General features: G+C 61.0%; 53 protein-coding genes (1 of these 53 cut by a window edge). 36 read left to right on the top strand and 17 right to left on the bottom strand.

All coding sequences use genetic code 11. The features are described 5' to 3' along the window. The 4 genes from KHO31_RS17735 to KHO31_RS17720 form a co-directional block, all read left to right on the top strand. Nucleotides 1-616, top strand: the 3' portion of a protein-coding gene (locus KHO31_RS17735) for a YoaK family protein (protein ID WP_201086185.1). The gene continues 128 nt to the left of window position 1, outside the view; only the last 616 of its 744 coding nucleotides appear in the window; its start codon lies off the left edge, out of view; its stop codon occupies nt 614-616. A gap of 358 nt (nt 617-974) precedes the next feature. Continuing rightward, nucleotides 975-1,142 (top strand): hypothetical protein, encoded by a 168-nt coding sequence (locus KHO31_RS17730; RefSeq protein WP_201086184.1) that lies wholly within the window; start codon nt 975-977, stop codon nt 1,140-1,142. 1 nt (nt 1,143) lies between these two features. Next, nucleotides 1,144-1,725: a hemerythrin domain-containing protein gene (locus tag KHO31_RS17725; RefSeq protein ID WP_201079747.1), complete on the top strand. Its 582-nt coding sequence runs from the start codon at nt 1,144-1,146 to the stop codon at nt 1,723-1,725. A 122-nt stretch (nt 1,726-1,847) separates the two neighbouring features. Continuing rightward, a complete protein-coding gene (locus KHO31_RS17720; RefSeq protein WP_201079745.1) occupies nt 1,848-2,195 on the top strand; it encodes a hypothetical protein in 348 nt (115 codons plus the stop codon). A 273-nt stretch (nt 2,196-2,468) separates the two neighbouring features. Here KHO31_RS17720 and KHO31_RS17715 read toward each other — a convergent pair whose 3' ends face one another. Continuing rightward, nucleotides 2,469-3,338, bottom strand: a complete 870-nt coding sequence (locus tag KHO31_RS17715) for an ADP-polyphosphate phosphotransferase (protein ID WP_201086183.1) — start codon at nt 3,336-3,338, stop codon at nt 2,469-2,471. Between the two features lie 313 nt (nt 3,339-3,651). Beyond that, entirely contained in the window at nt 3,652-4,329 is a 678-nt protein-coding gene (locus KHO31_RS17710) for a hemerythrin domain-containing protein (RefSeq protein ID WP_328822723.1), read from the bottom strand. 200 nt (nt 4,330-4,529) lie between these two features. Between KHO31_RS17710 and KHO31_RS17705 the strand changes: the two genes are divergently transcribed. Then, complete coding sequence (locus KHO31_RS17705; protein ID WP_201079739.1) at nt 4,530-4,841, top strand: hypothetical protein; 312 nt, start codon at nt 4,530-4,532, stop codon at nt 4,839-4,841. 255 nt (nt 4,842-5,096) lie between these two features. Here KHO31_RS17705 and KHO31_RS17700 read toward each other — a convergent pair whose 3' ends face one another. Next, complete coding sequence (locus KHO31_RS17700; RefSeq protein WP_201086181.1) at nt 5,097-5,555, bottom strand: universal stress protein; 459 nt, start codon at nt 5,553-5,555, stop codon at nt 5,097-5,099. A 620-nt stretch (nt 5,556-6,175) separates the two neighbouring features. Between KHO31_RS17700 and KHO31_RS17695 the strand changes: the two genes are divergently transcribed. The 6 genes from KHO31_RS17695 (at nt 6,176) to pqqE (ending at nt 11,622) form a co-directional block, all read left to right on the top strand. Beyond that, nucleotides 6,176-8,149, top strand: a complete 1,974-nt coding sequence (locus KHO31_RS17695; RefSeq protein WP_211623810.1) for a sigma-54-dependent Fis family transcriptional regulator — start codon at nt 6,176-6,178, stop codon at nt 8,147-8,149. Nucleotides 8,150-8,423: 274 nt separating this feature from the next. After that, nucleotides 8,424-8,498: a pyrroloquinoline quinone precursor peptide PqqA gene (gene pqqA, locus KHO31_RS17690; RefSeq protein WP_007178434.1), complete on the top strand. Its 75-nt coding sequence runs from the start codon at nt 8,424-8,426 to the stop codon at nt 8,496-8,498. Nucleotides 8,499-8,563: 65 nt separating this feature from the next. Next, nucleotides 8,564-9,487 (top strand): pyrroloquinoline quinone biosynthesis protein PqqB, encoded by a 924-nt coding sequence (gene pqqB, locus KHO31_RS17685; RefSeq protein WP_211623808.1) that lies wholly within the window; start codon nt 8,564-8,566, stop codon nt 9,485-9,487. Between the two features lie 2 nt (nt 9,488-9,489). Next, nucleotides 9,490-10,209, top strand: a complete 720-nt coding sequence (pqqC, locus tag KHO31_RS17680) for a pyrroloquinoline-quinone synthase PqqC (RefSeq protein ID WP_211623806.1) — start codon at nt 9,490-9,492, stop codon at nt 10,207-10,209. Further along, nucleotides 10,206-10,484, top strand: coding sequence for a pyrroloquinoline quinone biosynthesis peptide chaperone PqqD (gene pqqD / locus KHO31_RS17675; protein ID WP_201086177.1), 279 nt, complete (start codon nt 10,206-10,208; stop codon nt 10,482-10,484). Before pqqC ends, pqqD begins: the two co-directional genes overlap by 4 nt. A gap of 1 nt (nt 10,485) precedes the next feature. Continuing rightward, entirely contained in the window at nt 10,486-11,622 is a 1,137-nt protein-coding gene (gene pqqE, locus KHO31_RS17670) for a pyrroloquinoline quinone biosynthesis protein PqqE (protein WP_211623804.1), read from the top strand. 132 nt (nt 11,623-11,754) lie between these two features. Here the strand turns inward: pqqE and KHO31_RS17665 are convergent, their stop codons facing one another. Both KHO31_RS17665 and KHO31_RS17660 read right to left on the bottom strand, forming a co-directional pair. After that, nucleotides 11,755-12,993, bottom strand: coding sequence for a c-type cytochrome (locus KHO31_RS17665; protein WP_211623802.1), 1,239 nt, complete (start codon nt 12,991-12,993; stop codon nt 11,755-11,757). 90 nt (nt 12,994-13,083) lie between these two features. Next, nucleotides 13,084-14,811 carry a methanol/ethanol family PQQ-dependent dehydrogenase gene (locus KHO31_RS17660; protein ID WP_201079726.1) on the bottom strand — a complete coding sequence of 576 codons (1,728 nt, stop codon included), beginning with the start codon at nt 14,809-14,811 and terminating at the stop codon, nt 13,084-13,086. A gap of 531 nt (nt 14,812-15,342) precedes the next feature. Between KHO31_RS17660 and adh the strand changes: the two genes are divergently transcribed. Next, nucleotides 15,343-16,863 carry an aldehyde dehydrogenase gene (gene adh, locus KHO31_RS17655; protein WP_201086174.1) on the top strand — a complete coding sequence of 507 codons (1,521 nt, stop codon included), beginning with the start codon at nt 15,343-15,345 and terminating at the stop codon, nt 16,861-16,863. 80 nt (nt 16,864-16,943) lie between these two features. Here the strand turns inward: adh and KHO31_RS17650 are convergent, their stop codons facing one another. Continuing rightward, entirely contained in the window at nt 16,944-19,229 is a 2,286-nt protein-coding gene (locus KHO31_RS17650; protein ID WP_211623801.1) for a TonB-dependent receptor, read from the bottom strand. A 313-nt stretch (nt 19,230-19,542) separates the two neighbouring features. On the opposite strand from KHO31_RS17650, the gene KHO31_RS39845 reads away from it, so the two are divergent. The 4 genes from KHO31_RS39845 (at nt 19,543) to KHO31_RS17630 (ending at nt 22,765) form a co-directional block, all read left to right on the top strand. Continuing rightward, the gene (locus KHO31_RS39845; protein WP_328822722.1) at nt 19,543-20,436 is read left to right on the top strand and encodes an energy transducer TonB; all 894 of its coding nucleotides are present in this window, start codon (nt 19,543-19,545) and stop codon (nt 20,434-20,436) included. Nucleotides 20,437-20,438: 2 nt separating this feature from the next. Next, nucleotides 20,439-21,149 carry a MotA/TolQ/ExbB proton channel family protein gene (locus KHO31_RS17640; protein ID WP_201079720.1) on the top strand — a complete coding sequence of 237 codons (711 nt, stop codon included), beginning with the start codon at nt 20,439-20,441 and terminating at the stop codon, nt 21,147-21,149. Further along, the gene (locus tag KHO31_RS17635; protein ID WP_201079718.1) at nt 21,146-21,568 is read left to right on the top strand and encodes an ExbD/TolR family protein; all 423 of its coding nucleotides are present in this window, start codon (nt 21,146-21,148) and stop codon (nt 21,566-21,568) included. The genes KHO31_RS17640 and KHO31_RS17635 overlap by 4 nt, the downstream gene beginning before the upstream one ends. Before the next feature lie 309 nt (nt 21,569-21,877). Continuing rightward, nucleotides 21,878-22,765, top strand: a complete 888-nt coding sequence (locus KHO31_RS17630) for an SDR family oxidoreductase (protein ID WP_201108405.1) — start codon at nt 21,878-21,880, stop codon at nt 22,763-22,765. Nucleotides 22,766-22,914: 149 nt separating this feature from the next. On the opposite strand, the gene KHO31_RS17625 is transcribed toward KHO31_RS17630, so the two are convergent. After that, nucleotides 22,915-23,229 (bottom strand): SDR family NAD(P)-dependent oxidoreductase, encoded by a 315-nt coding sequence (locus tag KHO31_RS17625; RefSeq protein ID WP_236061619.1) that lies wholly within the window; start codon nt 23,227-23,229, stop codon nt 22,915-22,917. A 171-nt stretch (nt 23,230-23,400) separates the two neighbouring features. Further along, nucleotides 23,401-24,315, bottom strand: a complete 915-nt coding sequence (locus KHO31_RS17620) for a LysR family transcriptional regulator (RefSeq protein ID WP_201079714.1) — start codon at nt 24,313-24,315, stop codon at nt 23,401-23,403. Nucleotides 24,316-24,443: 128 nt separating this feature from the next. Between KHO31_RS17620 and KHO31_RS17615 the strand changes: the two genes are divergently transcribed. From KHO31_RS17615 to KHO31_RS17600, 4 genes are all read left to right on the top strand, one after another. After that, nucleotides 24,444-25,085, top strand: a complete 642-nt coding sequence (locus KHO31_RS17615) for a glutathione S-transferase family protein (protein ID WP_211623799.1) — start codon at nt 24,444-24,446, stop codon at nt 25,083-25,085. Between the two features lie 38 nt (nt 25,086-25,123). Further along, nucleotides 25,124-27,235 carry a 2Fe-2S iron-sulfur cluster-binding protein gene (locus KHO31_RS17610; RefSeq protein ID WP_211623797.1) on the top strand — a complete coding sequence of 704 codons (2,112 nt, stop codon included), beginning with the start codon at nt 25,124-25,126 and terminating at the stop codon, nt 27,233-27,235. A 183-nt stretch (nt 27,236-27,418) separates the two neighbouring features. Beyond that, nucleotides 27,419-27,697 carry a DUF1488 family protein gene (locus KHO31_RS17605; RefSeq protein ID WP_201079708.1) on the top strand — a complete coding sequence of 93 codons (279 nt, stop codon included), beginning with the start codon at nt 27,419-27,421 and terminating at the stop codon, nt 27,695-27,697. 19 nt (nt 27,698-27,716) lie between these two features. Continuing rightward, nucleotides 27,717-28,508, top strand: a complete 792-nt coding sequence (locus KHO31_RS17600) for a phosphate/phosphite/phosphonate ABC transporter substrate-binding protein (RefSeq protein ID WP_201079706.1) — start codon at nt 27,717-27,719, stop codon at nt 28,506-28,508. 9 nt (nt 28,509-28,517) lie between these two features. Here the strand turns inward: KHO31_RS17600 and KHO31_RS17595 are convergent, their stop codons facing one another. The 4 genes from KHO31_RS17595 to KHO31_RS17580 form a co-directional block, all read right to left on the bottom strand. Then, nucleotides 28,518-30,563, bottom strand: a complete 2,046-nt coding sequence (locus tag KHO31_RS17595) for an acetyl/propionyl/methylcrotonyl-CoA carboxylase subunit alpha (RefSeq protein ID WP_201079704.1) — start codon at nt 30,561-30,563, stop codon at nt 28,518-28,520. 87 nt (nt 30,564-30,650) lie between these two features. Next, nucleotides 30,651-31,436 (bottom strand): enoyl-CoA hydratase/isomerase family protein, encoded by a 786-nt coding sequence (locus KHO31_RS17590; RefSeq protein WP_201079702.1) that lies wholly within the window; start codon nt 31,434-31,436, stop codon nt 30,651-30,653. A gap of 29 nt (nt 31,437-31,465) precedes the next feature. Further along, nucleotides 31,466-33,073, bottom strand: a complete 1,608-nt coding sequence (locus KHO31_RS17585) for a carboxyl transferase domain-containing protein (protein WP_201079700.1) — start codon at nt 33,071-33,073, stop codon at nt 31,466-31,468. A 59-nt stretch (nt 33,074-33,132) separates the two neighbouring features. Continuing rightward, complete coding sequence (locus KHO31_RS17580; RefSeq protein WP_201079698.1) at nt 33,133-34,314, bottom strand: isovaleryl-CoA dehydrogenase; 1,182 nt, start codon at nt 34,312-34,314, stop codon at nt 33,133-33,135. Nucleotides 34,315-34,593: 279 nt separating this feature from the next. On the opposite strand from KHO31_RS17580, the gene KHO31_RS17575 reads away from it, so the two are divergent. The 4 genes from KHO31_RS17575 to KHO31_RS17560 all read left to right on the top strand — a co-directional run bounded on the left by KHO31_RS17575 (nt 34,594) and on the right by KHO31_RS17560 (nt 38,220). Beyond that, entirely contained in the window at nt 34,594-35,328 is a 735-nt protein-coding gene (locus KHO31_RS17575; protein WP_201079696.1) for a TetR/AcrR family transcriptional regulator, read from the top strand. A gap of 572 nt (nt 35,329-35,900) precedes the next feature. Beyond that, the gene (locus KHO31_RS17570) at nt 35,901-36,119 is read left to right on the top strand and encodes a hypothetical protein (RefSeq protein WP_201122858.1); all 219 of its coding nucleotides are present in this window, start codon (nt 35,901-35,903) and stop codon (nt 36,117-36,119) included. A 50-nt stretch (nt 36,120-36,169) separates the two neighbouring features. After that, a complete protein-coding gene (locus KHO31_RS17565; RefSeq protein ID WP_211623795.1) occupies nt 36,170-36,976 on the top strand; it encodes a DUF72 domain-containing protein in 807 nt (268 codons plus the stop codon). 125 nt (nt 36,977-37,101) lie between these two features. Further along, entirely contained in the window at nt 37,102-38,220 is a 1,119-nt protein-coding gene (locus KHO31_RS17560) for a 3-deoxy-7-phosphoheptulonate synthase (RefSeq protein ID WP_321207327.1), read from the top strand. Nucleotides 38,221-38,484: 264 nt separating this feature from the next. Here KHO31_RS17560 and KHO31_RS17555 read toward each other — a convergent pair whose 3' ends face one another. After that, nucleotides 38,485-38,763, bottom strand: a complete 279-nt coding sequence (locus tag KHO31_RS17555; RefSeq protein WP_006049832.1) for an HU family DNA-binding protein — start codon at nt 38,761-38,763, stop codon at nt 38,485-38,487. 689 nt (nt 38,764-39,452) lie between these two features. On the opposite strand from KHO31_RS17555, the gene KHO31_RS17550 reads away from it, so the two are divergent. The 3 genes from KHO31_RS17550 (at nt 39,453) to KHO31_RS17540 (ending at nt 43,969) form a co-directional block, all read left to right on the top strand. After that, nucleotides 39,453-41,420 (top strand): putative bifunctional diguanylate cyclase/phosphodiesterase, encoded by a 1,968-nt coding sequence (locus KHO31_RS17550; protein ID WP_201079690.1) that lies wholly within the window; start codon nt 39,453-39,455, stop codon nt 41,418-41,420. Nucleotides 41,421-41,646: 226 nt separating this feature from the next. Then, nucleotides 41,647-42,609, top strand: a complete 963-nt coding sequence (locus KHO31_RS17545; RefSeq protein WP_201079688.1) for a LysR substrate-binding domain-containing protein — start codon at nt 41,647-41,649, stop codon at nt 42,607-42,609. A gap of 109 nt (nt 42,610-42,718) precedes the next feature. After that, on the top strand, nt 42,719-43,969 hold the full coding sequence (locus tag KHO31_RS17540) for an MFS transporter (RefSeq protein WP_201079686.1): 1,251 nt from the start codon (nt 42,719-42,721) through the stop codon (nt 43,967-43,969). Between the two features lies 1 nt (nt 43,970). Here the strand turns inward: KHO31_RS17540 and KHO31_RS17535 are convergent, their stop codons facing one another. Further along, on the bottom strand, nt 43,971-44,576 hold the full coding sequence (locus tag KHO31_RS17535; protein WP_201079684.1) for a peroxidase-related enzyme: 606 nt from the start codon (nt 44,574-44,576) through the stop codon (nt 43,971-43,973). A gap of 351 nt (nt 44,577-44,927) precedes the next feature. Here KHO31_RS17535 and KHO31_RS17530 point away from each other — a divergent pair, with 351 nt between their 5' ends. From KHO31_RS17530 to KHO31_RS17520, 3 genes are all read left to right on the top strand, one after another. Continuing rightward, nucleotides 44,928-45,947: a VTT domain-containing protein gene (locus tag KHO31_RS17530; RefSeq protein WP_201079682.1), complete on the top strand. Its 1,020-nt coding sequence runs from the start codon at nt 44,928-44,930 to the stop codon at nt 45,945-45,947. 127 nt (nt 45,948-46,074) lie between these two features. Then, nucleotides 46,075-46,608 (top strand): MarR family winged helix-turn-helix transcriptional regulator, encoded by a 534-nt coding sequence (locus KHO31_RS17525; RefSeq protein ID WP_201079680.1) that lies wholly within the window; start codon nt 46,075-46,077, stop codon nt 46,606-46,608. After that, the gene (locus KHO31_RS17520) at nt 46,605-47,801 is read left to right on the top strand and encodes an MFS transporter (protein ID WP_201086171.1); all 1,197 of its coding nucleotides are present in this window, start codon (nt 46,605-46,607) and stop codon (nt 47,799-47,801) included. Before KHO31_RS17525 ends, KHO31_RS17520 begins: the two co-directional genes overlap by 4 nt. A 31-nt stretch (nt 47,802-47,832) precedes the next feature. Here KHO31_RS17520 and speB read toward each other — a convergent pair whose 3' ends face one another. The 3 genes from speB to KHO31_RS17505 form a co-directional block, all read right to left on the bottom strand. Next, nucleotides 47,833-48,795, bottom strand: coding sequence for an agmatinase (gene speB, locus KHO31_RS17515; protein WP_169484453.1), 963 nt, complete (start codon nt 48,793-48,795; stop codon nt 47,833-47,835). Nucleotides 48,796-48,932: 137 nt separating this feature from the next. Next, nucleotides 48,933-50,426 carry an aldehyde dehydrogenase gene (locus KHO31_RS17510; protein ID WP_201079676.1) on the bottom strand — a complete coding sequence of 498 codons (1,494 nt, stop codon included), beginning with the start codon at nt 50,424-50,426 and terminating at the stop codon, nt 48,933-48,935. 89 nt (nt 50,427-50,515) lie between these two features. Continuing rightward, entirely contained in the window at nt 50,516-51,067 is a 552-nt protein-coding gene (locus KHO31_RS17505; RefSeq protein WP_201079674.1) for a cupin domain-containing protein, read from the bottom strand. Between the two features lie 430 nt (nt 51,068-51,497). Here KHO31_RS17505 and KHO31_RS39325 point away from each other — a divergent pair, with 430 nt between their 5' ends. The 6 genes from KHO31_RS39325 to KHO31_RS17480 form a co-directional block, all read left to right on the top strand. Then, the gene (locus KHO31_RS39325; protein ID WP_407945944.1) at nt 51,498-51,719 is read left to right on the top strand and encodes a hypothetical protein; all 222 of its coding nucleotides are present in this window, start codon (nt 51,498-51,500) and stop codon (nt 51,717-51,719) included. Between the two features lie 304 nt (nt 51,720-52,023). After that, nucleotides 52,024-52,818: a gamma-glutamyl-gamma-aminobutyrate hydrolase family protein gene (locus KHO31_RS17500; RefSeq protein ID WP_201079672.1), complete on the top strand. Its 795-nt coding sequence runs from the start codon at nt 52,024-52,026 to the stop codon at nt 52,816-52,818. Nucleotides 52,819-52,850: 32 nt separating this feature from the next. After that, nucleotides 52,851-54,185 carry a glutamine synthetase family protein gene (locus KHO31_RS17495; protein WP_074287078.1) on the top strand — a complete coding sequence of 445 codons (1,335 nt, stop codon included), beginning with the start codon at nt 52,851-52,853 and terminating at the stop codon, nt 54,183-54,185. A gap of 63 nt (nt 54,186-54,248) precedes the next feature. Beyond that, complete coding sequence (locus KHO31_RS17490; protein WP_201087229.1) at nt 54,249-55,685, top strand: aspartate aminotransferase family protein; 1,437 nt, start codon at nt 54,249-54,251, stop codon at nt 55,683-55,685. Between the two features lie 73 nt (nt 55,686-55,758). Then, complete coding sequence (locus KHO31_RS17485) at nt 55,759-56,880, top strand: polyamine ABC transporter substrate-binding protein (protein ID WP_201084453.1); 1,122 nt, start codon at nt 55,759-55,761, stop codon at nt 56,878-56,880. Between the two features lie 208 nt (nt 56,881-57,088). Next, the coding region (locus KHO31_RS17480; protein WP_211623793.1) for an ATP-binding cassette domain-containing protein at nt 57,089-57,301 on the top strand (213 nt) is incomplete at its 3' end.

Raw genomic sequence — 57,301 nt, 5'->3', positions numbered from 1 at the left:
ATACACATCACACATGTCGGGCATTGTGTCGTCGCTCGCCGACAACCTCGCGCTCGGCGAAATCAATGCCGTCGTTACGGGACTGAGCTCCTTGTTGTCGTTCCTTTTCGGGGCCGCCACGTCCGCAATCATGATCAACTGGGGGCGTCGCCGGCAATTGCACAGCCTGTATGCAATGCCGTTGATGCTCGAGGCTACGCTGCTCCTCTGCTTTGGCCTGCTTGGCACACATCTCGAGACCCATCGCGTCCTTTTCGTGCCGGCGACCGTCTGTCTTCTGTGCTATGTGATGGGTCTGCAGAACGCCATGATCACAAAGATCTCAAAAGCGGAGATACGCACGACGCATGTCACCGGCCTGGTGACTGATATCGGCATCGAACTCGGCAAGTTCTTTTACTGGAACATTGGCGCAACGAGCGGAAGCGCAGTCCGTGCAGATCGCCAGAAACTGCGTATCCTCGGATCGCTGTTATTGTCGTTTCTCGCAGGCGGCCTGACAGGCGCCGTAGGCTTCAAGCAACTGGGGTTTATGGCGACCATTCCCCTTGCTGTCGTACTTCTTACTCTCGCTGCTGTTCCGGTCGTCGACGACATGCTCGCGCAGCGCCGGTAGAATATTTTTTGCAACACCGCTGCTTCGCGCTGGCCGCTGCTCCCGTATAAATGCCTTGCCGGCGGTGAACTGCATTGTCTTCTGCGCCGTTCCATGCTTCCGTTTGACCAGGGTCTAAATCCAGGTCTAAATCCCGGCGTCAACCCAATCGTTGTGTAGCATCGCCAGGGTAGGGACCACCGTAACGAAAGGTATCTACTATTCAATATTGGTTTTACTTTTACTCGTCGTCGCGCTCCTCGCCTCTTTCACGGTATTGGAACTGTCCGGCCGAATCTTCTCCTATTGCCATCTATCCGCAATCCAGATAAGCGGTGCCCATTCATGGGGTCGGCTGGCGCTGACCCAATGGACCACCATGTCCGCACCACCGTTGATCTCCATCAAAGCAGTGGCGTTGCTGCGCTTTGATGTCGAGCGGCGGATGCCTAGCATTAAGGTATCGGCGCAGCTTCTTGCTCATGCCGTTGGTGTTAAGCAGAAAATCGATTCGCCAATGCTTTTCATGTCCTTCTGCGGAGTTTGATATGCAGTCTGTGGGATCGCGCAGTGCCATAGCCGTCATCCTTCACGAACACGAGCAGATGTCGACCGTGATAGAGGGCATGCGGCGCTTTGTGGGTCTGCTGGCAGCGGGTATGCCCGCTCCGGGCCTCATGGTGCTACGGGCAATGCTTTATTACATCCGCGAGTACCCTCAGCAGGTGCACCATCCTAAAGAGGATCGCTATCTGTTCACGCCGCTGCGGGATCGGACGGATGAATTTGACCACGTCCTTACGGAACTGGAGTCTCAACATGCTCAAGGTGACGTGCGGTTGAGGAATATCGAGCACGCGCTGACCCGGTATGAATTGAAGGGGGCGCCCGCCCTTCGCGAACTGCGAGCCATGGTGGATACGTATGCCGAATTCCATGCAGACCACCGGTGTATGGAAGAGACGTTGATATTGCCGGCCGCCAGACGTCTGCTGACAAACGAAGACTGGGAAAAAATCGACGCCGCTTTTGGAGCGAATCGCGATCCATTCGACGGAGTAAAACTTGAAGACGATCTCGGCAAATTATTCTCGATGATCGTCAAGACGATCCCTGAGACGGAAAGTTAGCAGTTCGGCCGTGCGTTGCGATGGACGGCCGGTCACGTGACGCAAATGCTGATCAGTGGGATCCGTGGCCGCGTCATTGAACAAAGTTTTTTTGAGCGCCAAACGCCAACGCGGGAGGAGATATGCAAGCTGTTCGTCACTTTCACCTGGAACTACGGCACGCAAGCGTGCCGACTTATGTTGCCAGTTACCTCTTTCCGATCCTGTTGCTGATATATGAGGCGCATCGGGTAGGCAGGTGGATTTTCGATTACGGGATGAATTTCGCGAACTTCAGGTTCATGGGTTACGAGTTTCTGCTGATGCTTGTTTTCGTTGCGCTCCAGGTTGTCTTTGAAGGCATTTTCCTGATTGGGGCATGGATGAGCCGGGATCACGATTTCGAACATCGGGTCGCAAATCTCCTTGCAGGCCTAGGCTGTTCGCTAGTCGTCATCGGTTTCGACCTGGCTTTGCAGTACGCGCTGTAGCGCGAGTTCTGCGAGGCTAGCTGGCGACGCCACCCATCGATACCCGGAGGGACATTTTCACTGTGCTTCGCGAGAAACACGCTACCACCTTAGTCTCGTCGGCCATGGCCTGCTCGGGCGTAGCCGCTTCGCGATCGCATCGGCTACGTCCTCGTCTGCGGCCGTCATTGCGGCCGTGGCAGGAGGAATGGCCGGAGGCAGTCTGGCAACGCGCATTCCGCTCGCGGCCGGACTCGTGTTGATCACCGGGTTGAGGCAAGGCAATCGGCATCGTCACTTCGCGAGTTGCTTGCGGATGGCCTGCAATTCCTCGCGGCGGATCCTGGTTGGTTTGGGGTATGTCATTTTGAGTTCGTTGAGCGTATCGAGGAGAATTTGCGACACGATCAGGCGCGCGTTCTCTTTATCGTCGGCAGGCACGACATACCAGGGCGCATGCTCGGTGCTGGTCGCGCCGAGGCACTCCTCATAAGCCTTCATGTACTGGTTCCAGAACTTCCTCTCCTCGATGTCAGCAAGGCTGAATTTCCAGTTTTTTTCCGGCTCATCGATACGTTGAAGGAAACGCTTGCGCTGTTCCTCCTTCGAGAGATGGAGGTAGATCTTGATGATGCGTGTTCCGTTTGCCCAGAGGTGCCGCTCGAGGTCGACGATGGAGCGATAGCGGTCGCGCCAGACCGCACCGCGGCCATTCTGCACACCCGGCACGCCTTCGCTGCGCAAAATCTCGGGATGCACGCGGGCGATCAGCACTTCCTCGTAATAGGACCGGTTGAAGATACCGATCCGTCCTCGTTCCGGTAAGTTACGGGTGGTTCGCCAGAGAAAATCGTGCTGCAATTCCATGGCGCTCGGGTGTTTGAAGCTGTATACCTCACAGCCTTGCGGGTTTACGCCGGACATCACATGCTTGATCGCTCCATCTTTTCCCGCAGCATCCATCGCTTGGAAGATCAGCAGAATGGCATAGCGGTTCGATGCGTAAAGAAGCTGTTGCAGCGAGCTAAGCTTCGCAACGTGCTGCGCCAGCAGCCGTTGATAGTGTTCCTTTGATGTGTAACTCGGCTCCCTCACCGTTGGCCACTTTCGAAGGTTGACGGCTTGTGCTTCCCCCACGTGAAAATCTCTTGAACTGATGTCCATTTGCATCCTCTCACAAGCGCCATCTCGGATGGGTTGCGTCCATCGTTCGAGGTTCCCGTTTTCTGATACGCAAGCCGTCCCCGGGCGGTGCCCGACCTCCGGACATGCCTACCTGTTGCGGTACCTCGATATGCGCTGTTCCCCGATCGTTCGTTGAAGCGGATCAATCTCGATTGCAGCCGTTGAAGAACCGGCTTGAGCAGATTGACCAGCAGATCCTTGAGTCCCGGCAGCAAGGGGCGGCGCCCCATGTATGTTGATATTCACCAAATTTTGACCCTCCGTTAGGCCAGAATTCAGTCGGCGAAGACAATTAAGGTTCCCGGGTGGCCCTGACGATCATTGCAAAGAGGCGGCCGAGATCTGCCTCGACCTTGACCCCGGCGAACGGATCGCGGTTTTTTCCAAACGCCTCATTCAGTTCGCTCCAGTCCACCTCCGTCAGCCATTGACGCGCGGCAGGTAGAATCACGTCTTCTTCCAGACGCTTGTGATTTGCGGAAAACACGGCGTATTTTTCGACCATCTCGCGCAATACCGCGAGAGCGGACTCGCCGGCCAGTTCGTATCGGGTCAACGCATGTTCGATGTCTCGCAATCGCACTTTGCCTTGAGCGTGCTGTTTCTCGAGCTCGTCGATCGTTTTGTCGAGGTCGTTGGCACGATGCCGCAAGCGCGCGAACAGATAGCGCTCCTCCTTGGGATGATGCAGCTGCTCGGGATATTCGCTAATGTAAAACAGCATGGACCGAAGCATCATCGGCCTAGGTGCATCGAAGCCGGCACCGAGCTGCTTGACAAAGCGTTGCATCCCGGTGATGACCATCGATAGCTGCTGGTGTTCCCTAAGGATTATCTTTACGGCGTTTTGCGGAGCCGACGTTTGCATATCCCCCCTCTTACCCGTGGATGCGGCATCCTCAACTTGCGATCGCCTGAGTCCCATGGAACAAAATATAAAGGGCGTGACGAGTAACCCTATGATCTGCATCAAAGGCAGTGCCGATCTCGAGCGTAGCCCGGAGCGATCAAATGAGTTACAAAAGCATCCTCGGACAGAACAGCTGACCGGCAGGTAAGTACCTTCATTTCGTTGATCAGAGTCAACCAACCCGACCCGATCGGTGCAATGATCCAGCGAACGGCTACACACCGTTCGCAAGATCTAGCGATTTAGACTGGGAGTCGACGATGGGAATTGGTATGCAGATAACCTATCTCGGCCTCTCGGGAACCGCGTCCTTGGAGGCAGAAGCAGCCGTGCAATTGTTGCGCCTTGAACCGTACGGGAGCTACCTCTCGGATTGTCGACTCATGATCGAGCATTTGCGCCAGCGCTCGGGATGTAGTCTGTACGAAGTTCGGCTTGAAATCCGGACTGCCGCGCACGCACTGAGACGCATCGTACGTTGCGTATACGACAGCGCTGAAGCGGCTATTCTATGTGCGTTCAAGAAGGCGGTGCGGGCACTCGAAATTCTTTCCGCACATGGCAAGCTGTGAGAAACAACAAGCGCGGCGGCGACATGGTGTAAGTTTGACAAGACCATCCAGGGCAGTCAGCTGGCTCGCGTCACGGCAAATGCATCGACGCAGCATCGCCCGGCCGGCACCGGCCAACGAACAGAACAGACCGTGCAACCATGCCGTAAGCCAGGGCGGCCTGACGAAATCGACTTCCCCAACTTTTGCACGCTCTCGTTCGATTTGATCTACGACGATGTCAGGCATCTAGTTGCTGCCTCGCATTCGCAAAGCTCAGGTTGGAACGATTGCGTCGCGAACCAGCAACACCGGGCAGGTCGAGGACCGAAGAAACCGCTCGGCGACGCTTCCTAGCTTTATGCGTTGCATCCCGCGGCGTCCGTGCGTACCCATTACGACAAGATCCGCGCTGCGCCCCTGTACGTAACGCAGCAAGCAGCTAGCGACATCTTCGCTGATGTTGTCCGTCTCGACCGTATCGACCTTGCACACAACGTTGCTCTCGGTCGCCTCCTGATGCGCATCCGCCAGTACTCGATCACCTTCAACACGTAATGCCTCGACCATCGCAAACTGGTCGTAATTGGCCGAATAGGCAAACATCGCAAAACGGTCAAGCACGTACACCGCCGTCACCGTTCCGTTAGCCACCTTCGCCATCCGGATAGCCTCCTTGAGCGCCCCCTTCGAGGCGTGGCTGCCATCCAGTGCCACCAGGATATCTTTGTACATGATCACCTTCTCTTGCAAGTCGATTACGAACTCCTTCAGCACGGCAGGCCTCACGACGGATCAACTGCGCAGCCGACGCAACATCCGCCCGATGCGCACTAACTGCACGCCAGCTTCGGCTTCGATTGGCGCAGATCCAGCGAAACTGAGGTCCGTCATTTGCATGCCGACTCCCATTGGCTACCTCCACAGGAATGTCGGGCTTCAAGTCCCGACCCAGCTTCATCGGGAACCACGCTAAGACGCGCTAATCTGGGCTGACGGCAGCCGCAAATCCATCATCTGCGCCTCCCTTTCACGTGAATTGATTTGTATCAATGGTGAAGACACTGGCGCAGGTGGACCTGGCCGCGAAGCCAACGTTTTGCCGATGGGGCGGCGCATTTCACTGGCATTGATTCAGATCAAACCACTTATGCGCATCGGGATGAATATGCGTAATCCCGCATCGCCCGAGCGGCTGCGGCGAACCGGCTTGGGCGACCACCCGCCGTGGCGCAACCATAACGGCGACGATGCGCTGCCGGCGCGCGATTACCGCCGGCCTGGCGCGAGACTTGCTTGCCTTAGTATCCGCACAACCCCGGCAAACGACCGGGGCCGACCCGCAGGAGGAGACAATGCGCGATGAGGTCTATCCCGCCGCAACATCAATCGCGGCTCGTGAGCCTAGCTGGCTCACGCCGTCGATTCAGAAATCCCACGAACGCTCCGAAACCTTTGGTCTGAGCGCCTCGATGCGGCCGGATTATGACGTGCTACCGGCCGCCGAACTCGCGTTGAAGCTGGAGCAAAGCCGTGTCCTTTGCGCGCATGCCACACCGGTGATGGAAACGCTGCACGAGCAGATCGTCAACACGCAGAGCATGATCGTGTTGACCGACGCCCAAGGGCTAGTCCTTCATTCGATCGGCGACGATGACTTTCTACGGCGGGCGGAGAAAGTCGCACTGCGCCCAGGCGCGAACTGGGCTGAAGACCGGCAAGGCACGAATGCGATCGGCACAGCGCTGGCCGAGCAATGTCCGACGGTCGTCCATGGCGAACAACATTATCTGGCAGCCAATCGCTTTCTAACCTGCTCCAGTGTGCCGATCCTCGATCCGTATGGCGATCTGATCGGCGTGCTCGACGTCACCGGCGATCATCGCAGCTATCACCAGCACACCATGGCGCTAGCGAAAATGTCCGTGCAGATGATCGAAAACCATCTGTTTACCAATACCTTTCGCGAAACGTTGCAGATTGCTTTTCATGGTCGCCCTGAATTTCTCGGTACCTTGATGGAGGGCATCGTCGCGTTTACCTGCGACGGCCGCTTCCTGTCGGCCAATCGCAGTGCGCAATTCCAGTTGGGCATGCCGCTCGCCGGCCTGCGCGCGCATACCCTGTCATCGCTATTCGGTCTCACAAGCGCGCAACTGATCGACCATCTGCGAGTCAGCCGGGACCGGCATCTGTCGTTGAATCTGAACAACGGCTCGGTGGTCTGCGCACACGTCGAGTTCCGGCGCGCGACACACGCCGATGACCGCTGGCCGCAGCAGGAGCGTCGTGAGTCACGCACGGCGCACCGCGTCGAGTTGCCAGCGCCGGCCGCGGGCGCCCTATCGAAACTCAGCTATCTGGACACTGGCGACCCGCAGATCACCGCCGTGATCGCCAAAATCCGCAAAGTAATCGGCAAAGACATTCCAATCCTGATCACTGGAGAGACAGGTACCGGCAAGGAATTGCTGGCCCAGGCGATCCACAACGACTCGCCGCGACGCTCAGGTTCCTTCGTCGCGGTGAATTGCGCGTCGATCCCGGAAACGCTGATCGAATCCGAGCTGTTCGGCTATGAGGAAGGCGCGTTCACCGGCGCGCGGCGCAAAGGCGCTACCGGCAAATTACTGCAGGCCAACGGCGGCACGCTATTTCTCGACGAAATTGGCGACATGCCCTATCCGCTGCAAGTTCGGCTGTTGCGCGTGCTGCAGGAGCGCCTCGTCAATCCGCTTGGCTCCTCGAAGTCGATACCGGTCGATATCGCCATCATTTGCGCGACCCACCGCGACCTGCGTGACATGATCGCGCAGAACCGGTTCCGCGAAGACCTGTATTACCGCCTGAACGGCATGGTGGTCAAATTACCGCCACTGCGCGAGCGCACGGATCTGTCCGCCGTGATCCAGAAGATGCTGCAATGCGCGTCTTCCGAAAGCGCCGATGTGCAGCGCCTGAGCGTCGCCCAAGACGTGATGGCATTGTTCGAGCAGTGCGCGTGGCCGGGAAACTTTCGTCAGCTCGGCAATCTTCTGCGTACAGCTGCCGCGATGGTCGATGCGGACGGCGAGATCCGTCGCGAGCATTTGCCCGATGACTTTTTCGACGGCTTGCGCACCATTGCTGCAGCGCCTACAGGCGCGGTTGACACATTGCAGCTCCCAAGTGGACGCCTGGAGGATGTCGCTGTCAGCGTCATCGCCAAGGCCGTAGCGCAGCATGGCGGCAACGTGTCGGCCGCCGCCCGTGCGCTTGGGGTCTCACGTAATACGATATATCGCAAGCTGCCGGCGCAGTGTGCAGGCGACACCGACGACGCGACCTGACGCGCCTGTGCCACAAGTGCTCCAATTTGCAACAACGGTGTACTCGAATTGAACAGTGCGTAGCAGGTTTCATCGATATGTACGGTGAGATTTTGCGTGACAAGCCTCGCATTCATTCACAAAAACGCATCCGTTCGGCATGCCAAACATGTGTCGGCCTTGGTATGCCCAGGCGGTACGGAGTTACTGGCCCGGCACAGACTTTGCATTCGATCGATATGACCGCTTACTCAATGCGGTTTCTCAATCACATGTCGCAATCAAGGAGACAACCATGCAATGGACTACCCCCGCTTATTCCGATCTGCGTTTCGGTTTTGAAATCACGATGTACATCGCCAATCGCTGAAGCAACGATGAAGCGCCGCACGCCTCTCTCAGTGAGTGCGCGTGACGGCGCCCGGAGTATCGCTCATGAAGATCAAGATTCTTGGTTCAGGCGCAGGCGGCGGATTGCCCCAATGGAACTGCAACTGCGCGAACTGCAACCGGGCCCGTTATCAAACCGGCGACGTGTTGCCGCGTACCCAGTCGTCGATTGCAGTGAGCGATAACGGCATAGACTGGATTCTGATCAACGCCTCGCCGGATCTGCTCGCTCAATTGCGCGCGAATCCGGAACTGCAACCCGGCCGCTCGATCCGCGATAGCGCCATCGCAGCCGTGGTGCTGATCGACGCACAGATCGATCACGTCACCGGTTTGCTGATGCTGCGCGAACGCACCACGCCCCTGCCGTTGTATGCGTGCGCTCCCGTGTTCGACGACCTCTCCACCGGGTTACCGCTGGTTCCACTGCTCGAACACTACTGCGGTGTCGAGCGTCACGAGATCACGCTCGATCAACCGTTCACAATCTCCCCTGCGGCAGGCATCCGTTTCACCGCGTTGCCGATTGAGAGCAAAGCGCCGCCCTATTCCCCCCGTCGCACGGAAGCCGCACCCGGAGACAACATCGCATTACTCATCGAAGACCTTGCTAGCGGCGCACGCGTCTTCTACGCGCCCGGTCTCGCGAGCGCACCGGAACCCGTGCTCGATGCGATGCGCTCTGCTCAACTCGTTCTGGTTGACGGCACGTTCTGGTCCGCCACGGAGATGATCGACCTTGGTCTGTCGACCCACCTGGCGGCCGACATGGGCCATCTTGCGCAGTGCGGACACCGTGGCCAGCCAGGCATGGTTCAACTACTCGATGCATTGCCCAGCGCGACACACAAGGTGCTGATTCACATCAACAACACCAATCCGATTCTCGACCCGCACTCCGCCGAACACGCCGTGATACGCGCACGCGGTATCGAAGTGGCACGCGACGGGATGCAATTCCAGGTATAGCCATGAACGCCCCTCTGCCCACCGCCGTTACTCACGCCGCCCCCTGGCCGCCGGCCGAATTCGAAGGGCGCCTGCGCGCGCTCGGCGTGCACTACCATATTCATCACCCGTTCAATGTGCTGATGAATAGCGGCCGGTGCTCGCCGCAGCAGATTCGCGGCTGGGTTGCCAACCGCTTCTATTACCAGATCAACATCCCGCTTAAGGACGCTGCAATCCTGTCCAATTGTGAGGACCGGCAGACGCGCCGCCTCTGGATCGAGCGGCTGCACGATCACGATGGCCACGGCGACAATCCTGGCGGCATTGAAGCATGGGCGCATCTCGCCGACGCGGTCGGCATCGAGCGCAACGCGTTATGGTCGCTCGAGCACGTGCTGCCCGGCGTGCGCTTCGCCGTCGACGCCTATGTCAATTTCGCGCGGCGTGCGCCATGGCAGGAAGCGGTCTGCTCTTCGCTCACGGAGATGTTCGCGCCGCAGATCCATCGCGACCGGCTGGCCGGCTGGCCTGACCTGTACCCGTGGATCGATGCGCAAGGTTTGCAGTACTTTCGCAGCCGCATTCCGCTTGCCCAGCGCGACGTCGAACACGGACTCGCCGTCACACTCAGCCACTTCAAGACACCCGACGCGCAACAGCGTGCCCTCGACATCCTGCGCTTCAAGCTCGACATTCTGTGGTCGATGCTCGACGCGATCGAAAAGGCGTACCCCGTATGAACGCCCCGCGCCACGATTACGCCAGTCTGCGGCCGCATCTGCGAACGATGTTCCGTCTGCAATGGGAAGACGTTCAGGATGCCTACGTCTTGCTCTATCCAGAAGGCATGGTCAAGCTCAATCCAAGTGCCGGCGAAATTCTCGCGCGCTGTGACGGAACGCGGGAACTGGACGACATCATCGACGAACTGGAAGACCTCTTCAACGCGTCCGATCTTGCCGCCGATGTGTATCGCTTCATCGATCACGCGCGGCAACGCGGCTGGCTGGACTGACATGAGCACAACGACCGACACTCTGGGCACGCGCCCGTCCCCGCCGCTGTGGCTGCTGGCGGAGCTCACGTATCGCTGCCCGCTGCACTGCGCGTTCTGCTACAACCCCGTCGATTTCGCGAGTCACGGCGCGGAACTCGACACGGACGCGTGGCGCGACGTGATCACGCAGGCGCGCCGCATGGGCGCCGCGCAAATCGGGTTCTCTGGCGGTGAACCGCTGGTGCGCGATGACCTCGAAACACTGGTTGCCCATGCCCGTGGACTCGGTTTTTATACGAATCTGATTACCTCGGGTGTCGGACTTAACGAGCAGCGCATCGCTGGTCTGAAAGAGGCAGGTCTCGACCATATCCAGCTCTCGTTTCAGGACTCGACGCGTGAACTGAACGATTTCGTCTCCAGCACGAAGACCTTCGACCTGAAACAGCGTGTCGCGCGCCTCATCAAGGCGCACGGCTACCCGATGGTGCTCAATTGCGTGCTGCATCGCTATAACCTGCCGCACGTCGGGCAGATTATCGACATGGCGCTGGAGATGGGTGCCGACTACCTTGAACTGGCGAACACGCAGTACTACGGCTGGGCAATGCTCAACCGCGAGCAGTTGATGCCGACGTCCGAACAACTGCAGGAGGCCGAGGCTACGGTCAACCGATACCGCGAACGCGTCGGTGATCGCTGCCGCATCCTGTTCGTGGTTCCCGACTACTTCGAATCACGCCCCAAGGCCTGTATGAACGGATGGGGTTCGGTATTTCTCGGCATCGCGCCGGACGGCACCGCGCTGCCATGCCACGCAGCGCGCTCGCTGCCGGGTCTGGACCTGCCCCGCGTGCAGGACACTGCGTTGACGGATATCTGGTACCACAGCCATGCGTTTAACGCCTTTCGCGGCGATGGCTGGATGCGCGAACCATGCCGGAGCTGCGACGAGCGCGAGACCGATCACGGCGGTTGCCGCTGTCAGGCGTATCTGCTGACTGGAGACACTGCAGCCGCCGACCCGGTGTGTGCAAAATCGGCGCATCACGGGCAAATCGAACAGGCCGTGACTCTGGCACGGCGGCCGGCGCGGGACGCTCAAGCGCAACCACTGATTTTCCGCAGCAGGGATAACTCGTTACGTTTGGGGTGATTCGGGAGTTTGGGGTGATTCGGGACGAGATTGCGGCATCGAGAAAAGAGAAAGCCCGGCGATATCCGTGAACAACGGAAAATCGCCGGGCCGTTTTTGTGGCGCCAACCAACGCTGTTGACGCCTTCGAGCCTATTGCGAAGTGCCGGCGTTGAGCGGTGTCTTCGACGCTTTGGCGTTGTCGTCAGTCAACTTGGTGGCGCCGGCGCTATAGCCATTCGAATACAGCAGGAACGCCATGATGTCGGCATAGTCCTGCGGTTTCAGCTTGCCGGGCCGGTCAGCCGGCATATTGTTCGTCATGTATCCATACACCCCGCCGATGGTCAGCTTCGCGTTTGCCGCCGGCGCAAAGGCCGGACCGCGTAACGCGGGCGCATTCAATCCTTGCAGGCCAGGACCGTGGCATTTCGCGCACGCACTCGAGTACAGGGTCTTGCCGTGCGCCACCTGCGCGCGGTCGAAGCCAGGGGCGTCGCCTGCCGCACTCGCGTCGACTTTGATGAAGTGCCCCTGCTGCGCCCCGTGATCGGCCGCTGACATCATGCGCCACGCCGCATCGTTGCGGCCGGGGCCGTCGCGATAGGCAAACGTGGCCACGGATGGCCTGGCGGCCTGATCTGCCTCGGGAAGCATCCACTTGCGGGTCAAGGCTGCCAGCCGGCCATCGGAGGCCATCTTCTGCAGCGCGGCGTCGATGCGCGGCTGCAACGCCGCGCCGTTCTTCCCGAACGCGAACACCAGTTGCCAGTCGGCATACGGCGAGGCGGCACCCGAAATCCGGAAATGCTGCTCGGGATGCGTGGCCGCATAAGCCACGACCGCCGGGTACCAGACGATCGCGCGTTGTGCATGCCCGCTCGCCACGGCGTCGACCGTGAGTGCCGCCGTATTCTCCAGGTCGAGCTTGACGTTGGGTTGCTGTACCGCGATGAGTTGCGCAGGGCTCGCATAGGTAGCCGCAACGACTTCCGCACCGCCGGCCGGCGCGGTCGCGTCGCGCGTGGTGACGCTGACGTAACCAGAGCGCAGATAGCCGCGCGAGAAGGTCATCTTGCTGCCCGAGCCATCGGCAATTGTCGAACGCGGAAAGCCGGCAATCACGTCGCATTTTCGCGCAAGCGCTTTGTTGAGCTCCTTCAGCGAAACACCGTCGTCATCACTACCGTCGAATCCTCCGGGAGCAAGCGACAGCGAAATACCGGCGGTGCGAAGCGCTTCGCGCGCGACCGCCTCGTCGAGCGCGATCGATGGACTGCCGGGAAACGTGCAAACGCGCACGCCTGCACCCGCGCTGGCAAGTCCCGGTGTGAGGGTGCCGGTGGCCAACAGGACACTGGCAAAAGCGAACCAATTGAGTCGAGTCTTCATGATCTTGCTTCCGGAAAAGGCCTGGCCGCCACGGCTGGAAGGCTACGCCCATGTCGGCCCGGCCAAACTGTCGTGGCAGCCATATCAACATCAGCTGTGATTGAGCGCAAACACATAGAGCGTGCCGCCGCGTGGAACCTTCTCTGCCGCTTTCGCCATCGGCCCACCCCAGATCGGGTTCGCGCCACCGTAACCGGCGAGAATGGCGACGTACTCTTGCCCGTTGACCTCGAACACCGACGGTTGAGCGACGATCCCGCTCGCAAGTTTCGGGCTTTGCCACAGCACCTTGCCGGTCGCCTCATCGAACGCGTACAGATGGCCGTCCAGCGATCCGCTAAACGCAAGACCGCCCGCCGTGGTCGCTACACCGCCATTCCACGGCAGCTTGCTCCAGTGACTCCAGACTTTCTTGCCGGTGTTGACATCGATAGCCTGAAGTTCGCCATAGCCCTTGCTGCCCGGTTCCGGTTTGATTTCGAACCCTTCGCCAAGGTATGGCAGCCCCTCCATGTAGTTCACCGACTTGCCCGACAGTGACATGCACGCATGCAACGCCGGAACGATCGCGAGATGCTTGTCCGGATCGTATGAGACCGACCACCAGTTCTTGCCGCCGAGGAAGCTCGGGCAGGTCTCGATTGTCGTGCCCGCCTTCGGATATTTCGACGCGTCCTGAATCGGCGCGCCGTCTGCCGTGTAGCCCGTGACCGAGCTTGCCGTCACGAACGGCTTCGCGTAGATCAGCTTGCCGGTGCCACGGTCGATCGCGTGGAAGAAGCCATTACGGTCCGCGTGAATGATGGCGTCGTATTCCTTATCCTGGTACTTGATCGTGGCGAGCACCGGTGTATTGACGCCGTCGTAATCCCACGTGTCGTGCTTCGTGTACTGGTAGTGCCATTTGAGGTTGCCGGTTTTTGGATCGAGAGCAAGCAGCGAGTCGGAGTACAGGTTGTCTCCCGGACGCAGATCGGCGAGCCACGGGCCAGGATTGCCCACCCCCCAATAAAGCGTTTTCGATGCGGCGTCGTAGGTGCCTGTCAGCCAGGCCGGCGCGCCGCCATGATCCTGCATGCCGTTCGGCCATGTATCACCGCCCTTCTCGCCGGCCGCCGGTATCGTGAAGCGCTTCCACAGCACGTTGCCGTCATCGGGATTCAACGCCGCAATAAAACCGCGCGCGCCATATTCGCCGCCTGCGCTGCCCACCACTACTGCGCCGTCGAGTGCGAGCGGCGCCAGCGAGAACGCATAACCCAGACCCGGCTCGAACATCTGCTTGCGCCAGACAAGCGCGCCGGTCTGCGCGTCAAGCGCAACCACGTCGCCGCTCAGCATCGCGACGTAGACATTCTTGCCGTACAACGCCACACCGCGGTTGATCACGTCGCAACACGCAGTCTTGAACGATTCGGCACCGAGTTTGGGTTCGAACTTCCAGAGTTGCTTGCCGGTTACAGCATCAAAGGCATAAACATTGTCCTTCGGCGTGGTCACGAACAGAAAGCGGCCATTGATGATCGGCGTCGCTTCGAACCCCTGCTGCAGATCCGCGGGAAACTTGTAGCTCCATACCTGCTTGAGATTCTTGACGTTGGCTGCGTCGATTTGCTTGAGCGGTGAATGCGCCTGGCCGTTGTAGGTGCGGTAGTACGTGAGCCAGCCGGGATCGCTTTGCGCGGCTGTCAAGCGCTCATAGGTGACGGCTGGATAGTCGTCGGCCGCTGCAGCGGACGCGAATACCAGACTGACGGCAGCGGCCACGCTCATTGCAAACGCCGTGGGCCGCTTCGCCGAAGCTAAACGTGCTTTCATCCTTGTCTCCTGTGTCGACCAGAGTCGCCGCTTTAGCGGCTTACTCTGGTCCCATGCAAGATGGTTGCTGTTGAATTGTTGACGCGAGGCCGTGCGGCGGCGCTATCGTCTAGTGAACGCAGACTGGCTGCGAACCATTCAAGGCAAGTCGCATGCCATTGGCTGCCGTGCCGCTGCGAGCCAAGGTGGCTCACGAACGAAGAACGCGGCTCGGCAGTGAAGCGATCGTCACGGCATAACAACGGTGTTGCACGTTGGCGCAGTCACACGACAATGTGTTGCTAAAAAGGACAGCCGCCATGCCGATGGACCGAGCGACACACAGGGTCGCGCCATGCGTCGCCACGCATACGACGCACAGGGTATGCGTGGCCTCAGGTCCGTAACGCCTGTCGCGTTGCAGACAAGGCCCAATGGCACGCTTCTCGCTGAAGGCTCCGCACGATGAAGAGCGTCAGCACGGCGGATACGTCGAGCCAGCGCAGACCTTCTCCATCGACACCAGTCACACAATCATTGGAGGAGTCAGGTATGAATCACGCAGATATGCAGTTTCTCGATGTCGAATTTCCGTATGCGCGGCAGTACGCCAATTTCATCGGCGGCCAGTGGATTCCGCCGGTGCGCGGCGAATACTTCGACAATGTCTCGCCTATCACGGGCGAACCCTTTACGTCGATCCCGCGCTCAACTGAAGAAGATATCGAGCTCGCCCTCGATGCCGCCCACCGCGCCCGCAAAGCCTGGGCCGATACCTCGCCGGCCGCGCGCGCCACTATCCTGAACCGGATTGCGGACCGCATGGAGCAGAACCTCTCGCGCATCGCGTTTGCCGAATCGATCGACAACGGCAAGCCGATCCGCGAGACGCTCGCCGCCGACATCCCGCTCGCGATCGACCACTTCCGCTATTTCGCCGGTTGCATTCGCGCACAGGAGGGGACGATCTCCGAGATCGATGCCGATACCGTGGCTTATCACTTCCACGAGCCGCTTGGCGTGGTCGGTCAGATCATTCCGTGGAATTTCCCGATCCTGATGGCCGTGTGGAAGGTGGCGCCCGCGCTGGCCGCAGGGAACTGCATCGTGCTCAAACCTGCCGAGCAAACGCCTGCGTCGATCCTGGTGCTGATGGAACTGATTCAGGACTTGCTGCCGCCGGGCGTGCTGAACGTGGTCAACGGATTTGGTCTCGAAGCGGGCAAGCCGCTCGCAACAAGCAAGCGTATCGCGAAGATTGCCTTCACGGGTGAGACATCCACAGGGCGTCTGATCATGCAGTATGCGAGCCAGAACATCATTCCGGTGACGCTCGAACTCGGTGGCAAAAGCCCGAACATTTTCTTCGCCGACGTGATGGATCGCGACGATGGTTACTTCGACAAGGCGCTCGAAGGCTTCGCGATGTTCGCGCTGAATCAGGGTGAAGTCTGCACATGTCCGTCGCGTGTACTGGTCGATGAAAAAATCTACGACCGCTTCATGGAACGCGCCTTGAAGCGCGTCGCCGCAATCACGCAGGGGCATCCGCTCGACACCAAGACGATGATCGGTGCACAGGCTTCGGAGGAGCAGCTCGAAAAAATCCTCTCGTACGTCGATCTCGGCAAGCAGGAAGGCGCTGAATGTCTGATTGGCGGCGAGCGTAATACCCTCGGCGGCGAACTGAGCAAGGGCTACTACGTGAAGCCGACCGTCTTCCGCGGTCACAACAAAATGCGTATCTTCCAGGAAGAAATTTTCGGCCCGGTGGTCTCGGTGACGACATTCAAGAACGAAGAGGAAGCACTCGAAATCGCCAACGATACGCTGTACGGTCTCGGCGCCGGCGTGTGGACACGCGACGGCACACGCGCCTATCGCTTCGGCCGTCAGATTCAGGCCGGCCGTGTGTGGACGAACTGCTATCACGCCTATCCGGCGCATGCGGCATTCGGCGGCTACAAACAGTCCGGCATTGGTCGCGAGACCCACAAGATGATGCTCGACCACTATCAGCAGACCAAGAATCTGCTCATCAGCTATAGCGAGCAGCCGCTCGGTTTCTTCTAACGCACTACGGACAGATCTGGAGCGGCGTGAGGCCCGCTCCAGACAAGCGGTGGTTTTACACGCCGCCCACCATCCCCGCTTTACTTCCACGCATACCGCAAACCAACCCATACGCCACGCGGCGCGCCCATACCGAGAAACTGTTCGTTGGTCACGGCATCGGGCGAAAAAGAATGGCCCGGGCCATTGAAAAAATTCTGCCCGAGGATGCCAAAGTCCGCGTAGCGCTTGTCGAACAGATTGTTCACGTGCGTGAACAGCTGCAGCTGCTTTGTGACTTGATAGGTCGTGTCCAGATCGACAATCGCATAGCCCGCGATACGCCCGTTGCTGTCCAGATTGTTCTCGTCGCCACGGGCGAATATCGAGCTGCGATAGAGTATGTTTGCGCCCACATTCCATTTTGCGGTGGCCGCATAATCCAGACGCAGTTTCAGCGTGTTTTCCGGAATGCCGGGGATACGATCGCCCGAGTGCATCGTAATGTTGCCTTGACCATCGGCGCTCGAGTTGCTCGCGCTTTGCTCGACAAAGCTGCTCTGATAGGTTGCGCGCAGATACGTATAGCCCGCGTTCACAGTTAGCGGACCTGTCTGCGCGCGTGCGTTGATTTCGAACCCTTGCCGCCGCGTGGTGCCGACGTTCTGGAAATATCCGGTCGAGGTCGAAGCCCCATTGCTGCTGACAAACTGTATGTCATCCTGGAGATCGGTACGGAACACTGCCGCGCTCCAATGAATCGCCGACGATAGCGTTCCACGCGCGCCCGCCTCGAACGTGCGCGATACAACCGGCTTTAACGCGGGATCGGCGATGAAATCGTTCGGCAGCGAACAGGGCGCGGCCGGATCGGCGCAGGCCAGCTCGATAGCGGTCGGTGTACGCATGCCCTCGCTGTAGTTCGCATAGGCCGTCAGCCAGGGAACCGGGTTATATGTCAAGCCCAGCGCCGGATTGATCCGCGAAAAGCTGTGCGAGCCGTTCAACAGGGGTTGCATGCCGCTGAGATCCTCGATATCGACGCTAGCGTGGTTATAGCGCGCGGAGGCCGTCAGCGTGATCGTGCGGGTCAACGAAAGCGTGTCTGTCACGAACACACCGAGATTGCTGTTGCGAGTCGACGCGTCGGTTTGCAGGGTGAAGCCGCCGGTCCCAACGGTCTGGCGGTCCTGGGTGAAGTGCGCGTCCTGCGTGTACTGTGTGAAGCCGGTGTTGGCAAAATCGCCGCTGACACCCGCCATCAACTGATTGTCCATCCCGGCGACTTTGCCGGTGACGCTCAATTGCAGCGCGAATCCATAGCTATCCTGCGAGATCACGGAGTGGGCGTTTTGCGCAGGTACGGTATTGATCGCGCCCGTCGCTGGATCGATGGAACCGTAATCTCCATTGACGTTGCTGCTGAGATTATCGTTGTCGTAGTGCCGGTAATACGCGTCGCCAGAGAGCTGCAATGCATCGCTGAAATCATGCTTGCCGGACAGGTTCAGCATGATCGCGCGATTCTGGTTCTCGTCGGGATATGTGTAGGCCTGGCGTGGATTGTCGAGAAACGAACGCGGAATGGTCTGGGTACCCTGCAACTGGTTGTCGGCTGCGGTGAGGCTCAACTCGACAGTGGTGCGCGGGTCCGTATAGCCGACCTTGCCGAATAGTTGCTTCACGCGGCTGGGGTTATGGTCAGCCCAACCCTGATCCGCCTCATCGTTGGCGGTGACAAAATAGTCAAAGTGTCCCAGCTGGCCGCCCTGCGTAAAAACCACGCTTCTGCGTGCGAACGAGCCGCCCTCCACTTCGACGCTGCCGCCGGGGTTGTCGCGGCCATTTTTGGTGGTGATTGCGATCGCGCCGCCTAGCGTGTTCAAACCAAATAGCGGATTGGAGCCGGGCATCACCTCGATGCGCTCGATCGCCGATTGCGCGAGCAGGTCCCAGTTGACCACGTCACCAAACGGCTCGTTGACCCGCACGCCGTCCTGGAACACCGACAGGCCTTGGGGGGTGCCCAACAGCGGCGAAGCGGTGAAGCCACGATAGTTGACGTCCGGCTGATAAGGGTTGCCCTGACTCGAATTGAGCGTCACGCTCGTGACGTTCTGCTCCAGGTAGGCCGTGATGTTATTCGGGTGTTGCGCCTCGATGTCCTTCGCGCTAACGACCTGCACGGCAGCGGGTACTTCAGTGAGCGGCATACCGAGTCCGGTCAGCGGTGCGGTGCCGACCACGGTCACCACCGGCATCACTTGTGAAGGCGACGACGCCGGTTCGTCTTGCGCTACGGCATAAGTACCCTGAGCCATTGCGAGCATGCCCGCAATGGCGGCGGCGATGCGCGTACGCCGCCAATCGTCGCGATGCGACTTCATGTGTCTCCTCCGTGGCGCGCATCGGCTTCATGGCCTCGCGCGGTATGTTCTTTCACTACGGTTTTCGATGCGCTCACTTCCAAGCAACATCGATGCCGGACATCGCCGCGATGGAACGCGATGTCGAACGCTGTATCGCGTTTGCCCTCACTCATGGGACATCTGTGTCGAATTGGTACAACGGTGTTCCGAACGAGGACACTGAACGCACACCTTCGGACTGCACCTGATCGAAACAAGGCCGCATGCGCGTCCTCACGTCCGGCACGCATGTTGCGATCCGAATAGCAATCAGAAACTGGGGGTGGCGTGCATGATCACTTCAACGCTGAGAAGTGCAAACGCGGCGCGGCGCAGAATGCGTGGCCTGGCGCGCGCCGTGGACGCTAACCCACCCGTGCGCGTCGCAGCAAGCCGACTGCCGCCGCACACCACCCGCGCTTTCGACGAACTTCGGGGAGCGCGTGCGCATGCGATTGCGCTGGTCGTGCTTGCCGTCCATTGCACGGTTGCGCTCCAGGCATGGCGCGTGTCTGTGGAAAACCAGGAATACACGGCCCCGCGTGCGCTGGACCTGCAATTCGACGTTGGGGCAGCTGTACCGTCACCGGCCGCGATTTCAAAGCAACCCGCAGCCCGCGCTGGCGATCTTCCGCCGGCTATGAGGTCGTCCGCATCACCGCCCGCGATCTCGCCGCGCCGCGCAAGAGATAGCGCTGGCGCGAGAAACACCGCTCCGGCGTTGCCATCGAAACCACCCGAGAAGACTGCGCCGAATAAGGCGTCGAAGTGGCAGCCCGCGCCCTCACTCTCGCCTACGACTGCGACTGCGATGCCACAACCGGCATCCACAAAAGCCGAACCCGAACCAGTCAATGCGTCGACCGCAAAATCACCGGACGTCCAGCCCGCGCAGGAACCACTTACCGAACCCAGTTTCGGCGCTGCTTACCTCCGCAATCCACCACCGACCTATCCCGGCGTGGCTCAACAACGCGGCTGGCAAGGCACCGTACTGCTCAAGGTCCACGTGCTGGCCAGCGGCCACCCAGACCACGTTGGACTCGCGTCGTCGAGCGGGCACGAGTCCCTCGACGACGCCGCACGCGAAGCCGTCACCAACTGGCGTTTTGCGCCGGCGCGGCGTGGCGATCAGGCGATCGATGGATGGGTCCAGGTACCCATCGAATTCAAACTTGGAACTTAACCATGAACATGTCCGACTTCGCCACACAGCTCATTGTTGACGCTTCGCTTTGTATGCTCGCGCTCTGTTCGTTGCTGACGTGGTTGCTGATTCTGTACAAAGGCTGCGCGTACTGGCGTCTTGCTTCTGAGAATCGGCGCTTCACTGCGCTTTTCTGGAGTGCCGCCGAGCGTGATCCGTCGGGCATGCCCGGTAGCCCGTCACACGCGTCGGAGTGTCCGAAGGCGCGCGTTGCGCGCGCCGGTTTCAGCGCGTGGTCGGCAACCGCTCCAGCGGAGACGGTGGCGGCCAATGCGGAATTCGTGGCGTGGGACCGACATGAACTGCTCGATCGCTACCTGAACCAGCAGATCCAGAGAGAAAGACGCGCGCTTGAACGTGGCTTGACGCTGCTTGCATCGATTGCCAGCACTGCGCCGTTTATCGGGCTGTTCGGCACGGTGTTCGGCATTATCCACGCGTTGCACGCGGTCGCTGTGGGCAGCGCGAGCGGGATCGAAGGGGTCGCCGGCCCGGTCGGGCAGGCACTGACCGCGACGGGGATCGGAATCGCCGTTGCGATCCCCGCGGCGCTGGCCTACAACCTCTTCGTGCGGCGCGTTCACGTCTCGATCGCCGATCTCGAAGACTACGCCGCGGATCTCGTCAACGTGGCACAGCGCAATGGCTTTCGCGCAATGACCAGCGCTCATCGGGCGGAGGTACTCACATGATTTCACGTTCGAATGCAAAAGCGGCGGATGAACCGCTCGCTGAAATCAATATCACGCCGCTTGTCGATGTCATGCTGGTGCTCGTCGTGATTCTTCTGGTCATGGCTCCGATGTTGACAAGAACACTGCATATCGATCTGCCGAAGGTTGCAGCCGGCGCACCCGAACCGCGCGATCACGCGGTGACAGTCAGCCTCGATGCGCACGGCAAGCTCGCGATTGACGACCGTGAGATCGCCCCGGATCAACTTGAGCCGACGCTCCGGCGCATCGCAACGCTGAGTGACCGTACTGTGGTGAACCTGCGTTCCGATCAAAGCCAATCATTCGGCGCTGTTGCGAATCTGCTCGCAAAAATCAGCCATGCGGGCATCGCGCACGTCGCAGTCGTAACGGCGAACGCGGAGCCACGGAATTGATGTAGCCCGGTCCCGCACTTCGTGCCTTTTTTATGCCGTTGACTTAAATCAACGATGTTGACCATTAGGCGTTTAGAGTCAACGCAACTACGGGTGATGAACCGGCTAAAGCGAGCGTACATTGTCAGCAATCCAGAGATTGATCCCAAATGACTGCATATCGAGCGGTCACACGGGTCGACGAGGAAGTGCACGCAACTGGCCTGCCGGCATCGGGATCCTGTTAGTCCTTTTAATAGGATGACGTCACTACTTCAATAGAACAAGAAACGGTCGGATAGTAGCCTTCACAACCAAGGAGGTTTCACTATGCGTATCTTTCTGACCGGTGCGACAGGCTTCATCGGCGCGGCCATCGTTCCGGAACTCATCAAGGCGGGTCATCAGGTGATCGGCATGACGCGTTCGGATGCCGGAGTTCAAACGCTTATCGATGCAGGAGCCCAGGTGCATCGCGGAACCCTGGAGGATCCGGAGAGCCTGCGCAGCGGCGCCGCAAAAGCAGATGCCGTCATCCACACGGCATTCGATCACGATTTCTCAAGATTCGTGGAGAATTGCGAAAAGGACAAGCGTGCGATCGCGGCACTCGGTTCCGCGCTCGCCGGCTCCGACCGCCCTCTGATCATCACCTCCGGGACCGCCTTTGGTAGCGGTGAGGATGGTCAACCGGCGACCGAAGATGTCTTCGATACCAGTCGTCCACATCCGCGAATCGCATCCGAGCTGGCTGGAAATGCGCTGCTGGAGGCAGGTGTCAACGTGTCGGTGGTACGTCTACCGCAGGTTCACAACCCGTTCAAGCAGGGTCTCATCACACCGCTCATTGCGATCGCCCGGGAGAAAGGCGTCTGCGCGTTCGTGGGCGAAGGCCGCAACCGTTGGCCGGCCGGCCATCTCTCCGACGTGGCGCTGCTCTATCGGCTCGCCGTAGAAAAGGGCGAACAGGGGGCCCGGTATCATGCGGTCGGCGAAGAAGGGATCAGTAGCCGCGAAATCACCGAGGCGCTTGGCCGGGGTCTGAACTTGCCCGTCGTTTCGATCAGGCCGGATGAAGCGGCAGCGTATTTTGGATGGATGGCAATGTTCGCCGACGTGGACATGCCGGCCTCCAGCGCGCTGACCCAGGCCCGGCTGGATTGGCATCCAACCGGGCCAACGCTCATCGCCGACCTCAACGAAGCGCGGTATGCCTAGCCACCTTCGTTGATCGACCGGAGCGGAATCAAGCGTCGATCCGATGGCCGGAAAACGCGCCGCAGTGATCGATGGTTCAGGCGAACGGCCGATCTGCATTTGCGCTCGCCCAATCCATCGATCCCCTCGATCTCGCGCTCGAGACTGCATCACCACGGGATCGTTTCGTTTTCCCAGCGCGTGAACTTTCCTGTGGGACCGTCCGGGCCCAGCAGCGCGACGCGTACCGCCTCGCGCGCGCCCTGTTCAACCGTCTCCGTGCCCGCATATCCGTTGAGGTTCGTTTTGGTGAAGCCCGGCGAGACGGCGTTGACCTTGATCCCCTCCGACTCCAACTCGATTGCCATGGCGACCGTCAAAGCGTTGAGCGCCGTTTTGGACGCAGGATAGACGGGGCCGAAGATCGCGCGGTAGGCGAAAGCCGGATCCGAGTTGGCCGTCAGCGACCCAACGCCGCTCGACACTTTGACGATACAGGCGCCCGGCGTCTCGCGCAGGATCGGCAGCGTCGCCTTCACACGGCACGTCGGCCGGCCGCCCACGCAATATGCGCGCGAGGAACAGGCGGCGGCGAACGACCCCGACCTTCCGCAGATCCGTCCACCCGAATCCGGAAAGCAAAAATCTGTCCGGCGCTAGCCGTCCACCTGCGATTCAAGCCTTCTCCTGATCACGTCAATCAGCGCGCGTACCTTTGCCGTCGGATAGCGGGTAGGCGGAAACACCGCGTAGATGCCCTTGGGTTTGCCGGCCCAATCAGGCAGCAGGCGGATCAGCCGACGCGACGCCACGTCTGCTGTGATCGAAAAATCAGTCAGCAATCCGAACCCTCCACCCGCGAGCGTCGCCGCACGTGCAGCATCGGCCGTATTCACCAGCAGAACATTCTCGCAGCGCACGCTTTGTCTTGCGCCTTTCGCACGCTGCAGATCGAGCGTCAGCGGATGCGGCAACACAGACAATGCGACGTGGGGCATGGCCGCGAGCGCAGCCGGGGTCTTCGGCTTACCCCACGTATCGATGAATTCCTGACTCGCGACGATCCATTTGACGAAACCGCCGAGCTTCACCGCCCGGTAGCCCGAGTCGGCAAGTTGCCCCAGGCGAATTGCCACGTCGATACCCTCCGCGATCAGATCCACATAGTGGTCGTTGCAAACCAGTTCGATGTCGAGTTCCGGATACGTTCGGCGCATCTCGACCAGCGCGGGTGTCACCACCAACGCCCCATAGTCGATCGGCGCGCTCACGCGCAACGTGCCTCGCAACGGGGCCGACTCCCCCGACACGACCGATAGCGCTTCCTCGGCCGCCAGCAATATCTTGCAACTTGCCTCGTAGAAGGCACGCCCGCTTTCGGTCACGCTGAGTCGCCTCGTCGTGCGGACCAGCAGACCCGCGCCGATCTCGCGCTCGAGCCGCTGTAGATGCGTGCTGACCATTGTCTTCGTGAGTCCGAGACGCGCCGCGGCCGCGGTAAAGGAACCCGCCTCCACCACTGCAACAAAAATCGCAAGGCGGTTCAGATTGACATCCCGTAGATCTGCCATTCGCCGATTGTCCATCTTTGATTGATTATGTTTTCTAGCTTAGCAGTCTTCTGCGTTGCGTCGCGAGTCGGTAGGCTTACTTCATTCCAGTCGACGGTTGTCGCCTGTTCCCGATTCAGGAGCGTTCAATGTCTGCCGCCAAGCCCGCCCAGCCGATCCGCCTTCACACCACGCTCCTCTCCGGGCATGGACACCGCGTCAAATTGTTCCTGACGCTGCTCGATCTGCCGTTTGAAGTGATCGAACTGAACATGCGTGCCGGTGACAATCGCCGCCCGGAATACCTGAAGCTCAATCCGTTCGGCCAGGTGCCGACGATCGAAGATGGCGACACGGTACTGTTCGATTCCAACGCCATCCTCGTCTATCTGGCGAAACGCTACGGCGACCCGTCATGGCTGCCGGACGACGCGCTGGGCGCCGCCGCCGTGCAACGCTGGCTCTCGCTCGCGGCCGGGCAGATCGCTTATGGGCCGTGCGCCGCCCGGCTGGTCACGGTATTCGGCGCGCCACTCAATCTCGAGACCGCACAGAAGATTGCGCTGAAATTGTTCGACGTGCTCGACGCAGAGCTTGCCAGCAAACATTTCGCTGCAGGAGACCGCGTGAGCATTGCCGACATCGCCGCGCACACGTACATCGCGCATGCGCCGGAAGGCGGCATATCGCTGGAGCCGTACCAGAACATCCGGGCATGGCTGCGCCGTGTCGAAGCGCTGCCGCGCTTCATTGCGATGCCGGCGACGAAAGCGGGACTGGTCGCCGCATAACCTGAGAAACTCATACGCCGTAACAGGCAGAGGCCGATATGTCTCAACTTCCTCCCAGCACGCCGCGCGGTTGGGACGCCGGCGAGTCGCCTTTTCACGCCGCCGAACGGGCGGCACAGCGATATGCAGGCGTGAACGAGGAAGCGGAGTCGAGCGGCCGTCAAGGCATCCGCCGCTACATGCCGGATCAGCATCGGCGGTTTTTCTCCGAGCAGCCCTTCATGGTGTTCGGCGGCCTCGACGCAAACGGCCAGCCGTGGGCAACCCTGCGCGCGGCCGAACCGGGTTTTGTGTCGTCCCCTGACGCGCGCACCTTGCGGATCGACGGCGGCGGTTTAGCGGGCGATCCACTGGCGGGCCGCTGGCAGCCCGGCATGATGATAGGCGGCCTGGGGCTGCAAGCGCGGACACGCCGGCGCAATCGCGTCAACGGCGTCGTGTCGTCGGTCGATGGCCATACGGTGATGCTCGAGGTCATGCAAAGCTTCGGCAACTGCGCGAAGTATATTCAAAGCCGTACGCCGACATTTGTCGCGCGCGGCGAAACCAGCACGCGGACGCCTGTCGAGACGGCGACGCAACTCAGCGACGCGGACCGCGTATTGCTGGCCAACGCGGATACGTTTTTTATCGCAAGCGCGAACGTCGGCGAAGAAGCGGGCCCGGCGCGCGGCGCCGATGTTTCGCATCGCGGCGGCATGCCGGGCTTTGTGCGCGTCGACGACGCCACCACACTGACAACACCCGACTTCAGCGGCAATCGCTTTTTCAACACGCTAGGCAATCTGCTCCACGATCCGCGCGCCGGCTTGCTGTTCGTCGACTTCGCGAGCGGCGACCTGCTGTACATCGCGGCCCTCGCCGAGATCGTCTGGGACGGTCCGCAACTGGCCGAGTTTCCCCTGGCTGAGCGCCTCGTACGGTTTCGCATTACCGAAGTGCGGCGCAGCCGCAAGGCGTTACCGTTTCACTGGTCCGAGGTCGCCTATGCGCCGCAGTTCGTAACGCCGGCTTCACGGCGCGCCTCGCTGCCCGCTCCACCGCTCGGATCGCCGTGGAAGAAACTCAGAATCGCCGCCGTTCATGACGAAACGCCTATGATCCGCTCGTTCTATTTCGAATCGACGGACGGCACGCCGTTGCCCGCGTACGAGCCCGGCCAGTACTTACCGATTCGTGTGCCGGTCGACGGCCTGGACAAGCCGCTGACGCGCACCTACACGCTGTCCGACGCGAGCAACCGGCAGCAGTACCGGATCACCGTGAAGCGCGACGGAGTCGGCTCCACCTGGCTGCATGAACGCTTCGCCGCCGGCATGCAGGTCGAAGCGATGGCACCGCGCGGCGCGTTCACCTACGATTCAGCCAGCCCGCGCCCCGCCGTGTTCATTTCGGCGGGCATTGGCATAACGCCGATGATCACGATGCTGCATCACGCAATTGCAGCGCGCGAGCCACATGGGCAGCCCAAGCCGCTGCATTTCTTCCATGGCGCGCGAAGCGACGGCGATCGGCCGTTCAGTGCACATCTGCAGGAGCTCGCGGCGCGCCATCCGGCGATCTCGATGCATCTGTTCGACAGCGCTGCCGACCCGACCGCCCATGCGCCTTCCGGCACGTTGGCCGGTCGCGTGAGCATGGCTGAAATCAAGCGCACGCTGCCCTTCGACGACTACGACTTCTATCTGTGTGGTCCCGAGTCGTTCATGCGTGAAATGTATGAAGGATTGCGCGCGCTCAACGTCGCCGATAACCGAATCCGCTTTGAGGCGTTTGGACCGGCAACCATTAAACGCTCGCCCGCAAACCCACCGGCGGTGCGGGAAGACGCACAAGGCTCGCGGCCCGCAAACGTGCCGGAAAGCGCTGTGGGTGGCATACCGGTGACGTTCGCGCGATCGCACCGCACGGTTCAATGGCTGCCCAAGGACGGCACGCTTCTCGAACTCGCCGAGGCGTGCGGCATCGCCGCGCAGTCAAGTTGCCGGTCCGGGATGTGCGGCACATGCTCCACGCGTGTGTTGAACGGCCGCGTCGCTTACGAAGAACCCGCCGACGCCACCATCGACGAAGGCCATGCCCTCATCTGCATGGGGCGGCCAGTTGCCGATGACATAGCCGCGACGGACGGGCTATCGCTAGAACTCTGAATGACGGAGCCGGCATCCTGGCGCAAAATCGGATTACGCATGCTTCGATGCGGGTGAGGTCTGCTTCCGACCGGCAAGGTGAAGCGGTTGCCTGGCATTTTCACACCGAATGCCGGTTTTCCCACAGACCGAAAGCTTACGGCTTGTCATGCTGACCACTCAAGCGTGCGGCGGGAGGTTGCCATGTCGGTATATGTCGATGAAGGATTCAGGCCCTGTGTCACGGAATGCGCAACCGTCGCGTTCCGGGTCTGTTATGACGATCAGGTGCAGGTCTTCGAGGTCAGCGCCGAGGCACTGATGACCTATTGCGGGGCCGCAAGCAAGCGGCGCAAGGATTTGCTCGTCGCGTTCGAGGACTCGCAACTGGAAATATTGAAGGTGGTGGAATGTAAATGGCCGTTCAACCAGACCGAGCCCGTGCGCCTGGGTCTGGACGAATTCCGAATGGTCAGACATTAGGTATGCCAGAATCGCGTCCATGACCTGGATCGCCGCCCTGCCGATGTACAACGTGACGCCCGCGCTCGCTACGGCGTGGCGCGAGTGGCTGGACGACGTCTTGCGCATGGTGAAGCCGGCGTGTCACATCGTCGAGCCCGATGAGGAACTGCATGGCTTCTGGCGACGTCCTAATGTGCTGCTCTCGCAAACCTGCGGCTACCCATTGATGCACGGGTTAAACGAGCAGGTTCAGTTGATCGCCACGCCGCAATTCGATGCGCCGGGCTGCGAAGGCGCGGATTATTCGAGCGTACTGGTCACGCGGGCGGAGGCTCCGTTCGATTCGCTCGCGGCGTGCCGTGGCGCACGTGCCGCCTACAATCAGGACGACTCGAATAGCGGTATGAATGTGTTTCGCCACGCGGTGGCGCCGCTTGCGCGCGATGGTGCGTTTTTCAGCACTGCCCTGCGTACCGGCTCGCATCTTGGCTCATTGCAAGCGGTGGTCGAAAATCGTGCGGACGTCGCTGCCATCGACTGCGTGACGTTCGCTTTTGTCTGCGATGAATTGCCGGAGCTGGCGCAAAACGTTCGGCAAATAGGTGTGACGGCCCCATCGCCGGGTTTGCCTTTGATCGCCTCCAACAACGTGCCGTCGGCGACGATCGAGACGCTGCGCGAGGCACTGAACGAAGCGCACCTTGCACAGCCCGAGCGCGCCAAACGTCTGCGTTTGAAGGGCTTCTCGGCATTGCCGCTCAGCGACTACGAACGGATCGAGCAACTCGAAGACGAAGCGCGTGCCGCCGGCTACGCGCGCCTCGCTTAGGCCTCGCGGTTACCCTACATTCAGCACGAGAAGCTGCGCCCCATCGGCGACCTGATCGCCGACCGCGTACAGCACTTCCTGCACCGTGCCTGCCGCCGGCGCACCGATCGTGTGCTCCATCTTCATCGCCTCCATCACGATCAGCGGCGTGCCCTTCTCCACCACCGTGCCGGGTTCGACCAGCACGGCGATCACCTTGCCCGGCATCGGCGCGGTCAAACGGCCTTCGCCGCCTTCAGCATCCGCGGCATGCGCGAGCAGGTTCTGCCATTCGAACGCCAACGCCTCGCCGAGGCAGAACACGTGGAACGTATCGCCGTCGATGAAAACGCGCCCTGTGACCCGCGCATCGCCGATCGTCGCACGGTATTCGTGCAGGCCTGTACCGTCCGACCATGTGAAGTCCTCGCGCACGCCGTCGTGTTCGAGGGTTTGCGTGGCGCCGTCGCGGGCAAACGTGACCGTGAAAACGCCTTCGCTTTCGTTGCCGCTGTTGTTGTCGATATTGCGCCAGCCGAGCATCTGCGTATAGCCGCTGTTCAGGCGCCAGTGCGATAGTGCATCCCACGGCGACGCGCCGTGCGCGGTGCCGCCTTCTCGCGTCAGCAACGCGGCGCAGGCGAGCGCCAGTGCTTCCTTGAAAGGCTTCTTCACGGGTGCGAACAGGGCATCGTGATGACGCTCGATCAAGCCCGTATCGAGATCGCCGGTCGCGAACGGTTGGCTCGTGACGATGCGTTGGAGGAACTCGACGTTGGTGTGCGGACCGACCACTTCGCAGGCACGCAGCGCGCGATTCATACGCGCGAGCGCCTCTTCACGGGTCGCGCCGTGGACGATCAGCTTGGCAATCATCGGATCGTAGAACGGCGTGATCGTGTCGCCTTCGCGCACGCCACTGTCGATGCGTACCGGCGCCTTGCGGCCCGGCTCGCCCGAGTCGGCCGCGCCGATCACGAACTCCACGCCTTCCGGCATGCGCAGATGCTTCAACGTACCCGTGGAGGGCAGAAAACCGCGCGCCGGATGCTCGGCATAAATGCGTGCTTCAATCGCGTGGCCGTCGAGTTTAAGCTGTTGCTGTGTGAGCGGCAGCGGTTCGTCCGCAGCGACGCGCAGTTGCCATTCCACCAGGTCCTGGCCCGTCACCATTTCCGTGACCGGATGCTCGACCTGCAGGCGCGTGTTCATCTCCATGAAGTAGAAATCGCCCGTGCTGGTCATGATGAACTCGACCGTGCCTGCCCCGACGTAATTCACCGCACGCGCTGCGGCCACCGCCGCTTCGCCCATTTCGCGCTTGATTTCAGCCGACAATCCCGGCGCCGGCGCTTCTTCCAGCACTTTCTGGTGACGCCGCTGCACCGAGCAGTCGCGGTCGAACAGATATACCGCGCCGCCGTGACGGTCCGCGAACACCTGTACTTCCACGTGACGCGGCCGCATCAGATACTTTTCGATCAGCACGCGATCATTGCCGAAGCTGCTGGCCGCTTCGCGTTTGCACGATGCCAATGCCGCCGCGAAGTCTTCAGTGCGTTCGACGACGCGCATGCCCTTGCCGCCGCCACCCGCGCTCGCCTTCAGCAAGACCGGATAACCGATCGTATCGGCTTCGCGATGCAGCAACTGCGGATCCTGATCGTCGCCGTGATAACCCGGCACGAGCGGCACGGCGGCCGCATGCATCAGTGCCTTCGCGGCCGCCTTCGAGCCCATTGCGGCGATCGCTTCGACCGGCGGTCCGATGAAGACGATGCCGGCCGCTTCGCAAGCTTGCGCGAAGTCTTCGTTTTCGGACAGGAAGCCGTAGCCCGGATGCACCGCCTGAGCGCCCGTCGCGCGTGCTGCGGCGATGATGCGCTCATAGCGCAGATAACTTTCGGCCGCGGTCGATCCGCCGATGTGCACCGCCTCATCACATGCGGCCACGTGTTTCGCGTTGGCGTCCGCATCGGAATACACGGCCACGCTCGCGATACCGAGCCGCTTGCAGGTCGCGGCGACGCGGCACGCAATCTCACCACGGTTGGCAATCAGGATCTTGTTGAACATGAGATGTCTCGGTGATTGTCCCGTTCGGGGCTGTGTTGTTCTGGTGGAGGCCTGCATGCGCCTCGGAATGGGTGCCTTCGTGGCGTTTCAACTGCGCCAGGACGGCGTGCGTTTTTCGAGGAACGACGCGACGCCTTCACGGCCTTCCGTACCGGCTCGCGTACGCGCGATGCGTGCCGCCGTGTCCTCGATCATGGCCTCATTCAACTCGCGCCCAGCGATGTCCTGCACGAGTTGCTTGCAGGCACGCACCGCTTGCGGACCGTTTGCGCACAGCGTTTCGGCGATCTGCTGCACGGCAGCGTCGAGTTGCTCCGCGCTGACCGCTTCGCTAACGAGGCCCAGGCGGAAGGCCGTCGCGCAATCGAACTGCTCGGCGGTCGTGAAGTAGCGCCGCGACGCCTGCTCGCCCAACGCGCGGATTACGTACGGCGCGATGGTCGCCGGGATCAGACCGAGACGCGCTTCCGAGAGGCAAAAACGCGCGCTCTCCACCGCGACGACGATATCGCACGCCGAGATCAAACCCATGCCGCCCGCATACGCGTCGCCGTTCACACGCGCGATCACCGGTTTGTTGCAGCGATAGATCGACGACAGCATGTTCGCCAGCAGCATCGCGTCGGCACGGTTCTCCTCGTCCGAGTAGCCGGCCATCTTCTTCATCCAGTTCAGGTCGGCGCCCGCGCAGAATGCTTTGCCGTTCGCGGCGAGCACGACCGCGCGCACGTCGTCGCGCGCGTTCAAGGCTGTGAAGGCCGACGTCACTTCGGCAATCATCGTTTCGTTGAACGCGTTGCGCACGTCCGGCCGATTCAGCGTGACCGTGGCGATCTGGCCAACGAAAGCGACATTCAGCGTTTCGTATTGCATCGTTGCAATTCCTCTCTCGTAGCGCGCTGTCACATTCTGAACACGCCGAACTGCGTGTCTTCGATCGGCGCGTTCATCGTCGCCGAGAGGCCGAGACCGAGCACGTCGCGGGTTTGCGCCGGGTCGATCACGCCGTCGTCCCACAGACGCGCGCTTGCGTAGTACGGGTGGCCCTGATGCTCGTATTGGTCGCGGATCGGCTGTTTGAACGCCTCTTCCTCTTCCGCGCTCCACGAACCGCCCTTGCCTTCGATGCCGTCACGCTTGACCGTGGCCAGCACAGACGCCGCCTGCTCGCCGCCCATCACCGAGATGCGCGCATTCGGCCACATCCACAGGAAGCGCGGCGAATACGCGCGGCCGCACATACCGTAGTTGCCCGCCCCGAACGATCCGCCGATGATCACCGTGAACTTCGGCACCTTCGCCGTGGCCACGGCCGTCACCATCTTCGCGCCGTTGCGCGCGATGCCTTCGTTTTCGTACTTGCGGCCCACCATGAAGCCCGTGATGTTCTGCAGGAAGACCAGCGGAATCTTGCGCTGGCAGCACAGTTCGATGAAGTGAGCCCCTTTTAGCGCCGACTCCGAAAACAGGATGCCGTTGTTCGCGATGATGCCGACTGGGTGCCCCCAGATATGCGCGAAGCCGCACACGAGCGTGGTGCCGTAACGCGCCTTGAATTCGTCGAACGCGGAATCGTCGACGATACGCGCGATCACCTCGCGAATATCGAACGGCTTGCGCGTATCGACGGGAATCACGCCGTACATGCTCTTCACGTCGTAGCGCGGCGGCTTCGGTTCCTGCAAGGCCACCGGCACCTGCTTGGTGCGATTCAGATTGCCGACGATGCTGCGCGCAATCCCCAATGCATGCGCGTCGTTCTGCGCGAGATGATCGACTACGCCAGACAAACGGGTATGCACGTCGCCGCCGCCGAGGTCCTCCGCGCTCACCACTTCACCCGTTGCAGCTTTGACGAGCGGCGGGCCACCGAGGAAAATCGTCCCTTGATTCTTGACGATGATCGATTCGTCGCTCATCGCCGGCACGTACGCGCCGCCTGCCGTGCACGAACCCATCACGACGGCGATTTGCGGAATGCCTGCCGCGGACAGATTCGCCTGGTTAAAGAAGATGCGGCCGAAGTGATCGCGATCGGGAAATACGTCGTCCTGATTCGGCAGATTCGCGCCACCCGAATCGACCAGGTAGACACACGGCAAATGGTTTTCGGCAGCAATTTCCTGCGCCCGCACGTGCTTTTTCACGGTGACGGGATAGTAGGTGCCACCCTTGACCGTCGCGTCGTTGCAGACGATCACGCACTCCTGCCCCGCGATGCGGCCAATGCCGGTGATGACGCCTGCGCCTGGCGCATCATTGTGATACATGCCATAAGCCGCGAGTTGCGAGAACTCGAGAAACGGCGTGCCCGGATCGAGCAGTTTCTCGATGCGCTCGCGCGGCAGCAGTTTGCCGCGGCCGGTGTGTTTGTCGCGCGCGGCTTGGCCGCCGCCCAGCGCGAGCTTCTCGACCTTCGCGCGAAGATCGGCGACCAGCGCTTCGAGCGCAGCCGCATTGGTGCGGAAGTCATCCGAGCGCGGATTCAGCTTTGATTCGATGATCGGCATTGCGTGGCTTCTCCGGTTACACGCTTTTTGTAGGCCTGCAGTGACGCGAGTGCTGTGGCTCAAGCCGTTTCGGCAAACAGTTCGCGACCGATCAGCATGCGCCGGATTTCGCTCGTGCCCGCGCCGATTTCATAGAGCTTGGCATCGCGCCACAGACGACCGACCGGATACTCATTGATATAGCCGTTGCCACCGAAAATCTGGATCGCCTCGCCGGCCATCCAGGTGGCTTTTTCAGCGGTGTAGAGAATCACGCCCGCGCAATCCTTACGCACCTGGCGAATATGTCCGTTGCCGAGCGTATCGAGTTGCCGGCCCACTGCGTAGAGATAGGCGCGGCACGCTTGCAGCGTGGTGTACAGATCGGCGACCTTGCCTTGAATCAGCTGGAATTCGCCGATCGACTGGCCGAACTGTTTGCGGTCGTGGATATACGGCACGACTGCGTCCATGACCGCGACCATGATGCCGGTCGGGCCACCGGCGAGCACGGCGCGCTCGTAGTCGAGGCCACTCATCAGCACCTTCACGCCGCCGTTCAGCTGACCGAGGATATTTTCTTCCGGCACTTCGACGTTATCGAACACCAGTTCACCGGTATGGGAGCCGCGCATGCCGAGCTTGTCGAGTTTTTGCGCGACCGAGAAGCCCTTCATACCCTTCTCGACGATAAACGCGGTGATGCCCCGCGAATTCGCTTCGAGATCGGTTTTGGCATAGACGACGAGCGTGTCGCAATCCGGGCCATTGGTGATCCACATTTTCGTGCCGTTCAGCACATAGTGATCGCCCTTCTTGTCCGCGCGCAGCTTCATGCTGACGACGTCCGAGCCCGCATTCGGCTCGCTCATGGCGAGTGCGCCGATGTGCTCACCGGAGACGAGCTTGGGCAGATACTTTTCCTTTTGCGCGGCCGTGCCGTTGCGATGAATCTGGTTGACGCACAGATTCGAGTGCGCGCCATACGAGAGACCGACCGATGCCGAGGCGCGCGAGATTTCTTCCATCGCGATCATGTGCGCCGTGTAGCCCATATTCGCGCCGCCGTATTCCTCTGAGACCGTCATGCCGAGCACGCCCAGGTCGCCGAATTTACGCCACAGGTCCATGGGAAACTGATCCGACCGATCGATTTCAGCCGCACGCGGGGCGATTTCTTTGGCGGCGAATCCGGCGATGCTGTCGCGCAGCATTTCGATTTCTTCGCCGAGCGGGAATTGCAAACCGGGCAGGTTGCTCATTGCTGTGTCTCCAGAGTTCATTGGCGGCCGGCCAGCGTGGGTGGGCGCCGGCTCGTCTGAGTGCGGCTCAGCGGACGACGGCGGCCTTATGGGCCGCCCTCACCACCCCACACGAGGCGCGAAACGTTCAAGACGCATTTCACGCTAGATTTACGTAAGCGTCAATAGGTATTTTTGAGTTTTACTCATAAACAGTCTGACGGGCTTCTGGAGCCGCCCTAACGTGATAGGATTGGCGTCATCGAGGCTTTTGGCCTTACAAATCTGAACTGGACTCATATGACGGTTGCCTTGAAGGCTGAGTTACCTGCCTCGCGCCGCCAGCCGGCCGGGCGCAAGTCGCAGCAGCGCGTGAAAGAGATACTGCAGGCGGGACGCGACGTGTTCTCCGAGAAGGGTTACGAGCGCGCGACGACGGCGGAGATTGCGCAGCGCCTGGGCATTTCCGAGGCGACGGTATTCAGTTATTTCCGCGGCAAGCGCGAGTTATGCGCGCGGGTGATCGGCGACTGGTACGACGAGATTATTGAAGCGATCGAGTCCGGGTTGCCGCGTGACGGCAATGTGCGGCAGCAGTTTGCCTTTATTGTGCGCACGCATTTGCGGTTGATGCTGGTCAATGGCACTGACCTGTGTGCGCTGGTGTTGTCTGAGGGCCGGGCTCGGCATCATGAGTTGAGTGAGGCGCTGACCGAGATGCAGCGGCGGTATACGGCGCCGTTGATGCGGGTGTTGGCGCAGGGCCAGGAGACTGGGCAGATTCGGGCTGATATGCCCTTGAGGCTGTTGCGGTCGATGGTGTTCGGGCCGATGGAACATGTGCTTTGGGACGCCACGCTGGCGAACCGGCATATTGATATTGACGCTACCGCGGATCAGTTGATCGATGTTTTGTGGGCGGCTTTGACGCCGCCTGATGTGGCGGTTAGTGCTTTGCAGCAGTTCAGGGCTGAGGTGGCTGAGGCGAACCGGCGGTTTGAGGAGGTCACGAGGGGGGCGCCTGGCGGCGAATAGTGGTTTTTTTTGCCTTCGCGGCGCTTGTTTCTGTGTGCTGAGGGCGTTGGCCTTTCCTTGATTTCTTGGTGGTCTATTAGCGTCGCCCCTGTGCGGGGCGGGCACCTACTTTTCTTTGCATGCCGCAAAGAAAAGTAGGCAAAAGAAAGCGGCTCAAACCGCTAATTCTTAAGTGGGTCCCCTGGCTTGGAGGGGATAGTGGTGCATCTGGAATCTGTGCTCTCGCACATTCGGCGTCAGTGACAAAGGCGTCATACTTCCGGCGGCGCTGCGCGCGCCGACGCGTAATTCACCGACCCATCGCTGCAGTTTCGCTCTCGCATTTTGATCGCCGCCGCGGCCGCTGGCAGAACTCGCCCTCCAATTGCGTGGGTGCCTCGCCGAGGCGAAGCCGATGGCCCCCACCTCGTCCAAACGAAGCCATGGGTTTGCATGATGAACCCTTCCGGCGAGCACGGAGTGCGAGGCGGGAGGTATGACTGCTTTGTCACTCACGCGGAGTGTGCGAGGACACAGATTCCAGATGTACCACTACCGTGACTGTGCGGGGGACCCGCTTAAGAATTAGCGGTGTGAGCCGCTTTCTTTGCTTATCTTTCTTTGCGGCGGCAAAGAAAGTAAGTGCCGCCCCGCACAGGGGCAACGCTAATAGACCACTAAGAAATCAAGAAAAGGCCAACGCCGTAAGCACACAGAAACAAGCGCCGAGCAGGCAAAAACCCAACCAAAACCCACCGCCGCAGGCAAACAAAAAAAACCTCGCCGAGCAGGCCAAAACCAAAATGCGCTAATCTACCCTCCCGGCGAAGCCCCCCAAAAGCCACGGAAAGCGAGACCCCCAATGCCATCCCCAAAAACCGGCAAAATCCGAATCGGCATAGGCGGTTGGACCTATGCCCCCTGGCGCGGCACCTTCTACCCGTCAGACCTCACGCAAGGCCGTGAACTCCAACACGCGAGCAAAAACCTCACATCGATAGAAATCAACGGCACCTTCTACGGCTTGCAAAAACCAGCAAGCTATGAAAAGTGGTATCAGGAAACCCCGGAAGATTTCGTCTTCTCGCTAAAAGCGCCCCGCTACGCAACCAACAGAAAAGTCCTGGCGGACGCCAGCGAAACCATCGAACGCTTCTTCGCCAGCGGCGTGCTGCTGCTAAAACAGAAGCTAGGCCCGATCAACTGGCAATTCGCGACCACCAAAAAGTTCGACCCGGAAGACTTCGAAGCCTTCCTGAAACTGCTGCCCGCCAGCATAGAAGGCCAAAAACTAAGACACGCAATCGAAGTCCGCAACGACACCTTCAAGACCCCGGAATTCATCGCGCTAGCCAGAAAGTACAAAGTCGCCATCGTGCTGGCAGCCGACAGCAACTACCCGCAAATCGCCGACATCACCGCGCCATTCGTCTACGCCCGCATCATGGGTACAAGCGACAAGGAAGCCAAAGGATATTCGACCAAAGCCCTCGACGCCTGGGCCGAACGCGCCCGCCAACTCGCCGCAGGCACGACGCCGGACGGCCTGGAAACCTCGGCCGCAGTCCCTGCAAAAGCCACGGCACGCGACGTCTACCTCTACGTCATCAGCGGCTTCAAGGAACGCAATCCGGCCGCCGCCATGGCGTTGATCAAACGGCTCGAATAACGGTCATCCGGCCCGCATGCGCGAGTGTCATAATCCCGGCAGCTAACCAGTTATCCCCAGTTGTACCGACACGCACACATTCAGGCCGCGAGGCCGTCTCAACATCCAAAGTCCGGGAGAATATTTTGAGCGCCATCGACAATCCCTTGCACGATCAGGAAGTCGGCTCGGCCGACGCCACCCAGGACACCACGCGCATCGACGACGTGCGTATCGGCGCGGTACGTCCGCTCATTTCCCCCGCCCTGCTTCAGGACGAGTTGCCAGTGCCGCCGGCGGTGCAGACGCTCGTCGAGAAAACCCGCGTTGAAATCGCCGACATTCTGCACGGCCGCGACGACCGGCTCGTGATGATCGTCGGCCCGTGTTCGATTCACGATCACGACCAGGCCGTCGAATACGCACACAAGCTCAAGGTCGCGGCTCAAACCTACAAGAACGATCTGCTGATCGTCATGCGGGTCTACTTCGAAAAACCGCGCACGACGGTAGGCTGGAAAGGCTATATCAACGACCCGCGTCTGGATGGCAGCTTCCGCATCAACGAGGGTCTGCGTCTCGCGCGGCAACTGCTGCTCGACATCAACGGTCTCGGCTTGCCCACTGCCACCGAATTTCTCGACTTGCTCAGTCCGCAGTACATCGCGGATCTGATTGCGTGGGGCGCGATCGGTGCACGCACGACGGAAAGCCAGAGTCACCGGCAGCTCGCATCGGGGCTGAGCTGCCCGATCGGCTTCAAGAACGGCACGGACGGCGGTGTGCAAATCGCCGCGGACGCAATCGTGGCAGCACGCGCGAGTCATGCGTTCATGGGTATGACCAAGATGGGGATGGCCGCGATCTTCGAAACGCGTGGCAATGACGACGCGCACGTTATCTTGCGCGGCGGCAAGAAGGGACCGAATTACGACAGCGCGTCCGTCGAAGCAACCTGCGCGGCGCTCAAATCGGCAGGCCTGCGCGAACAGGTCATGATCGACTGTTCGCATGCGAACTCAGGCAAATCGCATTTGCGTCAACTGGAGGTGGTGCAGGATCTGGCACAGCAACTCTCGCAACGCGAGCGCCGCATTATCGGCGTCATGCTCGAAAGTCATCTGGAAGAAGGCCGTCAGGATCTGAAGGCCGGGGTGCCGCTACGTTACGGCGTATCGATTACGGACGCCTGCGTGAGCTGGGCGCAAACCGAACCGGCGCTCGAGACGCTGGCCGAAGCGACCCGGAAACGACGCGCGGGCTGAACTCGCCGACGCGGCCTGCACGATCTCGCGCAACCAACAACCGGAACCACCGGCCGGGAGGCGAGCGTGCATGACGCAAAACCAGAAGCAAACAACGGCGGCGTAAGCACCAACCAGGTGCCAACGCGCACCACACGCGCCGCACCAACCACCGATAAAACGCGTTCACCGGGATTGGGCAGCGCGTGATTCCTCACGCCCGATGCATCGGGCGCCGCGCACTACGGCAACGCGCGTGGATGCTCCGGCGCAAGGCGCGTTGCATTACGACGCGTTGACGGCTTCCTTGAATGCCTTGCCGGCGGTGAACTTCACCGTCTTGGCTGCGGCGATCTGGATCTCGGCACCGGTCGACGGATTGCGGCCCACGCGTGCTGCGCGCGCGCCGGTCGAGAAAGAACCGAAACCGACCAGTTGCACCGTATCACCACCCACCACGGCTTTGGTCACCGCTTCGACGATAGCGTCGATGGTTTGGCCGGTGGCCGCTTTGCTTTCGCCCGTCGCTGCGGCGACTGCATCAATCAGTTCCTGTTTGTTCATAGCACTTCCCGTATGGTAATCATGGAACCGGCGCCACATCTGTTGCGCCGGGACCGACACACTAACGCATAGGCGCATATTCGCGCAAACCTTGGATGTAAGCCTTGTATCGCCCGCCCAGCGGCAATTTGACGTTTTTTTGTCCCAAAGTCCTATAAGAATCGCGTGCTTACGCATTTCTGCCGCTTTACGGCTCTCCGCGGCGTATCACAATCCGTTGCAATTTCAGTGCTTTAGTGACGGCAAACCGGCTGCAGCCACGTTTTTTTACTATGTTATGGAGGATCGCAAAGATTCGATATTTAGCACTGGGCCACGCTCAACAATAAAAACTCCCGGAACAATAAAACAATAAAAATTCTCCATATTGCAACATGCCCGATGCTCGCCGCATGGTCTTGCGCCACCACGGCGGCCCGCTCTAACACGAAAATTCACGCAGGACTCGCTAGCAGAAACTGCCTGCGCCATGGGCGAACAGGGAAGTCATACAACGCCCCTACGTCGAGGACCGGCAGATCTCGTGCACGCTGACGCGGCACAAATGACTTATCGCCGCCGCGCTTTCAGGGCGTATTTACCGGCCATTCAGCGCGCGCGCTTTATTTCCACTGAAACGCCCTCAAGGTCTCGCCGGCGAGGCCGATATACAAAGCTGCGTGTGCGGCGCAAACGTTACAGGGACGGGAATGGTTCGGTTAGGCAGATTGAGGGAAGCGCTATCGGTCGCGGAAGGCGACCCGGAACTCGTGCGCTCGCAACTCCAGGCATTCGGCCGCCAGATACCGCTGCTTTATTTCATCCTGATCGTGAACACGATGGCCGTGGCCGTCACGCATCTGGGATCGGCGCCGGCATGGTTGTCCATCTATGTCCCTGGGGCCCTCTGCACGCTGTGCGTCATCCGTTGCGTGCGCTGGTGGCGCGTCCGGCGCCGGGTTCTGACGCACGACAAGGCCGTGCCCGAACTGCGCAAGCTGATCTGGCTCTCAGGCATCTTCGCCGTCGCCTTCAGCAGCTGGTCACTGTTACTGTTTCCTTACGGCACCGCCTATGAGCAGGCACAAGTCGCGTTTTACATGGCGACGACGCTGGTCGGCTGCGTGTTCTGCCTCATGCATCTGCGGGCGGCCGCCCTGCTTCTGCTCTCGATCGTTATCCTAAGCTTTGCGACCTTCCTGGTTTCCACGCGCTCTCCCGTCTTCATCGCGATGGCCATCGACATGACGCTGGTCGGGGTTGCACTCGCCTTCATCATCGAACTCTATTACCGGACGTTTGCCGGCGTAGTACACGCGCAGCGCGAATTGCAGGTGAGCCAGCAGAAAACGCAACGACTCAGCGACGACAACTTCCGGCTCGCGAGCATCGACAGCCTGACCGACCTGCCGAACCGGCGCAGCTTCTTCGCCTCGCTGCGCGCGCTATCGGAACAGACGCTCGGCACCGGCGGCGGCTTCAATGTCGGGCTGATCGATCTCGACGGCTTCAAGCAGGTCAACGATATCTACGGACATGCATGCGGCGACCTCGTGCTGCGGGAAGTCGGCGTGCGACTGCTGGCGCTCGCCGAGCCGGGCATTTTCTTCGCGCGCCTCGGCGGCGACGAATTCGGCGTGCTGGCCCAGCACAAACTGGAAAACGAGACGCTCGTCGAGTTGGGAACCCGCATCTGCGAAGCGCTCAGCCAGCCCTACCGGGTAGCCGGCAATGTCGCCGAGCTAACAGGAACGATCGGCTGGGCCGCATTTCCCGATGCGGGCACGACAGTCCAGCAGGTTTTCGAACGCGCCGACGCCGCCTTGTATGTCGGCAAGGAAGGCCGGCGCGGCACGCCGGTGATCTTCTCGACCGAACATGAGACGCGCATCCGGCGCTCGAGTCTCGTCGCTCAGGAACTCCGCCATGCGGACCTGGAGTCCGAACTGTTCCTCGAGTTTCAACCAATTTACGACGTGCTCACGCAACGCACCATCGGCATGGAAGCGCTCGGGCGATGGCACAACGAGCGGCTAGGCGCAGTCAAGCCGGAGGAATTCATCCGGATTGCCGAGCGTACCGAATTGATTCTGCGCGTCACTGAAGTGCTGCTGCGCAAAGCGCTCGAGGAAGTATCGCGCTGGCCGTCCGATCTCTACCTGTCGTTCAATCTCTCCGCGATCGATATTTCGACTTCGCCGCGTGCTCGTCGTCTGGTCGATATCGTTTTGGGCAGCGGTGTGCCCGCGCATCACGTGAACTTCGAGATCACGGAAACTGCGGTCACGCGCGATTTCGAACAGGCCCACTGCTCGCTTACCATGCTCAAGCAAGCCGGCTGCCGCGTCTCACTCGACGATTTCGGCACCGGCTATTCGAGCCTGAGCTACGTGCATCGCCTGCCCTTCGATACGATCAAGATCGACCGCAGCTTCATGACCGATGTGGATTCCAATAGTGCGTCGAAGAAGATCGTCAAGTCGGTGCTCGATCTGTGCAGAAATCTCGGACTCGAATGCATCGTGGAAGGACTCGAAACGGCATCGCAAGCCGACGTCGTCAAGGCGCTGGGCGCTCGCGCGATGCAGGGCTATCTGTTCGGGCGACCGATGCGGGCGAGCGCCGTCTCGACCTATTTGCAGACGACGCTCGGGCAGGGTGAGGCCGTCGAGACGTAGATGCTGTCCTCCCCTGCCTCGTGCGAATCAGCACGACGCAGTGCCGTATTCCAGCTTCGGATACCAGTCGCTGCCGCAGCCGCCTGAGCGCGTGAACAACCCCGGGCCTACGCGCCGACATCGATCGAAACCCCATTGCAAGGTATCCTCTCCCGAAACAGCATGCGCGCGCCGGCGCGCTATTGCACCGTCACGGCGCCCGCCGCGCCGTCCTTGGGGATGCACCATGCCGCTTCGCCTGCCACCCCTGCCAGCGCTTCGCTTCTTCGAGGCGGCCGGCAGGCATCAGAGTTTCAAGCTCGCCGCCGCGGAACTGAACGTCACGCCGAGCGCCATTAGTCACGGCATCGTCGGCCTGGAGCAGTCGCTCGGCGTCGAACTGTTCGTGCGCGAACCGCGCGGCATTTCGCTCACGGCGGCAGGCGCCGATTATCTGTCGTACGTATCCGAAGCGTTTTCGCTGATCGCGATCGGCACGCAGCGCCTGCCGAACCACCGCGCGAATCGCCCAATCGCGCTCAGTTGCGCGCCCACGTTAGCGTCGCGCTGGCTGCTGCCGCGCCTCGCCGGTTTTCGCTCGCGCTGGCCGGATGCAAACGTCACCGTCGATACGTCGCACCGTCAGGTCGGCTTTCCCGTCGACGGTTTCGATTTCGCCATTCGCCTGAGCCGCGCCCCCGTCGCGGGGACCGCCTGGACGCGTCTGTTCGGCGAACGCCTCGTGCCGGTGTGCAGCCCGGCTTACCTGGACCATCTGCGCGACGAGCACGGCAAAGTGGATCTGCGCCACGCGACGCTCATTCACGTGAACTCGGCGAGCGAGGACTGGCAAGCATGGTTGGACGGGGTCGCCATAGACGGGACCGCCATCGAAGGTATCGAATTGAACGATGGACTGCGCGTCGACACGATTCAGCTTGCTTTCGAAGCCGCGAGCATGGGCCTTGGCGTCGCGCTCGGCAGACGGCCACTGGTGGATCGCGATCTCACGAGCGGCGCCCTCGTCGAAGCCAGTCCACAAACGATCGCCTCCTCCACGGCTTATTGGCTGGTGTCCGCACAAAATGCGGATAGCGCGGAGCAACGCCCGGAACTGTTCGACTTCAAGCGGTGGCTGCTCAGCGAGGCTGAGCAGTTCGACCATCCATCTGATGCGGCCGGCACGGGATTACGCCGCGCCAGCCACTGAACCACGCATCCAAGCTGAACAGGTGAGTCTCGCTCACCTGTCGTCAAAATCTTTTCCTTTGCCGCTTCTGACGCTCACTGCGACCATCGTGTCGAAGGAGATCAGAACCATGTCCACGACAATTCGCAAACGCTTCGCAGTCCCGTTGAGTCAAACGACCCTCGTGATCATCGCTGGCGCGCTGATTCTGAGCGCCGCCATGGGTATCAGGCAGACCTTCGGCCTCTTCATCGGTCCGTTCTCATTCGACCGCGGCCTGCCCGTTACGCTGATCGCTTTCGCCATCGCGCTGCACAACCTGGTGTGGGGTTTCGCTCAACCGTTCGCGGGCGCCGCCGCCGACCGCTACGGCTCGGCGCCCGTAGTCGCGTTCGGCGCGACGACATTCGCCGCGGGTCTAGGCGTCGCAGCAGTCGCGCCGTCGGGGCCGATGCTGATCGTCGGCATGGGTCTGCTGGTCGGCATCGGCGTCAGTTGCACGACGTTCGGCGTGGTGTTGCCGGCGGTCGGCCGCATCGCTTCCACGGAAAAACGCAGCATGGCAATGGGCCTTGTTAGCGCAGGCGGGTCGGCAGGACAGGTGCTGATGATCCCGCTCGTGCAGAGCATTCGGCTCAACTCGGGCATCGCCACCTCGCTCTTCGTGCTCGCTTTCCTGATGTTGCTGATTGCGCCGCTCGGCATCGTGCTCGACCGGCGCGCGAATGTCGGCACGCAGGTCCATGAGCCGCCCGTTGCACCGCTTCGCACGGTATTTGCTCAGGCGGTCCGGCATCGCGGATATCGGCTCCTGACGCTCGGCTTCTTCACCTGCGGATTTCAACTTGCGTTCATCGCCACCCATTTGCCCGAATATCTGACGCTCTGTCATATGCCTGTCGGGTTGGGCGCAACGGCGCTCGCCCTGATCGGCCTGTTCAACATGGCGGGCAGTTGGGCATGCGGCTGGCTCGGCGGCCGGTTCCGGCAGCACCATGTGCTCGGCTGGCTCTACCTCATTCGCAGTGTGACGATCGGCACCTTCTTCCTGCTGCCGAAGACCTCCGCTTCGGTCGTCATCTTCGCGGCCGTGATGGGGCTGACCTGGCTCGGGACCGTGCCGCTGACGAGCGGACTCGTGGCGAAAGTGTTCGGCACGCGGCACCTCGGCAGCCTCTTTGGGGTCTGCTTTCTAAGCCACCAGATCGGCTCGTTTCTGGGCGCATGGCTAGGCGGTCTGGTGTTCGATCTGACCGGGTCGTATTCGCTGCTGTGGGAGGCAACGGTCGCCGCCGGACTCATCGCCGCGATGCTGCACTTCCCGATCGACGACAAGGCCGTCAGTACGCCCGCCGTTCACCCCGAGCCGGCGAGCGCGTGAACTATTTTCGCGGCGGGTCCGCCGGGGCTTTCGGCACGCGCCCCATCAGATAGAACTCGTCGTTCGGGCGCATTGAAATAACGTTGGCCATCCGGTTCGACAAACCGAAAAATGCCGTGATGGCCGCGATATCCCACACGTCTTCATCCGAAAAGCCGTGCTCACGCAGCGTCTGAAAGTCGGCATCGCCGACGCTGCCGGATTCGCGGCAGACTTTCAGCGCGAAGTCGAGCATCACCTTCTGGCGCGCCGGGATATCCGCCTTGCGATGATTGACGGCCACCTGATCCGCAAGCAACGGCGCCTTTTCGTAAATACGCAGAATCGCCCCGTGCGCGATCACGCAATACAGGCACTGATTCACCGCACTCGTGGCGACGACGATCATCTCGCGCTCGCCTTTGGTCAAGCCGCCCTCTTTCAGCATCAACGCGTCGTGATAAGCAAAGAAAGCGCGAAATTCATCCGGCCGGTGCGCCAGCGTCAGGAATACGTTCGGGACAAAACCGGCTTTCTCCTGCACTTCGAGGATGCGGGCGCGGATGTCGTCCGGCCACTTACCCGGCTCAGGCACGGGGTAGCGGCTGATCGGCTGAAGAGTTGCCATGGGGTGTCTCCGTTGTATCTGTATGTGTAAAACGATTGTAGCAACCGTGGTGCGGAACACAGCCCGCGCCATGCGGATACACGTCACTCGCCCATCGCCGCACCTCCAATCGCCCTATATCCTTGAACTTTTTCAGGCATTCGGCCCGCCCCGCAGCGCCCTTTGGCCAACCTGTGCTTAAATTCGCACTCGTGCCGCTACGTTCGTACCGGTCGGCTGAATGCGCCGGGCGGCGGGCCGCTGTTCGGCGGGAATCGAACCTGCACGACGCGTGCGCAACGCAGGCCGTCCGCGTGCGGACCGGGCGCGGGCTGTTTCAATCCCTTTCGTTGGCTCAAGAGGAGCGTGGCTGTGTGGCATTTTCCGGTTGCTATTCCACCCTCGCTGGGTGTGTGGGCCGTGTTCATGAGCGTGCTCATCACGCAACTGGGCATGCCGATTCCAGCGGCGCCGATGCTGATCCTCGGCGGAACGATGGCCGCCATGGGACAAACCTCTTACGCCAGCGTCGTGGGCGCCGCCGTCGGCGCGACGCTGATTGCGGATGCGCTGTGGTTCTTCACCGGGCGGACATACGGCCGGCGCTTGCTGAATCATCTGGTGCGCATCTCGCTCTCGCTCGACACCACCGTGCGCGTCGCGCGCAATACGTATGAAAGGTACGGCGCGCCGATTCTTACCATCGCGAAGTTCCTGCCTGGTCTCGGTCTGATCTCAGCGCCGCTGCTCGGCACGACGCCAATCAATATCGGTGTGTTTCTGCTGTGGGATTTCGTCGGCGCCACGCTGTGGGCCAGCGTGTGGGTGATCGGCGGCGCGGCGCTACACGATCAGATCGTGCAGCTTGTCCTGCTGGTGCGCCATCACGGCGGCACGATCTTCGACGCGTTCGCCGCAATCTTTATTGCCGTGCTCCTCTATCGCTGGGTGCGCCGCTGGCAGTTTCGCCGCTGGCTCGCGCATGTGCGCATCTCGCCTGACCAGCTCGACGAACTGATGAAGTCCAACGAACCGCCGCTGATCCTCGACGCGCGGCCGCACAGCGTACGCGCGAAGGAATCGCACCGGATCGCGGGCGCACAGTTGCTGGATCTCGATTCACCCGAACCATTGCATCCCGAGTTACTGAAGCGGCCGATCGTCGTCTATTGCGTATGTCCCAACGAAGCGACGGCCAAGCGGATCGTGAACCAGCTGCATCGAAAGAATATCCATCACGTCCGCGCACTCAAGGGCGGCCTCGATGCGTGGGAAAAACGCGGTTATCCGGTCGAGCCGCTGCCACCCGACTTTGCTACGGCAATGGCCCATATGGCGGAAGACGAGGGCGACGAGGGCGAATACACCGTGCGGGCACGCTTGGCGAAATAACAATGGGAGCGGCGGGAGGTTGAACCCACGCCTCGAGCACAACGGGGCTACACAAAAAACCGCTTGCGCATTACCCTCAATGTGTGCAACATGCATATATGCACGTTGCACACATTGAGGCATCCCTATGACGCAGCGCACAGAAAACCTGCTTGGCGTGCTCGCCCTACTGGTCACGGACGAGATGAACGCGCAGCCTGCCGTAGCCGCGCTTGCAGGCCCCACCGCCCGCGCCATGCTCAACGCTGTCGGCCAGTATCCCGATTCATCCATTGAAGTATTGCGCGAGGCGGTCGATCTTTCGCATCCGGCCGCGGTCCGCGCTGTCGCGGGTCTCGTGGACGCTGGGCTCGTCGAAAAGAAATCCGGCGCTGACAAGCGTGCCGTCGCGCTCGCCTTGACCGCTTCCGGCAAGCGTGAAGCCAAACGTCTGCAAACGGCACGCGACCGGATGCTCCAGCGCATCGTCGGGCAGTTGGACGAGCGCGAGCGCGAGGTGCTTGAAAGCCTGCTGATCAAGATCCTGTGGAACGAGACCCGCGATCCGGCCCACGCCATGCAACTGTGCCGCCTGTGCGACGACGGTCCGTGCCTGAAAGCCGGCTGCCCGGTCGAATGCCGCGAACAGGGCCTGCCAATGCCCGCGCGGCGCAACCCATGAATGCCGCCGCGCCGGTGCGTTGGGCGGCAATCGCCGCGCTGACCTCGGTCTCGGCGCTGTCGCAGATTGGCCAGTTCGGCATCGGCTTCATGGTGTTGCCCGTCTGGCTGGCGCATCAGGGCATCGACGCACCGCGCGCAGGCCTCTTCTCCGCTTCGCAATGGACCGGCATGCTGGCCGGGTTGTTAATCGCGCCGTGGCTGGTGGAACGCATCGGTGCGAAGCGCACGGTATCGCTCGGTCTCGCCGCCACGATCGTTGCGTTCGCGACGATGAACGCGCTGTGGTGGCCCTTGTGGCTCGTGCCCGGCCTGCTGACCGGGCTGGGCATCGGGTTGCGCTGGATCGCCAACGAAACGTGGCTCTACCGGCTTGTGCCGGCTGAGTCGAGTGGACGTGTAGTGGGCGTTCACGAGGCGCTGATCGCCAGCGCGGGCGTAATCGGCCCGGCATTGGCGGTGTGGTGCGCAGTCGACGCGCGCATCACGTTCGCGGCCGGCGCGGCCTTCACCTTTGCAGCGGCCGTTCCGTTATGGCTGACCACGGCGGATGACGGGCGCCGTGTCGTTGAAGCAGCCCCGCCTGCGCGAAGACGCAGGATCGGGAAATGCGCCCCAATCGGCCCATTGGTGAGCCTCGGCATGGTGGTCGTCGCGGCAGGCGGGATCGGCGATGGCGCGCTCTACGGCCTCTTCCCGCTCTTTGCCGACGCCCACGGCCTCAACACCACGCAGACGGCCACGTTACTCACGCTATTCGGTGTCGGCGGCATGGCGCTGCAATTTCCGGTCGGCTGGTTTGCCGATCGCGCGGGCCTGGCTGCCACGGTGATCGTCTGCGCCGCCCTCAGCACGCTGGCGATCTGCGGTTTCTCGCTCGCCGCGCTCGCCTCATGGCTGGCTGACGCCAGCGCAGTGCTGCTCGGGGGCATGAACAGCGCGTACATTACGCTCGGCATGGTCGCAGCGGCCTGCAGCGATAAAGCCGCGCTCACGCGCAACATGCGGCTGGTGTCGCTCACCTTCACCGCGAGTTCGATCGTGGGGCCGCTCATCGCCGGCTTTGCCATGAAAGCACGCGGCAGCGACATGCTGATGTGGCAGCTGGCGATCATGAGCGGCGCGCTCGTTGCCTACACGCTCGGCTTGCGCGAAGGCCGGCGTCAACCCGATCGATCGTCGTCGATGGGCTGAGCCGGTCGTTCCTCAGGCCGCGTGACTGTGACTAGCGTTCAGCGACCTTCCGCTGCCGCCAAAGACACAACAGATCGCAGGCGATATGCGCGGCGGCAATCGCCGTGATCTCGCTCTGGTCATAAGCGGGCGCCACTTCCACCACATCCGCACCCACCAGATTCAGCGCACCGAGCCCACGCACGATGGCCAGCCCCTGTGCCGACGACAAGCCGCCGGCCACGGGCGTACCCGTGCCTGGCGCGAACGCCGGATCGAGACAGTCGATATCGAAGGTCAGATACGCGGGCCGCTCGCCGACAATCGATGTGATCCGCTCCACTGCCGCTCGCGCGCCATGTTCGTGGACCCACGCGGCATCGAGGATATTGATCCCTAGAAAATCGTCATTCCACGTGCGAATGCCGACCTGCACCGAGGTCTTCGGATCGATCAATCCGTCCTTCACCGCCTTGTAGAACATCGAGCCGTGATTCAGGCTGTCCGGGCTGTCATCGGCCCAGGTATCGCAGTGGGCGTCGAAATGGATCAGCGAAAGCGGCTTGCCGTACTTCTCCGCATGCGCAATCAGCAGCGGATACGTAATGTAGTGATCGCCGCCGAGCGTCAGCATCTTCGCATCCGAACGCAGGATCGTGCGCGCATGATCGACGATCGACTCCTTGATCGTCATGGGATTGTGCGCGTCGAACCAGCAGTCGCCGTAGTCCGTCACGGCGAGATCGTCGAACGGATTGAAGCCCCACGGGTACGGATGCAGCTCCGACAATTGCACGCTCGCCGCGCGCACCGCCGCCGGGCCGAGACGCGCGCCCGAACGGAAGGTCGTAGCCAGATCGAGTGGCACGCCGGAGACCACGACGTCGACGCCGTCGAGTTCGCGGGTGTACTTGCGACGCATGAACGACAACACACCCGCATAGGTGTTTTCGATCGATGAGCCATAAAGCGACGATCGACGGATCGCGCCGTCGCCGTAAACGAGTTCAGTCATAGATGACCTGATACCTGATAAACATGCCGGCGCTGCACGCGAAGCTTCCAGGTGATGCGTGCAACATGCCGGCCTCGGATTCATTGGGAACGCGGCGGCTGCGTTCCTGCAGGCCGCCGCGCTGGCTTGCGAATCCTTTAGCGCAGCCGCACCAGCGTGGACTTCAGCTCGGTGTACTTCTCCAACGCGTGCAACGACTTGTCACGGCCATTGCCCGATTGCTTGTAACCGCCAAACGGGAAGTTCATGTCCCCGCCTTCGTCGTAGCAATTGACCCATACCGTACCGGCACGCAGCTTGCGCGACACTTCATGCGCGGTGGTGAGGTTCGAGGTCCAGACGGCAGCGGCAAGACCATATTCGCTGTCGTTAGCGATCCTGATCGCTTCTTCAACCGTGTCGAACGTGATCACCGACAACACCGGTCCAAAGATTTCCTCACGTGCAACCTTTGCGCCGGCAGCCGGGATCTCGAAGATGGTCGGTTCGATATAGAAGCCGCCGGTGTCCTGCTTCACACGCGACCCACCCAGCAACAGCTTCGCTTCGGCGCGGCCCGCTTCGATATAACCGAGCACGCGTTCGAGTTGCACGTTATCGACGATCGCGCCCATCGAGGTTTGCGGATCGAGCGGATTGCCCGGCGTATAGCTGCGCGCGGCGGCGATCAGCCTGTCGAGGAACACCTCCTTGATGTCGCGATGCACGAGCAGGCGCGAACCCGCCGTGCACATTTCGCCCATGTTGTAGAAGATCGCGCCGGCCGCCGCGTTCGCCGCGCGGTCGAGGTCGGGACAATCGGGCATCACGATGTTCGGCGACTTGCCGCCGAGCTCGAGCCAGACGCGCTTCAGGTTCGACTGGCCGGCGTACTGCATGATCAGCTTGCCGACGTTGGTCGAGCCGGTGAAGGCGAGACAGTCCACGTCCTGATGCAGCGCCAGCAGCTTGCCCGGCTCGCCCGCGCCCGGCACCACGTTGAATACGCCGGCGGGAATGCCCGCGTCCAGCGCGAGTTGAGCGAGGCGAATCGCGGTAAGCGGCGACTTCTCCGACGGCTTGAGTACAACACTGTTACCCGCGGCGAGCGCCGGGCCGAACTTCCATGACGCCATCAGGATCGGGAAATTCCACGGCACGACTGCCGCAACGACACCGATCGCTTCACGCGTAACGAGGCCTACCAGATGATGATCGGCCGGTGCGACTTCGCCGCCGACCTTGTCGATGGCTTCAGCGAACCATTCGACGCAATAGGCCGCACCCGGCACATCCACCGTGGTGGTGTCGGCGATCGGCTTGCCTGCGTCCAGCGTTTCGAGCAACGCAAGTTCGTCCATGTGCTCACGGATCGACGCTGCCCAACGCAACAGGATCGCCTTACGCTGACGCGGATTGAGGCCGGACCACACGCCGGCGTCGAACGCGCGGCGTGCGGCTGCCACAGCGGCGTCGACATCCGCTGCGCCGCTGTCAGCGACCTTGGCAAGCAACTTGCCGTCGATCGGGCTCAGACAGTCGAACGTGCGGCCGCCTGCGGCGTCACGATACTCGCCGTCGATAAACGCACGGCCTTCGATCGAAAGCGTAGCGGCTTTGTCTTGCCAGAATGCGAGAGATTTCTTGTCCATCAGGATGCCTCAATGTTATGCGCTCGACGCACGCCGGCATCGACTTCTGGCGGCTTGGGATTGCGTCGCGGCGCGTTGGCGCGGAGTCTTTAGAACGTAGGCGGCGAATTTGCCGACACGACCTCGCAGAGATGCTCCGCGCTGGGATTGCGAAAACGATGCGGTAGACGGCTTTCGAAGTAGTAGCTGTCACCGGGGTCGAGCAGCCACGTGACGCCGTCCACCGTCAGTTCGAGCTGACCGCTGACCACCACCCCCCCCTCATGCCCGTCATGCACCAGCATCTCCGGCCCCGTATCCGACAGAGGCTGATAGACCTCGCGCAGAATGCCCATGTTGCGGTCTTTGATACTGGAGCCCGCGAGGTAGTATTCGATCGACTCATTGCCGAGATTTGGCATGTCGGCACGGCGCGACACGACGGAGCGTTCCACCTCGACTTCAAATGTGAAGAATTCAGCCAGACTCATCGGTATGCATTCGAGCAGTTTCTTCAGCGAGCCCACTGACGGACTCACGCGGTTCTGTTCGATCAACGAGATCGTGCCGTTAGTCACCCCCGCCCGTTTCGCCAGTTCACGCTGAGACAGGCCATTTTTCTTACGAATGTATTGCAGGCGGGTCGCTACTTCTATAGACATCGCTTGGTTCTCTGACATTGGGGGCGTTCGGGATGCGTGAGCTCGGGCAATGTGCGCCCGCGAGTGTTGAATATTCTAATCACTTTAATCTTCGCGCCGCTGGGGAAAACCCCTGAAAGCATTCCGAAATATGACTTGCGCAACGAATGTTCCCACGGACAGGGATTCTAGCGACACCCCCGGGAAAGCCCTGATAAATCTTTTATAAAAATGATTTGACGGCTTTATTGGCTCGTATACGATGGTTCTCAGGCGATCGTCATGCCGACGTCACGAAACACAAATGCAGCACGAAAGTGGGTTTTTTGATGCAGCGAACCCAGTTCGCATCGGTCAGAGGCGATCATCCCAGCGTAATGTTTCTTTAAACGCCCTGTGCGTTTTTCGAGCAAGCGTTCAATACTTTCAACGTCGCTAGTCGAGTGTAATCGTGAGAGTCCGAGGCCCTTTGGTGAGATGGAATCGAAGTCAGGCGAGTTGTCCTCGCGCTGACGGCGCCATCGCCGACGGCAGCAACGGCAGCCTTACGTTCCGCCGCTTTCTGTCCGTCTTCACGATCCTGTCCCGCCGTTCAGTTCGACGCCACAACTCTATCTCCGCGCGCGCCTTCATTGCCGTGCGCACGGACGAAGTCGCCTCGCTGCTGCCGTAGCGCCTCCCCCCTTTTTGCCGTTCGATTCGTTCGTTTGCGTGAGCGCGCTCTTTCGAGCCATGCGTTTGTGCATGTGCGGTGCCGTCTGCCGCCTGCGCGTTTCATGCGGATCAAATCAGTTGCACACCGCAGCGGATTGAATCGAACGGCCTATCTGACTATCACGCGCGGCGCGTTCAGTTGACGACGACCGCCTGCACTGCCCCGGTGGTCTGGCGCCTTGCGCCCGGCTGCGGAATCGTGCCGCGCTGTGTTTAACGTTGTTCGTGCCGCATCCCGCGGGGAACACACACGTCTATTCGTTATGCGAAACAAACCCCTGGTCGGCATCAGCGCCGACAGAACGATGATGGGAGTCCACCCATCGCACGTCACCGGCGAGAAGTACATCGCCGCGATCGTGGACGGCTCGCAGGCGCTGGCCATGTTGCTGCCGGCGCTCGGCGAGCGTCAGTCCACCGCGGACCTGCTCGACGCTGTCGACGGCTTACTGTTTACCGGCAGCTACTCGAATGTCGAGCCGCACCGCTACGGTGGCCATCCCAGCGCGCCGGGCACGCTGCACGACGCCGCACGCGATGCGACGACGCTGCCGCTTCTGAACGCGGCGATCGCCGCGGGCGTGCCGGTGCTGGCGGTATGCCGGGGCTTCCAGGAAATGAACGTGGTGTTCGGCGGGACGTTGCATCAAAGCGTTCACGCGGTGGCCGGCTTGAACGACCATCGCGAGAACAAGGAAGACGACCTCGACGTGCAATACGCACCGTCGCATTCGATCACGCTGACGCAGGGCGGCTTGTTGCAGCGCCTCGCGGGCGGCACGAATGAAGCGCGTGTGAATTCATTGCACGGTCAGGGCGTCGAGCGGTTGGGCGTGGGTCTGGTGGCAGAAGCCACCGCGCCGGACGGATTGATCGAAGCGGTGAGCGTGAAAGATGCGCGTGCCTTCGCGCTGGGTGTGCAGTGGCACCCGGAATGGAAGCATGCCAACGACGCGCTTTCCACCGCGATCTTTCGCGCCTTCGGCGAAGCCTGCCGCGATCGAATGCGCACCAAGGCCGGCTATGGCGCGGCATCCGCCGCTGCCACGCATGCCTGAGCCGGTCGCGCACCAAAACTGAGAGAATAACCATGCATGAAATCGACGATTTTCTGAAAAAGAACCGCGTCACCGAAATCGAAGCGATCATTCCGGATATGGCCGGGATCGCACGCGGCAAGATCATTCCGCGCAGCAAGTTCGAATCCGGCGAGTCCATGCGCTTGCCGCAGGCGGTGATGATCCAGACCGTCACAGGCGACTATCCGGAAGACGGCACGCTCACCGGCGTCACCGACCCGGACATGGTGTGCGTTCCTGACGCCAGCACCATCCGCATGATTCCATGGGCCGTCGATCCGACCGCCCAGGTGATCCACGACTGCGTTCACTTCGACGGCACGCCCGTCGCGATCTCGCCGCGCCGTGTGCTGCGCCGCGTGCTCGAACTCTACAAGGCCAAAGGCTGGAAGCCGGTCATCGCGCCCGAGCTCGAGTTCTATCTGGTCGACATGAACAAGGACCCCGATCTGCCGCTGCAACCGCCGATCGGCCGTACGGGCCGTCCGGAAACGGGCCGTCAGGCGTATTCGATCGAAGCCGTGAACGAATTCGATCCGCTGTTCGAAGACATCTATGAATACTGCGAGGTGCAGGAACTGGAAGTCGACACGCTGATTCACGAAGTCGGCGCCGCGCAGATGGAAATCAACTTCATGCACGGCGATCCGCTGAAGCTCGCCGACAGCGTGTTCCTGTTCAAGCGCACGGTGCGTGAAGCCGCGCTGCGCCACAAGATGTACGCGACCTTCATGGCCAAGCCGATGGAAGGCGAACCGGGCTCGGCGATGCACATGCACCAGAGCCTTGTTGACGAAGAAACCGGCCAGAACCTGTTCACCGGTCCGGACGGCAAGCCTACGTCGATGTTCACCGGCTATATCGCGGGTCTGCAGAAATACACGCCGGCGCTGATGCCGATTTTCGCACCGTACATCAACTCGTATCGCCGCCTGTCGCGCTTCATGGCTGCGCCGATCAACGTGGCGTGGGGTTACGACAACCGCACGGTGGGCTTCCGGATTCCGCATTCGGGCCCGGCTGCACGCCGCATCGAGAACCGCATTCCGGGTGTGGACTGCAATCCGTATCTGGCGATCGCAGCGACGCTGGCCGCGGGCTATCTGGGCATGACGCAAAAGCTGGAACCGACCGAGCCGCTGCTCAGCGACGGTTACGAACTGCCCTACCAGTTGCCGCGCAATCTGGAAGAGGGGCTGACGCTGATGGGCGCATGCGAACCGATGGCCGAGATTCTCGGCGAGAAATTCGTCAAGGCCTACCTCGCACTGAAAGAAACCGAATACGAAGCGTTTTTCCGCGTGATCAGCTCGTGGGAACGCCGGCATTTGCTGCTGCACGTTTAAGGCAGGGTCTCAAACCCTCGTCCCAAAGACGTCATCCGCAAACGTAGAAAAACTGGAGGCAGTATGAGCTACAGAACAGAAGAAGTCGCTTACGTGCAACCGGCAGTACAACCCGCCGCGAACGTGCAAGCCACGCAACGCAGCACCGCCGAATACCGCGCCCTCGACGCCGCGCACCACATCCATCCATTTTCGGATATGGGCTCGCTCAACCGCAGCGGCAGCCGCGTGATCGTCAAGGCACAGGGCGTGTACCTGTGGGATTCGGAAGGCAATAAGATCATCGACGGTATGGCCGGTTTGTGGTGCGTGAACGTCGGCTATGGCCGCAAGGAACTGGCCGACGCAGCGTACCGGCAGATGCAGGAACTGCCCTTTTACAACACCTTCTTCAAGACGACCCACCCGCCGGTGATCGAACTGTCGGCCATGCTCGCTGAGCTCGCGCCGGAGCCGTTCAACCACTTCTTCTATTGCAACAGCGGCTCGGAAGGCAACGACACCGTGCTGCGCATCGTCCATCAGTACTGGGCGACGCAAAAGAAGCACTCGAAGAAGGTCGTGATCTCGCGCAAGAACGGCTATCACGGTTCGACGATCGCAGGCGGCACGCTGGGCGGCATGGGCTACATGCACGAACAGATGCCCTCGAAGGTCGAGAACATCGTTCACATCGACCAGCCGTATTTCTTCGGCGAAGCAGAAGGCAATCTGACGCCGGAAGAATTCGCACTGGCCCGCGCGCAGCAACTCGAAGCGAAGATTCTCGAAATCGGCGCGGACAACGTGGCCGCGTTTATCGGTGAGCCTTTCCAGGGTGCCGGCGGCGTGATCTTCCCGGCTTCGACGTACTGGCCGGAAATCCAGCGCATCTGCCGCAAGTACGACATCCTGCTGGTCGCCGACGAAGTGATCGGCGGCTTCGGCCGGACCGGCGAATGGTTCGCGCATCAGCACTTCGGTTTCGAGCCGGATCTGATCACGCTGGCCAAGGGCCTGACGAGCGGCTATGTGCCGATGGGCGCGGTCGGCCTGCATGATCGCGTGGCCAAAGCGATTATCGAGCACGGTGACTTCAATCACGGCCTTACCTACTCCGGCCACCCGGTGGCCGCGGCGGTGGCGCTTGCCAATCTGAAGCTGCTGCGCGACGAGAAGATCGTCGAGCGCGTCAAAACCGACACGGGTCCCTACTTCCAGAAGAAGTTGCGTGACACCTTTGCCAATCACCCGATCATCGGTGAAATCTCCGGCGCGGGTCTGGTCGCCGGTCTGCAACTCGCAGAAGACCCGAAAGCGCGCAAGCGTTTCGCCAATGGCGGAGACGTCGGCACGATCTGCCGCGACTTCTGCTTCAACGGCAACCTGATCATGCGCGCCACCGGCGACCGGATGCTGCTCTCGCCGCCGCTCGTGATCAACAAGCTGGAAATCGATGAGATCGTTGCGAAGGCCAAATACGCCATCGACGCGACTGCACAACAACTCGGAATTTCGTAACGGCAGTTCGTTCCGGCATGAGCACACCCACGATACGCGCTCATGCCGGTTCTTCACATCAAGGGAAAAAACCATGAGCGTTTGTCATCTTCGTCATGCGGTCGCGGGGGCCGCGCTTCTCGCCTTCACGGGTTTTGCGGCGTTGTCGGTTACGCCGGCCCTTGCGGCCGACTCGGAACTGAATGTCTACAACTGGTCGGACTACATCGCGAAGGACACGATTCCTAACTTCGAGAAGCAGAGCAGCATCCACGTCAAGTACGACAACTACGATAGCGACGATACGTTGCAGGCCAAACTGCTCGCGGGCAGCTCTGGCTACGATATCGTGGTGCCGACGTCGAATTACATGGCCAAGCAGATTCAGGCCGGCGTGTACATGAAGCTCGACAAATCGAAGCTGCCGAACCTGACGAACCTCGACCCTGTGCTGATGAAGATGATCGCCGACGCGGATCCGGGCAACCAGTACGGTGTACCTTGGGCCTACGGTACCGACGGTATCGGCTACAACGTGCAGGCCGTGCAGAAGGCTCTCGGCGCCAATGCACCGGTGGATAGCTGGGCGCTCGTGTTCGACCCGGCCAATTTATCGAAGTTGAAGGGCTGCGGCGTGTCGTTCCTCGACCAGGCGGTCGACGTGTTCGCCGCGACGCTGCAATACATGCATAAGGACCCGAACAGCACGAACCCCGCGGACTATCAGGCCGCATTCGAAGTGCTGAAGAAAGTCCGCCCGTATATCACCCAATTCAATTCGTCCGGCTACATCAACGACCTCGCCAACAACGACGTCTGCGTCGCGGTGGCCTGGTCGGGTGACGTCGGTATCGCCAGCCGCCGTACCGCTGAAGCCAAGCGTTCGTATCAGGTGAAATTCTCGAACGTCAAGGAAGGCGGTTTGCTGTGGTTCGACGTGATGGTGATCCCGAAAGACGCGCCGCATCCTGAAGCCGCGTTGAAGTGGATCAACTACATCGAAGATCCGAAGGTCAACGCCGCGATCACCAACGAAGTGTTCTACCCGACCGCGAACAAGGCCGCGCGCCAGTTCGTCACGCCGGGCGTCGCACAGGATACGACCGTTTATCCGGGCGACGAAGTATTGAGCAAGATGACGCTGATGAAGCCTATGCCGACCGATATTCTGCGCCTGGAAAACCGTCTTTGGGCACAGCTTAAAACCGGTCATTAATTAACCCCGATATAAAGAATCGATCCCGCGCTCAGGGATCGCTCGAACCCTGAGCGCATGAATGGCAGTAACGGTAGTCAGCCTGCGCGCATTAAAAGTCCCACCCGCGCGCAGTCCCATGTTTTCCGATCGCAGCGCATTTGCGAGCCGCTTTCCGCGCCTCGTATGGAGACACTTGCGCCCGCGATCCGCAAGGAATGGTTACATCATGAACTCGACGACCTTAAAAAGCGCGGCCGGCGCCGCCCAGATGGCCCGCCCCGCACCGACGACAAAATCGAAACCGGACGAATTCGTCCGCATCGAAAATGTCGTGAAAAAATTCGGCGACAGTGTCGCTGTCGATAACGTCAACCTGAGCATTGCGAAGAACGAACTGTTCGCGCTGCTCGGCAGCTCCGGCTGCGGCAAGTCCACGCTC

Source organism: Paraburkholderia domus (genome assembly GCF_905220705.1).
Taxonomy (GTDB): domain Bacteria; phylum Pseudomonadota; class Gammaproteobacteria; order Burkholderiales; family Burkholderiaceae; genus Paraburkholderia; species Paraburkholderia domus.
Note: the sequence above shows the minus strand (reverse complement) of the source record. Positions and strands in the feature narration are given on the sequence as shown.

Excerpts from the sequence above, each read along its gene's own strand:
- KHO31_RS17510 (WP_201079676.1), bottom strand. The coding sequence starts at position 50,426 with ATGGACAAGAAATCTCTCGCATTCTGGCAAGACAAAGCCGCTACGCTT.
- KHO31_RS17520 (WP_201086171.1), top strand. The coding sequence starts at position 46,605 with ATGAATGCCGCCGCGCCGGTGCGTTGGGCGGCAATCGCCGCGCTGACC.
- KHO31_RS17525 (WP_201079680.1), top strand. The coding sequence starts at position 46,075 with ATGACGCAGCGCACAGAAAACCTGCTTGGCGTGCTCGCCCTACTGGTC.
- pqqC (WP_211623806.1), top strand. The coding sequence starts at position 9,490 with ATGAACGCCCCTCTGCCCACCGCCGTTACTCACGCCGCCCCCTGGCCG.
- speB (WP_169484453.1), bottom strand. The coding sequence starts at position 48,795 with ATGACTGAACTCGTTTACGGCGACGGCGCGATCCGTCGATCGTCGCTT.
- KHO31_RS17720 (WP_201079745.1), top strand. The coding sequence starts at position 1,848 with ATGCAAGCTGTTCGTCACTTTCACCTGGAACTACGGCACGCAAGCGTG.
- KHO31_RS39845 (WP_328822722.1), top strand. The coding sequence starts at position 19,543 with ATGATCACTTCAACGCTGAGAAGTGCAAACGCGGCGCGGCGCAGAATG.
- KHO31_RS17705 (WP_201079739.1), top strand. The coding sequence starts at position 4,530 with ATGGGAATTGGTATGCAGATAACCTATCTCGGCCTCTCGGGAACCGCG.
- KHO31_RS17630 (WP_201108405.1), top strand. The coding sequence starts at position 21,878 with ATGCGTATCTTTCTGACCGGTGCGACAGGCTTCATCGGCGCGGCCATC.
- pqqB (WP_211623808.1), top strand. The coding sequence starts at position 8,564 with ATGAAGATCAAGATTCTTGGTTCAGGCGCAGGCGGCGGATTGCCCCAA.
- KHO31_RS17565 (WP_211623795.1), top strand. The coding sequence starts at position 36,170 with ATGCCATCCCCAAAAACCGGCAAAATCCGAATCGGCATAGGCGGTTGG.
- KHO31_RS17640 (WP_201079720.1), top strand. The coding sequence starts at position 20,439 with ATGAACATGTCCGACTTCGCCACACAGCTCATTGTTGACGCTTCGCTT.
- KHO31_RS17540 (WP_201079686.1), top strand. The coding sequence starts at position 42,719 with ATGTCCACGACAATTCGCAAACGCTTCGCAGTCCCGTTGAGTCAAACG.
- KHO31_RS17665 (WP_211623802.1), bottom strand. The coding sequence starts at position 12,993 with ATGAAGACTCGACTCAATTGGTTCGCTTTTGCCAGTGTCCTGTTGGCC.
- KHO31_RS17505 (WP_201079674.1), bottom strand. The coding sequence starts at position 51,067 with ATGTCTATAGAAGTAGCGACCCGCCTGCAATACATTCGTAAGAAAAAT.
- KHO31_RS17730 (WP_201086184.1), top strand. The coding sequence starts at position 975 with ATGTCCGCACCACCGTTGATCTCCATCAAAGCAGTGGCGTTGCTGCGC.
- KHO31_RS17710 (WP_328822723.1), bottom strand. The coding sequence starts at position 4,329 with ATGCAGATCATAGGGTTACTCGTCACGCCCTTTATATTTTGTTCCATG.
- pqqE (WP_211623804.1), top strand. The coding sequence starts at position 10,486 with ATGAGCACAACGACCGACACTCTGGGCACGCGCCCGTCCCCGCCGCTG.
- KHO31_RS17545 (WP_201079688.1), top strand. The coding sequence starts at position 41,647 with ATGCCGCTTCGCCTGCCACCCCTGCCAGCGCTTCGCTTCTTCGAGGCG.
- KHO31_RS17500 (WP_201079672.1), top strand. The coding sequence starts at position 52,024 with ATGCGAAACAAACCCCTGGTCGGCATCAGCGCCGACAGAACGATGATG.
- KHO31_RS17485 (WP_201084453.1), top strand. The coding sequence starts at position 55,759 with ATGAGCGTTTGTCATCTTCGTCATGCGGTCGCGGGGGCCGCGCTTCTC.
- KHO31_RS17555 (WP_006049832.1), bottom strand. The coding sequence starts at position 38,763 with ATGAACAAACAGGAACTGATTGATGCAGTCGCCGCAGCGACGGGCGAA.
- KHO31_RS17615 (WP_211623799.1), top strand. The coding sequence starts at position 24,444 with ATGTCTGCCGCCAAGCCCGCCCAGCCGATCCGCCTTCACACCACGCTC.
- KHO31_RS17495 (WP_074287078.1), top strand. The coding sequence starts at position 52,851 with ATGCATGAAATCGACGATTTTCTGAAAAAGAACCGCGTCACCGAAATC.
- KHO31_RS17635 (WP_201079718.1), top strand. The coding sequence starts at position 21,146 with ATGATTTCACGTTCGAATGCAAAAGCGGCGGATGAACCGCTCGCTGAA.
- adh (WP_201086174.1), top strand. The coding sequence starts at position 15,343 with ATGAATCACGCAGATATGCAGTTTCTCGATGTCGAATTTCCGTATGCG.
- KHO31_RS17605 (WP_201079708.1), top strand. The coding sequence starts at position 27,419 with ATGTCGGTATATGTCGATGAAGGATTCAGGCCCTGTGTCACGGAATGC.
- KHO31_RS17535 (WP_201079684.1), bottom strand. The coding sequence starts at position 44,576 with ATGGCAACTCTTCAGCCGATCAGCCGCTACCCCGTGCCTGAGCCGGGT.
- KHO31_RS17650 (WP_211623801.1), bottom strand. The coding sequence starts at position 19,229 with ATGAAGTCGCATCGCGACGATTGGCGGCGTACGCGCATCGCCGCCGCC.
- KHO31_RS17585 (WP_201079700.1), bottom strand. The coding sequence starts at position 33,073 with ATGCCGATCATCGAATCAAAGCTGAATCCGCGCTCGGATGACTTCCGC.
- KHO31_RS17590 (WP_201079702.1), bottom strand. The coding sequence starts at position 31,436 with ATGCAATACGAAACGCTGAATGTCGCTTTCGTTGGCCAGATCGCCACG.
- KHO31_RS17715 (WP_201086183.1), bottom strand. The coding sequence starts at position 3,338 with ATGGACATCAGTTCAAGAGATTTTCACGTGGGGGAAGCACAAGCCGTC.
- KHO31_RS17725 (WP_201079747.1), top strand. The coding sequence starts at position 1,144 with ATGCAGTCTGTGGGATCGCGCAGTGCCATAGCCGTCATCCTTCACGAA.
- KHO31_RS17580 (WP_201079698.1), bottom strand. The coding sequence starts at position 34,314 with ATGAGCAACCTGCCCGGTTTGCAATTCCCGCTCGGCGAAGAAATCGAA.
- KHO31_RS17575 (WP_201079696.1), top strand. The coding sequence starts at position 34,594 with ATGACGGTTGCCTTGAAGGCTGAGTTACCTGCCTCGCGCCGCCAGCCG.
- KHO31_RS17660 (WP_201079726.1), bottom strand. The coding sequence starts at position 14,811 with ATGAAAGCACGTTTAGCTTCGGCGAAGCGGCCCACGGCGTTTGCAATG.
- KHO31_RS17550 (WP_201079690.1), top strand. The coding sequence starts at position 39,453 with ATGGTTCGGTTAGGCAGATTGAGGGAAGCGCTATCGGTCGCGGAAGGC.
- KHO31_RS17610 (WP_211623797.1), top strand. The coding sequence starts at position 25,124 with ATGTCTCAACTTCCTCCCAGCACGCCGCGCGGTTGGGACGCCGGCGAG.
- KHO31_RS17600 (WP_201079706.1), top strand. The coding sequence starts at position 27,717 with ATGACCTGGATCGCCGCCCTGCCGATGTACAACGTGACGCCCGCGCTC.
- KHO31_RS17595 (WP_201079704.1), bottom strand. The coding sequence starts at position 30,563 with ATGTTCAACAAGATCCTGATTGCCAACCGTGGTGAGATTGCGTGCCGC.
- pqqD (WP_201086177.1), top strand. The coding sequence starts at position 10,206 with ATGAACGCCCCGCGCCACGATTACGCCAGTCTGCGGCCGCATCTGCGA.
- KHO31_RS17695 (WP_211623810.1), top strand. The coding sequence starts at position 6,176 with ATGCGCGATGAGGTCTATCCCGCCGCAACATCAATCGCGGCTCGTGAG.
- KHO31_RS17620 (WP_201079714.1), bottom strand. The coding sequence starts at position 24,315 with ATGGCAGATCTACGGGATGTCAATCTGAACCGCCTTGCGATTTTTGTT.
- KHO31_RS17490 (WP_201087229.1), top strand. The coding sequence starts at position 54,249 with ATGAGCTACAGAACAGAAGAAGTCGCTTACGTGCAACCGGCAGTACAA.
- KHO31_RS17700 (WP_201086181.1), bottom strand. The coding sequence starts at position 5,555 with ATGTACAAAGATATCCTGGTGGCACTGGATGGCAGCCACGCCTCGAAG.